This is a genomic window from Leuconostoc fallax (assembly GCF_004354645.1).
Taxonomy (GTDB): Bacteria; Bacillota; Bacilli; order Lactobacillales; family Lactobacillaceae; genus Leuconostoc_B; species Leuconostoc_B fallax.
In genome coordinates this window covers 5,001-62,671 of record NZ_PUFI01000014.1, presented here as the reverse complement: position 1 = coordinate 62,671, position 57,671 = coordinate 5,001, and the positions used below count along the sequence as shown (strand labels likewise).

The window sequence follows — 57,671 nt, the reverse complement described above, 5'->3', positions numbered from 1 at the left end:
CATCATATCAAATATAGCTTTGGGACTATCCGATGTTTGTGTGCCACCAAAACTACTAAAAATCACCAATTTTTCATCACGTTTTAACTTTTTGGACCAATAATTTAGTAACGTAATGAATGGTTTTTTCACTTGTAATAGTTTCCAAATAGCATCTCGAAATGCATGTTGATTATATACTTGGCTACTAGGTTCAATATCACCATTTAATACCTGCTCAACAACCTCTTGTGCAGCATTACCTGTTTGCCCATACGTCGTAAATTCTTCATAAAACTTTTGAAGCCTTTGTCTATCAAATTGCTTTAATCTCGTAGTATCACTTAAAACTTCCATCAATTCTTGATTAGTCTTAACAATAGGACCAGGTACTGTATCAACATAATCTAAATATGTTCCCCTATTTTTAGGGTTTGTATACCACTCTAAATCATAAGCATAAAAGACCATTGGTCGATGAAGCATAGCATAGTCAAACATTACCGAACTATAATCCGTTATTAATATATCACTTACTAAATATAAATCCTCTATTTCAGGATAACTACTCATATCAATAACTTGACCAGCATATTGACTCAGGTCTAGTTGACTCGCAATAAAATAATGCAAACGTACTAACAAGATTTGCTTGTCACCTAAATTTTTTACATATTCATCTAAATCAATTTGAAAATCAAAACCATTAGTTTGTCTGTAAGTTGGTGCATATAGTACGATTTCTTTATTCAACGGTAACGATAATTTGTGCTTTAATTTACCAATTGATGAGGGATTGTTATTTTTTATTAATTGATCATTTCTAGGAAAACCAGTATGCAAAACTTTATGTTGATAACGAAAGGCCTCAGGGGCAACTTTATCCATAAACTTTGAAGGTGAAACGAGATAATCCCATCGTTCATTACGTTGTGCAAAACGTTCCTGTGTCCATCTTGATGCAAATCTGAAATTAGGTTCATCAAACCCCATGGTTTTCATAAATGTTCCATGTAATGTTTCAATTTCGATTTGTCCTACACGTTTTACATAATTTTGAGGGAAGTTCGTATTTTGTACAAGGTACTTAGCACGGGCCATGTACCACCAATACTCAATACTACCTTTTCTGACTTTCTTACCATTTCCAGTAATAGGTACATTAGGATCATTAAATATCCAAATATTTTTAATCTCTGGATGATTTTCCTGTATATATTCGTAAATCGCCTTTTCATTTGAACTGAACTTGCTAGACCAATAACTATCAAATACCCAAATATTTTTTTTGAGCGGTAACAAACGCATCAGTGGATATAATACCCATTCTGTAAATTTACGACGACGCGGTGTTTTGTCCCAAAATAAATGCCAAATTATATTAGACTTAATCCTCAATGTTCCCATTCTACTTCGCCAAATTACGTGCCTTTGGTGCTTGTAACGATGCTCTTTAGTAAAATCAATCATCACATTATCTAAATGTAATACGTACATCTTACTTTGTGCATCTTTTAAATATAAGTCATAATTCATATTTTGTAGTACATAATCACCATTTGATGTATCAAGTTGAACGATAATATTATGATGATTTTGTTGAATCGGTAAAGTAACTTCTTCATCTGAGTTAACAGCAACTACATTTTTAACATTAACAACGTCGTGTAATTGAAGGTATAATTTATTTTTCTTAAAGTAACCATTATCAACAAGTAGTTTATTTGTATTTAACAATAAATTAAAATGATTATTTACCGTGCTGGATAGTGTCAATATTTCATTTTGCTCAGTAACTGATACATCTGTTCTAGATAACAATAATGTTTTATTATTATCCGATTCAATACTGAAATTGCTAATGTGATCAAAAGTCATATCAGCATCGTTAACCGTTGTTTCCCAAACATACTGATTATCATCCAACTTTTCCAATTCTGATATGTCATTGGATTTTCTACTAATAATCTTTAATAATGAAACTGTCTTATTCGTAGAAAAGACAATACGAATGTTCTGATGGTTATATTGAATTGCATCAACACTTATCAATATCTTATCTTTTTCGTTCTGGATATCAACTTTATCAGCAACATTTAGCACTAATTCCCACGAATGATTAAATGATGATGAGATTCTAGACGCTTCTTCTATTTTAGAAAATTTCTGAGTCTTAGCTGATAATGGATTGCCAACAAATTCTTCACATGTTGCCTCACCAATACGATTAGTTAATTTTATCTTCCATCTACCCGAGCTAATCACATGAGCAATTTTCTGATAATCTAAATTAATAGTAAACGGATCAAAACGCTTAATGTATCGCAATCCCTTACGTTCATAACGCTTACCACGGATAATCTCCACATCTACAGATTGATGATTATCGATATTCACGATTCGCGCATGTATTTCTTCAGAATTTGGAGTGATGTCTTGGAAACCCTCTAAGAACCATTCTCCTTTAATAACAGCATTACTACTTTCCTCATCAAAATACACATCAGTTAGTAAATAGTGCGGTAAAAGCGCATTGTATAAAGAAATTTGGCTTAAAATATCTTTAGATAATGCACTATCTTTTATTTGTAAATGCCCCTTAACTAATTCAAGAGGTGTTTGGTCCAATCTTCTATTGATGTATCGCCTATATGTTGTGAAATCAGCGTTAAAAAAAGCAAAATAATAAATTTGCTTATTTAAGGGCATTGTTTTAATAGATGCTTCACCTACTTGTCTTACAAGACGTACAATACGTTGATGGAACTTGAGTAAAAAACTCTCCGATCTATTCTCAAACATTTGTAAATAAATGTTTAAATCATGATCAAACAACTTAAAATCAAAAGATTTCAATACATTATCTGTTTCAGATTTAGATAAAATGATGTTTCTAGCTAACAATAACATTTCTATTCTTTGATCAAAGAAGTCGAGATTGGCACGATCTTGAGTTGCAGAAACATCTCCACGATCACGAATACGCCAAAAATAAACCGTGTTACTAATAATATCTACAGTACGCGCAGTCATATGAGCCATCATCGTAAAAGGAATATCTTCCGCAAACGCTCTATCTTCCGGAAAGAAAATATTATGATCAATCAAAAAATCACGCCGATACATCTTATTCCATACAGTAGTTTCATAAACTAATTCAGGATGCTGTCGAATATTTGTTTGACGAACCGTATCTTTAATGGCTACTTTAAACATGCCAGCTGGATAGGTGTGTGTTGAATTAATATGCTTAACAAAACCGCTTACCATATCTGAATCAGATATTAATAAGCTCTCTACCATTTTTTCATAGGCATTTTTTGGCACAACATCGTCACCATCCACAAAGGTAATATATTTACCATTTGCTACCATAATGCCTTTATTTCTAGTTCTAGCAATTCCTGAATTTTGTTGCGTCATTACTTTTATTTGTGAATACTTTGAAGCGTAATAATTAACTAAATTTAAAGTATCATCACTAGAACCATCATCTATCACAAGTATCTCTAGATTAGGATATGTTTGATTCACTAAAGAATCTAAAGTCTCTTCTATGTAATATTCAACATTATAAGCTGCAACTATTGCCGTTACTTTTGGTAACTTATCTTTTTGTACTTCTAACATAATAGGATACACTCACTATTTCTATATATAGATATCTAATTGTTCATTGTTAAATTTCTAAGTGAAATGAATTCGCAAAAATAGCTATCAGCCCTATTTTGATACTAAAAGTAACTGATAACATACAATATTCATTATAACTTTGTTATGAGTAATCCGTCTATATTATAAAAACAAATTCTATACCATACGAAGATATCAGCAATCAAAAGCAGACCGTGTACCTAATAATCCATAATTTCAAAATCGCTTCAGTATACGCTATTTCAATCCGTTTTTATCTATCCAATAGGTCTGCTGATTTGGAAGCATTATTTTTGCCCACCTTGTTTTACCATTAACGTCCGTCTCTGCTACCACACGGATTCGATAACCATGATATTTTTTAGCACTATCATCACGAACTGCCGTATTTGCCGAAGTATTATACGGACCAGAGCGGTAGAGTCCATCATTACGCATAGTTTGATTAATTTTTGCATAATAATTAACATAACGCGTATTAGCTAGTTGATTGAGTGGGCGCAAACCATTTTTATCTATCCAAACTTCACGATTATTTAACAGCACCTTTGCCCATCTACTCTGACTTACCATAGCTTCTTTCACTACACGAACGGTGGTACCACGATACTTAGATGCCGAATCATCACGTTTTACACTTTGTGCAGAGGTCATATATGGTCCGCTCCAATATAAGCCATCATTTCGATTAACTTGAGTAATCAGCGCAGTATAGTTAGTATCAATCACTGATTGCATCGTTTTATATTGAACATCAACTAATTGGTCTAATTTATAAATATTAATAACGCGAATTATTTTATCGGCATATCGTGTATCCGTCGCATATCTTCCCTCTAACGCCTTAGCTGCTTCTTTATATGTCGACGCATTTTCTTTCCAAGCACCTGCATAGTATAAGCTATCCCAACTTGAGCCATTACGAATTAATCGTGCGTTATCTTCTAATGAATGATAAAAGCTAGGATATTTTTTGAATTTCGCCTGTATTTTAGTATACTTACCTTTTCCGTTATCCTCCAAGGTTGGAAAGCTCAAATATTGACCATTATAAGCGCCCTTCATACCAAAAAAATTATTACCGCTCTGTGTTAATTTACTCTGACCATAATTCGATTCCAAGATGGCTTGTGCTAATTGAACAGAGCCATAAATTTGATATTGCTGTGATATTGTTCGAACATCAGGTGCAATTTGATTAATAAACACCATCTTATCATCTTGCTGCGTTGTAACATTCAAATTATCTGCGTGCGCAACTGACGCTCCCGCTAGCGCAAAAAAACAAGTTGTACTAAAAGATAGTCCAGCTTTAACGATTTGATTCATGCAAATTTCTCTCTTCCCATTAATAATGCAATGTTATTATCATAACATATGCAAAATCATACAAAAAAGCACGAGCTAACTCGTGCTTTTACTTGATATTAACGATCTTGTGACCGCTCCTGCATCAGGTTTTGATACCGTGCATACCACACATCGACGTACCCTTGAGAAAACGGTCCAATATCATGATTAATCCAATCAACTAAAATTTTAACATGTGCTTTTAATATCTTATCGATATCTGCCGAATAATGCCATTTTTTGCTGTGGACAGCATATTCATCAGCATCTAACAAATGTTTTTCCCCATTTGGGAAAACTTTAATATCGAGATCGTAATCAATATATTTCAACGCTTCCTTATCAAGAACGTAAGGTGAGGCTAAATTACAATAATAAGAGACACCATTGTCGCGTATCATTGCAATAATATTAAACCAATACTTCTTATGGAAGTAAACAATAGCAGGTTCGCGTGTTACCCAACGCCTACCATCATCTTCTGTAACCAATGTGTGGTCATTTAAACCAATGATTGCATGCTCACTGGTTTTTAGCACCATTGTATCTCGCCAAGTTCGATGTAATGAGCCGTCGTGCTTATAGCTTTTGATCGTAATATAATCACCCTCACGCGGTCCGCGAAAATGTTCATCATTACTCATAATTCTACCTGCTCTTTTGACATCGAAGTCCTATTTTATTGTACCAGAACTCACAACCAAATGTTAGCTTTCATCAAGCATTAACTTATCAATTGATTGGTCAATCAATTCGCTGGTATAACCTTTAGCATATAGATTATTCTTGGTTCGATATTTACGTTGGCTTGGTACCTCATGTCGATAACGATGCCATAACTTGGTTGCTTCACGCATAACATTATCTAACTCGACTTCATTACTATTGCTATCGACAAAACGCTCAATCACAATCTGTGCAATATCATAAGAAAATCCCTTGTTAAGTAGTGCTTGAATCACCTTTTGTTGCTTAGCACGTGACGATTGGCGTTGATAATTTTTAGCAAACTTCGCACCCAACTTTTCAGCAATAGCTAGCTGTTCTTCATATGTATAATCGCGTAGTGCTATATCAATTTCATCCTCAGTTACCCCGGCTTGTTTAAGCTCCTGAGCAACAACTAATGGTCCTTTAGGTGCGATATGTTTTTTTGTTGCAACGTAATGCTTTGCATAGTTCAAATCGTCTAAATAGCTCTGCTCTTTAAGCTTAGCAATAACCTGATCTTGAATCGTTACATCAACATCATTATCATGTAACTTTTTTTGTACCTGATGAACCGTTCTTAATGTATGCCCCAGATAATTAACTGCAACATGTAAAGCTTTGGCAATTTCGTCATCATATTTAATACGTTGAATGGTTTCATCATCTAATTCACGTCCTTTGGCTAATCCATATTTCACCAAAACGCTTTCCGCAATACCAAAGGCAAAATGCCCATTTAAATCAACATTATATCGGCCCTGTTTTTTTTGTGTACTAATTTTAGTAATCGTCTTCATCATTTTTTATTATACGAAAAAAGCGCCAAAGCGCTCTTATCCCTTATCTTTTGTTTCAACATATTCAATCGCTGGATTAAACTTAAATCCATTTAATGAGCCACGAATAATAATCCTTAACTTTTTACCACGAAACTGAACACGTGGTAAAAATAATGTTTTGACGAAGTCTAATCCACCATGCCCAAGGGTTTTAATGTACTTTACCATTGAATGGCGACGACGCGACGTTAATAGTCGGTTACGATACTCTAACATATATCTTGGTAACCGTTCTTCTTGAACCTCGCCCACAATATCACCGGGATTAGGATTTAATTTGCTAGCATGAATAACAATAGAATCTCTCACAAAATATCCTGGCATCGTACGATGTGAACGTTCTGTAAATTCAATATCATCCCCCCAAATGAAATACTCCTTTTGAGGTAAGCCAACTTTTTCAATCAACTCTCTTTTGAAAATTGTTGACACAAAAGTTGCATGCTTAATTTCAACCAAATTATCATGTCCATAAAAAACAGCAGTTTTACCACCATCAGCGGGTGCTGGTACATTCATCTTTGCCCATTCACCATCTAGCCAGTTGACCTTACTAGCACCCCATCCAGCCTCTGGCTTTTCGTTAAACATGTCTAATAGTCGGCTCAATGAACTACGCGTGGGCATTGAGTCATCATCCATTACCCAAACCAAATCATCTTGTGTTTTATGGTAGAACGTTTTCATTCCCCAATTAAAACCACCCGCACCACCTAAGTTTTGTTCTAAATGTTCAACAATAATTCGCTTATCCGTTAGCGTGTTCAGATAATCAAAAGTACCGTCTGTACTAGCACCATTGACAATGATTAAATGCTTTAATGCATCCGTGTCTTGATTGAGTACTTTTTGGATGGACTCTTTCAGTAAGTCAAGACGGTTATAAGTCACAATCACTGCTGTTACTGTCAAATTTGACATATTATGCATCACCTATTACTTTTTCTATTAATGTTTGATCAATCTTTGTCAATTCTTGTTGCCATAACTCCCAAGTATTATGATGCCAAACGCGTTGATAGCCAATATTTAATAACCACTCACTGCGTTTTGTATTAGCACGCATCAATACCTGATCAGCCAACATCATAATGGCCTTCTGATGGGTAGACGCATTCGTCTGACCTATTACCAGTATATCAAAATGAGCATTACCAACAATACGTTGGCCCTTAATTTTTGCTTGTTCAGGGGATAAGGTGTTATCTTGCGGTGATTTATTAACAAAGATACGACTATTCGGCATGACTTGATCAACATGTGTAAAGAACTGATAGCCATACCAATTATCCAACAAATGTCGCTCATAGATGACAAAACTTTGATCCACATTTTGAGGTATTCTTGCCACTATGCCATCATCAAACTGAGATTCTGAAAAATCTTCACCATTAATAAGCATGCGTATTGTCTTAACGGGTTGTATTGCTGGTTGCTTTTGAATGACTGTCGCCACCCGTTCAGTAGCCAAGCCATCATCGTTCGCCACATATCGTTGATAAAAATTTTGATATTGAACACTGAATTTTATTTGAATATCAGATAGATGGTGTATCCAATCTACAATATTTTCTACCTGCCGTGTATATGGTCCTGGAAGTTGATTATCAGCTAAATACGTTCCTCTTGATGTCTGATAATCTGCATTCTGATCCAAGAATAGAATCGGGCGTTGCGTAATCAAATAATCAAAAAATAATGATGAATAATCCGTAATTAAAATGTCTGTGATAGCCAATACATCGTTGGTATCTAAATAATTCGGTACTAAATATGAGGCAAATGCTTCATCTCTTTCAACTAATTGATACACATAAGGATGCGCCTTAAAACGAATATCATATTGCGGTAATTGCTGCTGTAATTGTTTTAGCACAACTAAATATTTTTGTATTTCTTCATAACTAGATGTTAAAGTTGTCGCATCTCCGCTCCAAGTTGGTGCATAAAGGATAACCTTTTGTTGGCTATGTACTAATGCTCTAACCTTTTTTTCAAGCATTGGCTTGAGGCCATTAACTAAGACATCATTTCTCGGATAACCAACATTTAATAGTTGCCCGCGATATAAATTATCTAGACGATAATCCCGACGAAAAATAGTTGTCGTATAAGCATTAGGCATAACTAAGTAATCTGTCATCATCAGATTTCTCAATACATTCCAAGACCCCATTACGCCACCAGGCATCGCATATCCCATTTTTTTCAATGGCGTGCCATGCCAAGTGTTAATAAAAATCTGGTCTGATCGTTTAACAAAGATATCAGAAAAAATCATTGCATTTGTCACAACATACTTTGCTGTTAATAAGGCATGCATATGTTCATCAGAAAACTGTATCACCACATGAATCTGTGACCTATCAGATAAAGTTAAATACGCTAAGGTTGCTTGTATTTCTGTTAAATATTGGGATTCTGCCACAATAATGTGTTGCATTTTTGGTTTATTATTTAACCAATGCAATAAGATAGCACGGGGCGAATCACTCAATTGTTGCCCATCACGCATATCATACAAAGCCACGTTTTCATCCAATGGCCACTCATCATAATGATTATCGTAGTATTGCTTCGCTTTATTTTCAGGTGATTGCAAGGCTAACTTATTCTGTCGTTGCCACTGCCAATCCCGCCATTTATAGATTGTTTGTTTAATTAATTTTTGCATAATAAAAAGGCGACCACTCGCCTTTTCATTATACTTGATTTATATCATTAGTTCACTTTTGATTCATGTTCAGTTGCCATATTTTTAGAATTCAAATCTTTTTTAATCTGAGTTGTTGAAATTTCCGGTGTCCGTGCTAAGTAAACCACTTCAGCATCAGTTTCGTTGGCAATAAAGTCAAACTGTCCAGCCCAATCATCCCCCATTACAAAAGTATCTACTTTATATAGATCAACATCGGCTACTTTTTGATCCCATGATTCTTCAGGAATAACAAGATCAACATAACGAATAGCTTCTAAGAGTTGTTTCCGCTTTTCATAAGAGAAATATGTTTTCTTCTGTTTAGAGTTCCAATTAAATTCATCAGTTGATAAAGCAACAATCAGATAGTCACCCATCTCTTTAGCACGGCGCAATAAATTAATATGACCATAATGCAACATATCAAATGTTCCGTATGTAATAATGCGTTTCATCATTTCTCCTTATTGATTGCTTTCAATCTTATCATGAGCAAAATTAAAGTCTTGAGGGATATTGAATTCTTGACGTACCGTATTCAATGCATCATTAATGACTTGATCCATATCAAAATAACGATACTTACCTAGACGACCGCCAAACAAAATATTAGACTGCGTTTGACGTGCTATCTTAGCATATTGCTTGTAAATCTGTGTATTACGCTCATCATTAACAGGATAATAAGCTTCTTTAGTCCGATCCCAGTCCTGCGGATATTCCCGTGTAATAATTGTTTTACCATCATCAGCCAAGCCGTCAAAGTGTTTCCACTCCATAACCCGCGTGTAAGGGGTCTGTGCATCTGTATAATTGATAACAGCATTTCCCTGGTAGTTATCGTTATCTAAAACTTCACTTTCAAAGCGTAATGAACGATACTCAAGTTCACCATATTGATAATCAAAAAATTGATCAATCATACCCGTATAAATAATTCTTGGAAATTCACTGAGCAATGTTTCTTTGTGATCAAAGAAATCTGTATCAGTTAAGATATCAATTAACCCATTACTATCAGAAACCATTTGTTCAAAAATTTGGGTATATCCACCAACAGGAATACCTTGGTAACGATGATTGAAATAATTATTATCATAGATAAAGCGAACTGGCAAGCGCTTTATGATAAAAGCTGGTAACTCTGTTGCCTTTCTACCCCATTGTTTCTCGGTGTAACCCTTAATGAGTTTTTCATAAATGTCTGTTCCAATTAAAGAAATCGCCTGTTCTTCCAAATTACGTGGCTGGCGGTCTCCTAAATCTTTTAAGGCTGCTTGCTTTTGTTCTTCAATTTTATCTTTAGCTTCTTGTGGTGTTTTCGTTCCCCACATTTCGTAAAAGGTGTTCATATTGAACGGCAAATTATATAAACTACCCTTATAATTTGCAATCACTTGATTTTGGAAACCATTAAATGTCGCAAATTGACGAACATAGTCCCATACTTCTTTATTATCAGTATGGAAAATATGCGCACCAAAGTCATGAACTGTAATACCATGCTCTGTATGTGTGTAAGTATTACCCGCAATATGCGGGCGTTTCTCAATAATGAGAGAGCGCTTACCACGTTTGGCTGCTTCATATGCAAAAATCATCCCAAACGGACCCGCACCAACAATTAAATAATCATAGTTTTTAGTATTAAATTCCATTTAATTAACCTCAGCACCTATTGTACACGACCAAAACCAAATTTGCGTGCTAAAAATTTAGTTCCTTTTTTTAACCAATTTTGATGTTCCATAAACACAACTGGGACTTCTTGATATTTAATTTGATGTTTAGTTAACCAAACATCTAACAACCGTTCGCTCAAGAAACCATAAACACGGCGCTCATATACTGACCAATTTTGTACTTCTGGTGATAAGCGGTGTTCTACTTTATCGAGAATATCAAACAACCAATCCACATAATCATTAAAGAGCTGACGACGCATAATCAACATATTAAACATGTGCGCAGACGTGCTTGCCATATTGGCTTCAAACGCCTCATTATAATCTGGATAATCTGTTTGGATGACTTCACGCAGTATATCTAAAGATTGCCCGTGATGCGCATGTCGATAATGCGATTCACTGCTTTCAATCCAGTAATGTCTTTTTTTAGGTACAATGACATCAACGTGTTGTAACAAATCACGTAATTGCGCTTCACTTAATATAGTATTCAAATTTTTTTGACGATTGAAAGTGAAGTATCGTCGATAGTGTACCAATCCCACAATATCTGCTTGACTATTATGTCTCGCCCAATATAAAGCCGTTAATTCATTATATTGTTTATTTTTTATTGATATATTGTCACCCGTATCGTCCCATGTATATTCAGGAAAATGTTCAGATGACAAAGCCGCCCCAACCTGGAGCGGCGTATAAATTGATGCAACTGGCATGGGGGCTATTTTGTGCGCCGCAACCATAATTTCAATTTTTTCTGTCATGAATTTATACCAAATCCGCAAAATATGAACGGAATTTCAAATGTAAGTGCGATCCAATGAATAAAATGATAATCACAAATAACCAAAAGGCAATCGTTGGATACGTATTTTCCCAGAACCATTGATGTCCAAAGAAAGAATTACGCATACCATCTACTAAATAATAAAATGGGTTCATCTCTAAGAGTCGCACGAAGCGTTCATGACCATGTCCAAAACGATCTGAAACTGAGAATAACGCACCAGATACCCAGAAAACAAAACGCATCACAGTTTGCATAATTTGTTGATAATCACGAATTAGTACCGTAATCGTCGCATTAAAAATACCAAATGCATAAAGGAAAGCAAACGCAGCAAACATATAATAGAATACCTGTAACCAATAAAAAGTGACGGGTAAGCCATAGAAGACTGACATCACAACACCAATGACTAACATGTAAAGGAAAGCATTAAAGTTCATCAATGTTCTCATCATCGGCATGATACTCATCGGGAACTTCATCCGAGCAATTTGCCAGATGTTAGCTGAAATACTCCAAGTCGTATCCATAAATGATGTATTAATGAATAACCATGTAGCCAAACCAACGATTAACCAGGGCATGTACGGAATGCCTGTCACATTACTGGAAGAATTAAATCCAAGTCCGAAAACAATCCAATAAGTCGCAACTTGCATAAACGGGTTCAAAAATAACCATAGATTACCTAGCGCATGATTTTGGTAACGCGCTTTTTTCTCGTAATTGGCCAAGCGCACCATTACAGGTGCATATTTAAATTGTTCTTGTAAAACAAGCCAAACTTCTTTCATAACCAGTTATTACCCCCACATCACATATTGATAAATAGTAAATAAAAAACCAACCGTTGCAGCTGCCAAAACAACCCATGATGTTACTGGTAGATAATCACCAACTGCTAGATGTGTGCTTAAACGCTGTTTATCTTCTGCTGACAATCGTTCATCATTACTAATTCGCTTAGCCAATTCTTGTTCATTGAAAGAAACTTGCTTTGCCTTTTGTTGCTTTTGATAGTCTGACTTTTCTTTATTGCCAAGCCCTTTAAACCAGCTATTCCACTTTTCGTAATCCTTAACAATTTCTTCAGTTGGTCCCATTGCTCGCATTTCACCATATTGTATCCAAATGGTTTTATCCGTGAAATCACGCACTTGACGCATGGAATGTGACACAAAAAAAATCGTTTTCCCTTGTGCCTTGAATTCATTCATCTTAGCCAACGCCTTTTGCGAGAATGTTTGATCACCAACTGATAATGCTTCATCAATAATTAAAATGTCTGGATCTTGATGGACAGCAATCGAAAAACCTAACTTGGACTTCATACCAGACGAATAATCTTTAACCGGTTGATCGATAAAGTCACCCAAATCAGAAAACTCAACAATTTCATCCATCTGTTCATCGATTTCTTTGTTTGTGCGCCCCATCATCAAGGACTTCAAACGAATATTCTCGCGCCCTGTCAGGTTACCACGTAATCCGGCACCAATGGTCAACATGCTTGTTTCACCATTAATTGTGAGTTCGCCGGAAGCAGGTAATAATAGCCCACTCAAAATATTGAGTAACGTTGATTTTCCAGAACCGTTAACACCAACGATACCAACAACATCCCCTTCATACACATCAAAGTTAATGCCTTTTAATGCCCAAAATTTTTGTGGTCCCTTACTTAAAGGGTTTAAAATGGCACGAATTTTTTCAGATTTTGTTTTACCCAAATCAAAGGTTTTCGTTATATACTTTGCTGAAACCTTCAGCTTCTTCTCGTCAGGCATCAATATGCTCCTTTAGATTTAAATATAGCAATGAGATTCCTAAACACAATACCGATATCGTACCAAAATCCTGCATTCGCAACATATTCCAATTCAATATCCGTTCGTTCTGGATATTCAATCAATGAACGCCCACTCGCCTGCCATAAGCCTAAAGCGCCTGGTCGTACAGATAGGAAAATATCAACGCGATCACCATACTCTTTTAGTTCTTCTTGAACAACTGGCCGTGGTCCAACTAAACTCATATCACCACGTAACATATTCCAAAATTGTGGAATTTCATCTAGTGTAGATTTTCGTAGGAATACCCCCAACTTAGTAATTCTAGGGTCTTCATTCGTTGGTAATTTATAACCACTGGCAACAAATTTCTGGTAAAGTTCAGGATTAGATTTCAAAACTTGTTCAGCATTTGGAATCATTGAACGAAACTTATAAATTTTGAAATGTTGACCATATCGCCCCACACGTTCCTGAGCAAAAATAACAGACGCATGCGGACTATCAACTTTTAGCAGGATAAAAATCACGACAAAAATTGGCGATAACACCATTATCCCCAATAAAGCAAATACAATATCGATTATACGTTTGGCAATAAGATATGCCTTATACTTTGGCTTAATATTCAACATCTTTCTAACATGCTCGAAAGCATCAACTTTCTTTTTAATTATCTGGTCCTCAATTAATGAGGAGACAACATAATTTTGGACAAAGATGGCAGCTTCCTTATAATCCAATAACTTCCATTATACCGTGTTTTATTTAACTGAACATAAAATATTCAAAAATAAGGCAAGCTGGTCAATTCATACTATGATTTATTTATCAGTAAGCAACCACGTTTTAATATCTTCAACGATAGCCGTTTGTATATAGTATACCTTAATAAGTTGGAACGCATCACTATCACGAATCACGATTGTCATATGTGCGCCTTGGCGTCGTTTCAACAACCCATACCACGCTCTAGTTTGCATACCTTGAATACGATCTCGCTTAATATAATACGTTCGTTTAGTAAACAAGCGATTCGTCTGTAGCATCAGCATATCATCTTTTATAGCAATACTTTGATCATGAGACCACAGCAATGTTTGAGACAAAATCAAAATACACAAACCCATAATCATTACGACAATAAATGATAACACCTCTGTTTGTTGTAAAATGTGCCATTGCCATTGATGACTCAACACAGCTAAAACCACAACTACTGATAAAACAATTGCTAATAAAATACCGTAGATGAAGCGTAAACGCAACCACAAGGCAGCTTTTATTCGACTATCGGTCTGCACTGGTATATCAAATTTAAAATTTGGTAAGAGCTGTTGTAACATTTTCTGACTACGATTAGTTTTAATTACTGGAACAATGACCGTTTGCGATTCATCTTCACTATCTTCTTTTTTATTAGCAGCAAGATTTGCTGTCACTGTTTGTAAACGAAATAGCCGACGCAACAATGTTTGCGCCACGCAAATGGCTTGTATCCTTGATGTCCGTAACTGCATGGTATGCTTTGACAATAAACCACGCGCTATTGTCAATTGATGACCATCACGCACCAACACAAATTGATAATAACGATTGATGATTTTAAACATCACAATCATTGTCGCAATAATTAGTGCGAACAACCCCAACACACCCAAGAGCACAAATGATGATTGTAATAGAAATTGATTGACTATTGTCTTAAATCGATTCGGCAACAAGTCATCAAACTGCGTCCAAGCCGCAAACATTGCACCAGCAATTCCAAACCCACTTAAAGAAGTCAGTGAATAAATGAATAAATCTCGAAATTTAATTTGGTAACGTGCAGAATGCTGTTGCGCCTTTTTCGTAGTTGACGGTTCTGATGCTTCTGCATTTCTACTTTGTGTCAAATCTGTTGCCTTCGTTTGCATTAAACGTCGCTGTTGCTCAATTTTTGTGACTTGCTTCACTGTGATTGCTTTTAAAACTGCATCTGGTTTACCCTGCCCAGAAGTATCAATTTGTAAATTAACTAATTCAAAAGGCTGTAAGTAAATGGGCTGTTCACGCGTGAGTGTTTGAATACGTTCAAATGGGATATGAATTTGTTGCTTATTCACAATGCCATGATAAATTGTTATTTCTGACTCATTAAATTCATAAGTAAAGTAAAACCATTTAATTAAATTAAAAAGCGTGCTTAATACAATAAAGCCAATCATAATTAGTACTTTTTCGCCAACTGATAATGAATGCCTTAATATCACAAAAATAATTATCGGGAAGAAAAATGCTTTAATCAAGCTTATTAATTCAATTAAAATTGTAATCGGATGTTGACGACGACGCTTATTCATCTTCAGCTACCTCGCGTGCTTGCAATGCAGCATTAATTAAACGTTGACGTAAATTTTGCGCCGTGTGATTATCAATATAATTAATACTAAAATTATGTGCAGCCGTCACAATAGTTAAATTGTTTAAATGAAATAACCGCGATATAGGGCCTTGCGTAATTCGTACATTTTGGATTCGATTCAATGGGATTAACTCAGCCTTTCGAAATAAGAACCCTTGATAAATATCAACACTTTCAGCAGCCATTAAATAGCGATTAAAAGCATATCGGTAAGGTATCAGTATCATGGGGATGACTGAAATAACAACCGCCACACCTCCCACGATTTGAAACCATCTTTGCCAAAAGTTGGGCATACTTTTTATTGCAAAGTACCATGCTGCCACTAAACAAATAATAATCACCAGCATGATGATTAATTGCTTTAATAACCAAACGCGTTTCACACGTTTAGGTAACACCTGCGCGTTAGTTGGAATATCCATATTTCTTCTCTCTTCACTCTTTTATTCATTTGATTTTATCAGATCTGTTTTGTGATAACTAGCACAATTAATCAAAAACAAATTAAAAAGCTAAGCCTAAGGCTTAACTTTTTAATTAAATCGGCCAAGACGATTAGCCAAATGAGAAATACTAATAATTAATTTTCTCGAAACAAGTTGCTGGCTAATTATATTCAGCTGTTCATCTTCTTTATAATAAATACCCGCTAAAGTTCCTGCTAATGTTGGAATCATGGTATTCGCATGCCCATGCATCAAAGCTTTGTTTAATGCATCTTGATAATTTTCGCTATTTAATAAGCTCCAAACTACTGCTTCTAACGTGTTAGATGCCTGCCCGTCTAACTTAAAATCAGCAGCAGAGCTATTAGAAAAGTCAGGCAAATTCATTGCATCAAAATCTTTCAGTTCACCCGCAAATACCTGATGTCTTGAATAGTATTCAAAACCAAAAGCCAAACCATTTTCGACCGAGTCAAATAAATTCTTCCCGTCTAATATTTGGCTAATAATCAAGCTTAACATACCAACTGATACCAGAGCACCTTCATGATTATGCGTCAAACCAGCCACACGGTGCAATAGTAACATCGCACGTTCATCGTTAATAAAAGCAGAACCAAAACGATGATGTAAATACAACGCAACGGGTATCATTCGCGCCAAAACACTATCTGAATTGGATGCTTCGTCGACACCACCACTAGCTAGTAAATCGCGATTTTTGCTGAAACGAAGCATCGAACTTTGAATAACATCATCAATTGATTGGATAGTTTGTGCTGGTGCATATTGCCGTCTTTTATACCAATTCTGCAACCGTAACATCACATCATTGAATTGATAACCACGTGACAAACTGGATACCGTAGCCAGCGACATACTTGTATTAGCGCCCCACTTTAAAGGATCTGTAAAATTGTCAGGTTGATGAACTAATATCTCTTGTTTGCTACTAGGTAAATACGCTAAACTTTCACCAACTGCCATCGCAAGCAAGGTTCGTTCAATCATTGTTTGTTTTTTTGCCATAATAATATTCTACCATGTCATCGAATCTTGCTAACTATTAATCAGTGAATATTGAAACCTTATTTCGGTTTACTCATTACATTTTTCCAAAAGGCGTTCACGATTTCTGCAGCAATTTTGGTATCTGTACCATCCAAATAATTATTCATCCCTGGGATAGCTAGTGCTAAGGCCATCGGTTGCCCTGGTACATATAAAATAACTGATTCCGTAACTGTAGAGTTACCATTCGTTGTTGTTTCGGCAGTTCCTGTCTTTGCATTCACTTTTGGTGATAATTTGTGCAAGTCTGTGCCACCCGTGTTCCATGGACTAGAACCATTGGCAACCAAGTGCATTCCTTCTTTAATAACGCGCCATTGCTCAGATGTCAATTTTACTTGACCCTGCAATGTTGGTGAAGAAGACCATACGGTTTTTTGTTGATCATTATTGGCGGTTGATTCAGTAATTGAACCAACCAAATGCGGTTGAACGAGGTAACCACCATTTGCGATGGCAGAAACATAACGTGCCATTTGCAAAACGGTATATGAATCAAAGTTACCAAATGATTCATACAATAACTTACCGTCTGAATTACCATCAGTGGGTCCTTTATATCCAGCCGTTTCACCCACAATATCAATCCCTGTTTTTGATCCCAGGCCGAATTGCCCAAATCCATTTCGAATCACTTGGAATGTTCCTGATTTCAATCCCAAGGCTGCACCCGAAACATATTTTTGACCACCAATCATCATAGCCAGCTGTACCATGTATGTGTTAGAAGAAACTTCCAAAGCTGTTTGAGCTGATATGGATTTCGGTGTTCCTGCCTTATTCCAATATGATGTGATAGAAGGCGTTCCAGACAGTTTAATTGCCTGATCTGTTAAAGTATTATTTTCTGGTGTAATCACACCATGCTGCAAACCAGTTGCAAGCATGGCAGGCTTAACTGCTGACCCCATGACAATGGGATGATTAATATTTCCCAATGGATTAGTTGTTTGCTTATTCGTTGTGTGATCTCGATCCACACCTGCCATGGCATAAATACCACCCGTATAAGGATTAATGACAGTTGCATAAGCACCCTCAGTATCGCCATCAGGCATGTTCTTTTCAAGAATTTCTTGAACAGATTTTTGGAATTTAGCATCAATTGTCAGCTTTAAATTATCGCCGGCCTGACCTTTATATTTAATGTTGGAAACAACTGAACTACCATCAGTTGATGATTTAACCACAGTTTGCGAAGCAGAGCCTTTTAAGGTTGCCTCATAAGCTTGTTCCAAACTTGAATTACCCACAGGTTCATTTTGAGAATAACCTTGTGCAAGTAGTGTATTCACACGATTCTCTGGTAGCCCCGTTGCTTCGTTTGTAACATTTCCGATTAATGACTTAAATTCTTCACCTTGTGGATACTGTCGTGTCCAGCTAATACCAATTTTAATACCCGGGAATTGCGATAACCGTTCACCAATTTTAGCTAATTCAACAGATGTTAAATCACTTTCTTTAATAAAGGTTGTAGATAACTGATACGCTCCTGACATCCGTTGGAAAATCATTGCTTCGTTATCATCCTGACCGTTCAACAACGACTTATTGGCTTTTAAGTAAGCGACTTCTTTATTTAAAACGTCACTCGTTGTTAACGTCTCACCTTTTTTATGATCTTTCGTAACAATCTTTTGTATCTTTTCGGCATTTTCTGTATTGGCTAAATAGAAATCAATTCTAGCACGATCTGTTAACCGTTGCGTGTCAACGGTTAAGTATTTACCTAAGCCAACTGCCGTTTTACGCATCGAGGCACTATTCATATTTGTACCACGCGTAAACGTAATCGCTGTTTGTGCTTTATTGCCTGTAATGATTTGACCTTTGGCATCATAAATCAATCCTCTTGGTTGATTCCCCTTCTCAACAGTCTCATCACTACGATTGACTTCCGCTTGAAAATCAGCACCCTGTTTGATTGTCAAAAAAGCCAATTGTAAAATCAAAGCAATCATTAATGTTAAAGTGATTGCTAATAATAGTTTGAGTCTTGCCGGTAAATTAACTCTGGCGTCTTGTTTGCCGTTCTTATCTTTTAAATATGGATTTCGTTGCATCATAATAATAATAGCTTCCCCTAATGCACTTTACACTCAAATTAGTGTACCACAAAGTCATAGCAAATCGCTAAAAAACCCCCATAAGCAATGGCGATTTGTTATGCTTAACTTGTAACTTGAAATAGGAGTTTATTATGCTGAAAATATTAAAAAAAATCATCTTATCGCCGTTAGCACTCTGTTTCTGGATTCCACTTATTGTCATGATAAGTTATTTTGCTTATCGCCATATGGCACCTTTCGGTACTAACTCCATTCTTACTGTTGATTTGGGTCAACAATATATTGATCAATTTGCAATGTTTAGACATACGCTATTAGCACATCCTAGTAGTTTCTTCTATTCATTTAGTAATGCGCTAGGTGGCGATATGCTTAGCGAATGGGCATATTATTTGATGAGCCCCTTTAATCTACTTTTTTTACTTGTCACACCACAACAATTACCATCTATGATCCTAATTGTCACTGTCTTAAAATTTGGTGCTGCTGGCCTTAGTTTTGGCTGGGTTATTCAGAAATTAAAATTCCAAAATGGCTACAGCACGCTACTATTTGCCATTAATTATGCATTATCCGGTTGGTTTATTGCAAACGATCTCAATCTACTCTGGTTGGACGCCGCTATTCTCCTACCGCTGGTAATTTATCATCTTGAACGTTTATTTACACAAAAGAAGTGGTGGCGCTATAGTTTAATATTAGCTGCTACTATTATTAGTAATTATTATATTGGTTATATGATTGCACTCTTTGTTTGCCTATATTTCATCTGGCGCTTAACTTGGACAAATCAGATACAATCCCGTTGGCTAACAATTCGTCATTTTATCATGGGTAGCTTAGTAGCTGGTGGCCTAAGTGCCTGGCTAATTCTACCAACCTTTTATCAACTTCGTCTGGGCAAAGCGCAGTATCAATCAACATGGCACAATGGTTTTGATAACAACCCGCTGCATTTGCTCTTCAAATTAATTCCTGGTAGTTTTAATTTTGATCAAATGCAACAAGGCGTCGCTAATATCTTCGTTAGTAGCCTCATTCTGATTACTGCATTACTTTTCTTTATCAGCCATCGTTTCTCAAAGTCCGTTAAACTAGGCGCCTTATGTCTCTTATCGATTCTGATTTTAGCTACAACATGGGCACCATTGACATTGGTTTTTCATGGTATGCAATATCCCGTCTGGTATCCTTATCGTTTCAGCTTTATGATTAGCTTTTTCTTGATTTGGTTAGGCGCAATGGCTTGGAAAAAAACAGAGTCCTTATCCTATAAAACGGTGTTTGTTTTATTGCTTAGCTATGCTGGTATCATTCTTTATGCTTGGCAACAAGATAAAACCATTAACTATATTAATCACACTAGTATTTTAGTGTTTGCCGCATTAGCTCTTGTCATGCTCTACCAACTCTCACGCAAGCAACACGACCATTTGTGGCTCATCATTATCACTTGCTTAACTATCACTGAATTAAGTGTTAATACTAAGCTTACATTGGATAACTTTTCCTATTTAACCAACACAGAATATAAGCGCACAGTTAACGCACTCCAAGAAGCCACAAATGTCTTAAAACAAGATAAAAACTGGTATCGCGTCGCACAAACATATGAACGAACACGTGGCGATGGGATGATGCTTGACTTCTATGGTGCGGCACATTTCAGCTCAGCCTTATCCAAGAGTACGCCACTATTCTTTAATCATTTCGGACAAGCTGAGGGTGATAATTATGTGCTGTATAGTAACGGTACATTACTCAGTGATAGTCTGCTGGGGATGAAATACATCGTTTCACCTAATGGTAAAGATAAAAATCAGCCTGGTGACCCCACTACACATATTATGGCTAATCGACCAGATACATCTGCCTACAAGCTTAAAAAAGTAACAGCTAAAAATGTCATTTGGCAAAACCCTTATAGTCTGCCCGTTGCCTTCGCCGCACCTAAGGCTGTGACATCAGTTAAAATGCTCTCAAACAGCCCCGTTCAAAATCAAAATAATCTATGGCAATCCATAACGGGAGATTCAATTATACAAGCCGTAAACTTTACTTCAGCGGTTGGCCATAATGTGAACGCCCCTAATGTTATCACTAATGCTGTAATTAGACGTCAAAACAAACAGCAACCAGCAAGTTTAGATTTAACATTTACACCACAGTCTTCTGGTAGTTACTACCTCACGCTCGGTGGTTCAATGAAAATTAGTGATTTTAATATTTTGCTGAACAATCAAGTTATTAAACAGTTCGACTCTTATCGACACACAGTCATTATTAATCTGGCAAGAAATGTAAAAAACAAACCACAAACACTAACCTTTCAGCTCAAAAACCAGCAGCAGTTGAATCTTGAAAATGTGACATTATATGCTCTAAATCAAAAAAAATTCCAAGATAACGTTGCTAACATCAAATCTAACGCGCTGACTATAACGCATCGTAATGAACGCCAAATTTCGGGTACCATTACGACGACGACGCGCAAACCAACTATTTTCACGACAATTCCTGCAGCGCCTGGATGGCACGCTGAAGTCGATGGCAAAGCTATCGCCATTAAGAAGAGTGCAAATTACTTCATTACCATACCTACAAAAGCAGGTCATCACCACATCAAGCTAACTTATACACCACCGTTATTACGTGAAGGTATCATACTTTCTATTATCGCTATTCTGCTATTACTAATAGATATATTCTATCGAAAAAGTCAGCGTCACCTACATTGAAAATATGAAATAATACTTGCAACTCCTTGTTGAGCATGCTATGCTTTGTACGCTATATTTTACGCGTCAATGCGTACTTGAAAGGATAAATAACATGTCTGAAGAAAAAACATTTCCAATGACGCTTGAAGGCAAGACATCATTGGAGCAAGAATTAGACAACCTCATCGCAGTTCAACGCCCAGAAATTACTAAACGCATTCAAATCGCTCGTTCTTACGGCGATTTATCAGAAAATTCAGAATATCAATCTGCTAAAGATGAACAGGCCTTTGTCGAAGGTCGTATTCAAACCATTCGAAAGATGATTGAAAATGCAGAGATTATTGATGTTGCAGATACAGCTAGTGACGAAGTTTCTCTAGGTAAAACTGTTACATTTAAAGAATTACCCGATGAAGAAGCTGAAACATACACGATTGTTGGTTCAGTAGAAGCAGATCCACTATCAGGTAAGATTTCTAACGAATCACCTATGGCTAATGCATTGATCAATCACAAGGTTGGTGATACCGTTGATGTACCATTACCAAATGGAATTAATATCAAAGTAGAAATACTATCTGTTAAGTAATTGAATATAAATAAAAAAGCCGATTAATTAATCGGCTTTTTTATTTATCATAACGTTGTAAATTCCATGTTTCAATCAAATCTGTTAGTAGTTTTGTATAATTGATATCTGTTGCATAATGATTATCATACAAGGCTTGAGCGGCTTGCTTATAATTTTTAGCTTTAATAACATCTTTATACTGGTCAGCATTCCAATCTGTCCCCTTAAGCAACAACTGCGTATGCTGTAACATGCTATCTTTCCAACTATCGTATACTGCGAAACGCGCCTTTTGCGTGGTTTCCTTACCATCTACATATTCTTTCGTTGATAGCACAACACTGTTGTCTTTGTCTTCGGACTTCACGCCATAAAAATTATTGTATTTTGATGATAAATCACTGTCATCCCAATTCGATTCATGAGCGGCTTGCGCAATACTAATAGAAGCTAAAATACCATATTTTTTCTGTAGCTGTTCAGCGTATGGTGCAATCTTTTTAATGAAAGCACGTCGATGTTCGAATTCTGCTTTACCAGATACTGCTAGAATTGCAATAATCCCTGGCGCCTTCAACCCATCCTTCTTCATAACACTATAATAAGGTTGCATCAGTTTATCTGTTCCAGATAGCATTGTGTTCACAACCTCATCTGCTGTTTTATCCTTATTGAGGTTATAAGCTGCTGGGAAAACATAATTCAATAACTTTTCATCGCCAGTGGTCCCGTCAATACCCTTCAATAATTCTGGGTATTGTTTAGACATCTGCTTAATGACTGATTTTTTATCAAAAGCTGCTTTCAATTTTTCAGATGAGATATCTGTTTGCTTATTTATTTTATTAATGATTGTATCGTTAGAATCTCCCACTCTCACTAGAATATACCCTTTGGATAATTTTGGTTCAGCGGTTGGTCCTTCTGATAATTGTGAAACAATCAAAGGAATGGTTTGTGAGGGTGATAGAACATAATCTCCAGCTTGCAAATTTTGCGCACCATGCTTTGACACATACTTATAGAAATAATCGGCATCCTTAATAATTTTAGCCTTTTCTAATTGTTGTCCCATTTGTTGCGGTGTCGAACCTGAAGAGATAGTAACAGATCGGAATCGAGTATCTGAAGGATCTAAAGCCGCATTTTTGTCAGGCAGTAACATTTTACCACCAAAAACGGCTCCACCAATAATCACGATTATGAGTAAGAGTACCAATAAAAGATTGCGCTTTTTTCGGACCCACTTATTCTTATTAGGTCGTTTATTTTTATAATTCTTACCGTCATTCAATTCAGCATTTTTAATTTCATGCTGATGACGTTCTTTTCTAGACTGCATAGTATTTACCTCGTATAACGCAACATCCTAAATCTTATTACTACAACTCATTAAAATATTCCAGTGATTGCGAAAGTGGCTACCGTAATTAAACGATAGCCAACTTCAAAGCACTATTTTAGTTTACTTATTCTTTAATGATTCAACATCACGGGCAATCATCAATTCTTCGTTAGTTGGAATCAATAATCCTGTAATCTTAGAATCAGCTGTTGTAATAACTGTTTCTTTTCCACGAACATCATTCGCTTCGTGATCAATCTTTACACCAACATATGACAATGCCTCTAATACAGCGGCTCTGGTTACTTTATCATTTTCACCAATACCTGCTGTGAATATCAAAGCATCCACTTTACCACCTAATTCAGCCAAATATTGACCAGCATAGCGGATAACACGATCTTTAAAGATTTTAAGTGCCAACTCAGCATGTGGATTTGTATCTTGAACTGCTTCCAAATCTCTCATATCGCTAGAAATGGTTGAGATACCTAGCAAACCTGATTTTTTGTTCAAAACATCCAACATTTGTTCGTTAGATAGTCCCTCATGTTCTTGGATGTAATAAACAAGTGATGGATCAACATCCCCTGAACGTGTAGCCATTGTAATACCAGCTAATGGTGTGAATCCCATAGAAGTATCAAAAGACTTACCGTTCTTAATTGCTGTAATTGATGCGCCAGCGCCCAAATGGAATGAAATCGCATTCAATTCGTCTAATGGCTTCCCCAAAATGGCTGCAGCACGTTCAGTTACATAACGGTGTGATGTACCATGCGCACCATATTTACGCGCACCATAACGTGTGTAATATTCATAAGGTAGGCTGTATAAGAAATTTTCAGCTGGCATTGTTTGGTGGAAAGATGTATCAAATACGGCAACTGAAATAGCATGAGGTAGCAACTTACGGAAAGCGCGAATTCCCATAGCATTAGCAGGGTTATGTAATGGTGCGTAATCAGCCAAACGATCAATCTTTGCCAAAACATCATCATCAACAACAACAGAGTGGTTAAACCATTCACCACCAGCAACAACACGATGACCTACACCTGTGATTTCATTAAAATCACTGATAATGCCTAAATCAGTTAACTTTTGAAGCATTAGGTTAATGGCCTGAGAATGATCTTTAATTGCTGTTACATTCTCATACTTTTTACCTTTACCATCTTTTGAAAGCGTCACTTCATTACTATCATCTGCACCGGTTGCCTGAACATTTGCATCATACTTAATTGTAATGATTGCATCATCCATTCCAATACGTTCAATAACCCCTTGTGCAATTACCTCTTCAGCTGGCATCTCCAATAATTGGAACTTTAATGAAGAACTACCTGCATTGACAGCCATTGTTTTTGCCATGATTTCACTTTTCCTCAACTTCTTATTTCTATTGGTTTAACTCTTTGTCTAGTTTAACCCACGCATCGATTTCTTGCAAAAAATCTTGCAAAGTCTTAATATCTTTCAACGCTGGATATTGTCCCATAAGTACTTCACCCTTAGTGCTAATACCCTTAGGTCGCAATACCAATATTGCTTTTTGCATATCTTTTGTCTTGAAAAATTCAAGTGGTAAACGCAAAAATGCTTTGAGTTGTGCTTTAGATGCTAACATTTTCAACAATGGTTTAGTATGTCCTGTATTGAAAATATTGGCTGGCACAATGAGATATATCCAGCCTTGGGCTGATACTAAATCTAAGCTACGTTCAATCATCAATTCATGAACAAACGGCCGGTCATCAATTTGACTCATGATCAAATCATTGTGTCCGCTTAAAGGATAATAGCCAATCGGTAAATCTCCAATAACAACATCCGCTGATATTTTTTCTTTAGTATCAACAATATCCGTTTGATAAAGATCTATCGTTTCATCTCTTAAAAGCATATTTGTTGCCGAAGCTAATGCCAACTGTGTCTCATCACCATCAAGGCCAATAAAAGTCGCGCTTTTTTTATTTTTCTGTAATAAATTTTTGACTGTCCATAATAAATTTCCACTACCTACAGTCATATCCGCTATTTTAGCGTTATCTACAAAGCCTGTTTTATCGATTAAATCAGCTAATAAATAACCAATGCCATCTGGTGTTATCTGATAGTTGGCTGGTAATTGATCTTCTCTATTAGCATTCAAAACAGCTAATTGTACTGCTTTACGCAAATCTATTGTCGATATATGCTGCCAATCAACTTCTGTCATTGCCATTTCGATTTTTTTGACCACATCCGCTGAAGGCTGACCGTTTTCTTGCCTAACCTTTTGCTGGGAGAAATCTTCCATAATTTCAATTAACGCATCAGTATGCGTCATATCCATATCGGCTACTAATAGCTGTGCTGAATTATTTAATAAATTAAAATATAAAGTTATTTTATCTTGCATCATAATCACTATTTTAACATATTTTGCTTTAAATCATTTCGTTATTAGTTCTCTAACAACCTTTTTATTTTGGGCATTCTCGATTATTATGTCATGACCTTCAACACTAATCTGACAACCATTCATCATAAATTGTTGCCGATGTGTTTTATTATAATAGCAGCTTGATTTTAGTTGAATAATTTCAAGCCTTTTTATTGCTATCAAATTATTTTGAGCTTTTAATTGCGCTTGGAATAATAAATTTTGCAATCCAAAAATTGTAGCTAGCATTCCCAAAATAATCACAGTGTTAATTAAAGTATATGCTTGATTGCGCTTCATCGATTATATCGCTTAAAATAAAGCTCTCCTTCTAAATTTTGCCCTTGAAAACGAGCAGTCAGATGATAGCGAGACTTCACTTTATTTACTGTTAGTTCATCAATATCATGCATTAAAATAATCTGTCCACCATCATAACAACTCAATAATAATTTGCGATTAGCCACCTTCAAGCAAAATTTTTTATGGTGCTTAATCAATTCAATTGAATGATGCGTATGCGATACTACCTGATATCCTGGATTTTGAGCTGTTATTTGAGTCAAAGTTGTCTGCCATGTGATCTCTGGATCATTGGCCATATGATGTTGACATAGTCCAATGGCAAATTGCAGTGTAACCAGGACCAATATACTAATCAGTAGTGTTACCATTGCCTCAATCAAAGTAAACCCCTTATATCTATTAAGGCATACATTCATGCCACTGATCCAATACAACACATTTTTCTTGCTCAACTTGTTGCAATTCTGCTTTTAACTTTGCCTTTGCGATCAGAAATGCATGAACCTGCTGCTGTTCAATCACCAATGCAGCGGCAACTAAACTAAGTGCCAGCATAGCTTCGGCCAAAATAAAGGCACGCTGTCTCTTTTTGACTAACACGATAGTCTCCACCTCCTAAATTAAAAATAAGTGATATAGTCTGTTGACTATTTGACAAATGGACACTTGTCGGTGCAACATAGCCATTTGGTTTTATTTCAACAATCTGTTGTTGAGATTTAGCATAGCCTTGAGGATATTTTATCCTTTGTTGTTGCTGTTTGTTTTGAATGATTAAACCATTTTCTTCAAAATTAAAATAAATTGATCTTTGTTCGCGTTGGGCATTAATGCGAGCTGATTGCCATAGTCCATCAAATGTACTTAACCACTGATTGGGCTGTTGCTTCGCATGTAAAAACGGCGTGCCGATTAAAATGAATAAACTAATAATGCCTAGAACAACAACAGCTTCTAATAATGTAAAGCTACTAGTGCGCTGCATTATTATTAATTGTAATGTTCAATTCTTTAACTTTGGTTACTTGTTTTTCGGTTAAATAGTGGCCACTTTGTAAGTCAGTTAAACTGACATCATGATCTTCAGGATGATCATTTTGGTATAAATCAATTTGAGTCTGTACCGTATTGACCATTGCTGTTTTATGCGTTTCAACCGCATGTTTTCTTTGCGCATTTAAATTAGGCAAAATTAATAGCATTAATAAACTAATGATGAAAAGTACAATAGCTGCCTCAATTAACGTAAAACCGGCATGTTTCTTCTTTAAACGCCGACCAAATTGATAACTTCTTGTTTCTTTTAAAGTAAATGACCCGCTTCTTTTTAACTGTTGCATTAATATAATTCTCCTATTGTTTTATACATGGGTAAGAGCATGCTAATATACATGCCCACAATGGCAATCCCCACGATAGCAAAAAATAATGGTTGTAATAAGCCGATTAATCGATCTGTTTGTTGTATAAATTTCTTGAATTGCGTTTTAGCAAAATAATCTAAGTAATGTGCTAATGTCTTTGGTTCATGACCTCGAATAAAATAGCCAGCTAATGCTGAATTAAGATAACTGGTTTCTAAAATATAACGCTCTACAGCTAGACCCTTATCTAATTTTTTCTTAGCTTGTTGCGCGAGCAATACACCATCATCCAATGTCTTTTCTGAAGCCATAGCGTCAATAATCTCAGGTAGTGATAAACCTGACTTCATCAATAACGCAAGCTGTTGTGCAACTTGGCAAGTGACAATAGTTTGTGTCATTCGCCCAATGACTGGTAAACGTGTTAAATATAATAATCGCTGAATACGGTCTAGTTTATGCCAATAAAAAGCGACTATCGCTATAACGGACACCATCAAAATGATATAAATACTTACTCTGATATGATTATCAACGTGAGAAGTTGGTGTCGTCTGCCATTGTGCAAGTAATGGATATAAAAACAAACGTAATCCCGCGGCCATGGCACCAAGTATAAGTAATAAAATAGCAGGATATCTTAAAATTTGCCTTATTTTATTTTGTTGCACTTGAAATTGCTCAAGATTATCTCCCATAACAATTAAGGTATCAATCAAATCACCATGTTGGTGTGCGAGTCGAAGTTGCAATAAAATATTTGACTTCACAACTTTCGCTAACACATCAGGCAGTGTCTGACCATTAACTAACTTTAAATTCATTTCTTGCAATCTGGTCTGCCAATTCTGATGGGCCAAGGCTAATATATCTAAGCTCTGATTAATGCTATACCCTGACTTGAGTAGTTCCCCTAACTCTTGAAAAAATAATACTTGTTCTTTAGTATTAAAGCGCTCGGTAGATCTGCCAAGTTTTTTCACTAATTTTCCCTTGTTTATAGGTTGCATCTAATACTGATCCCCATTCTTCTGAAAATTTCGATATTTGCCGTTCATTTAAGACACACTCAAGGCGTTCTTGAACCAATAAATCAATTAACGCTGCCTGATCGCCTGACACTAAGGGAATTAACCTTTGATAAGCAACACCACACAATGCTGCTTTTAATTGTTCTTTTTGAACACCTAAATCTAATAAACGTGTCATTACATCCCGTGCTGACAAAGCATGTATTGTACTGACAACAAGATGACCACTTAATGCTGCTTTAATAGCCGCTTCAGCCGTCTCTTTATCACGTATTTCACCGATTAAAAGCACTTCTGGACGATGCCGTAATGCCACTTTAATTAGATCATCATAGTACATCCCAGCTGTTTCATTGACTTGGAGTTGAACAAAGTTTGACTGTTGAATTTCGACTGGATCCTCTATTGTCAATACTGTTTTTTCTAGAGATAGACACGTCAAAAGCCGATACATTGTCGTTGTTTTACCAGATCCTGTTGGTCCGGAAAACAGGAACAGTCCTGACTCTGGCAAATGGAGTTCAAGTTGCTCATATTGCTCTGGCGCCAACCAATGTTGATTGCTAATTTGTGGATAAATAAACCTCAGAACCACAGTTTCTCGACTCAAAAAATCGCCTACTGATGAAACGCGTACCCATACGGTTTCTTCTGAATGCACGATTGGAAATTGGCCTAGCTGCGGTCTGCGTCGTTCAGAAATATTCATTTTGGCCCGATATTTAATAGATGAAATAATGACATGCGCCACTTCATAAGGAATATAATGCTTCGTTTCACCATGCCCTTTAATATGAAATTTCACCTGATAATCTGCTTCATCTGGTATAAAATAAACATCACTCGCTGTGGCTTGAATTGCTTGCTCTAATAACTCTGTTACATCCATACTATTTTTAACGTCCCCCGTTTAAAATATATTACGAACTTAACCTCACAAATGCTTTTTAACGCAAAAAAATGCGTACCTGATTATTCATCAAGTACACATTTAGTTTGGCATGTGAGATGCGTTCTCACGGACGGATAAAAGTTGTCACACTATTATCAAAGTCGCGTCACCTAGTCAAAAACTATTAGTCATGGTGAGATGTCCGGTTCCACAACCAAAACACCACATACCTCTATACGAGAGTTGCAATTAAATGCAGTATGCCGCTTCCGCGCTTCAATTAGCGCTTCGACTCATCGCATAAGTAATATGCTACCATAAATCATTGTCCAAAGCAAATCTTTCTAATTCGTCACTATCCTGGTATGCTATTAAAATAATGATTTATATACAAAATATTACAATTCAAGTCGTGGCTAAAACACCACAACCAAAACAGTATGTCGAGCCACTGATGTATCCAGATAATAAGGCGACTAAGCGAGACATCGCCGAATTTATTATGGATTCTTATGATTTAGGTCTATTAAACACTTTAAATCATCACAGTGCCACTCATGTTTTAAGCTTTACCGCAATCAATCAAAAACAACTTTTTCAGATTACTAGCGACATAACAAAATTGGATTAAATATCCATTTTGTTATTTTTTTTGATTAATTTTGAATTGATGTTTACGTGCATTATCTGATTTTTTATGTGTTGGTTTACGCCGACGAGGTGTCGTTGGCTTTTTTGCTACCGTATTACGTCTCGGATTAATATTTTCTAAGACAAAATATGGTGCACCGAAATTAACGAATTCATACAAATAATCTTGTAGCGTTGAAATTTTATATTCTTGAGCAACATACTGATCATCGGCATAAAAGCCCTTTAGACGTAATTGATCAGCAGAAATATCGCCCACAATATAATCGTATTGCGCCAAAATAGGTGCATAACGTACCGCTAATTTTTGCGGATCGAAGGCTGATTTAAAGTTATCAACTAAGAGCAAAGTTAAACGATCAATTTCAACTTCATTATCGGCAAAATGTACTGTATAAGCAGCTTTCCGCTCTTCTTGTTGTTGCAATGTCCGCTGTTTTAATGTTTCATGATCCATATGTTGTTTTCTCCGGATATCTATGACGATAATATTTTGCCATCAATTCACGTAATAGTATTTCTAAATGAATATTAGCTGGTGCCTGCTGTATAACAGGGAAAAAAGGCAACCACTTATAATGATCCACCGTTGCAAGTTGATAATGCGCAGCTAGATCAATACGCTCGCCAGCATAGTAAACTTTGCCGTCACGGTGCACATCAATACCGTTAAAGCGCATATAACCAAAAATTTTCCCTCGGAAACCACTCCCTTTTACCGGCAAATTAGACAAATAAGCTGTTTGTTCTTGAATACCATGAACTAAATTTAAAAGTTGTTGACCACTTAGCGTAATTTTCATTGGATTAATCGCATGCGGCATACTCTCTAGCAAGCCATATGCATCTAATTCTCCAGCTGGGAAGGTATCCATAAAGAGACCTGTAGATACCATAGCAGCCGGTACATCCAGATAATGCTCTAAAGCTTGCATCGCATCATAAGCTTGCTCGTCAGGTGTAATATCACGGTGTAATTGTGCAACATGATAACGCTTTAAACGCCGTTCACCTTCTAATAACCAATGGCGAATCACTTGATGATCAGTATCATTCTCTGAAAGCGAATAAGTTGGTGTTGTCCGTGCAGACTGTGCCTTTACCACACCATTTTCAAGTGTTAAATGCACTTCTCCGATATTTTCACCATAACGTCCTGCTGCTGCCAATAAAGTACCATTCACATACTCACCTGTTTCTAACAAATGATGTGTATGGGCGCCCAAAATGACATCAATAGGATATTTTTGTGCGATTTTTTTATCAGTCGGTAAGCCTAAATGAGATAGTAAAATAGTAACATCCGCTTGTGCTTGAATGCTTGGCAATAATTGATCCAGAACCGGTTCAACAGCTAACGGCTGCCAACCTAAAGATGGATAAGTTAAATCATATGGTGCTGTTAAACCAATGATCGCAATTTTCGTTTGTTGTTGTGTCGTAAAAATATGATATGGTCGCGTCCAATCAGGATGTTGCATTGTTGATAATTCTTTTAAATTAGCTAACAATACTGGAAATTTAGCATCATCATACAAATGACTTAAATCATCATGCGATAAAACTAAACCTTCATTATTACCAATTGTGACGGCATCATAGTGTGCTTGGTTCAATAGATCTACATTGAATTTACCAAGCGTTGCATCTGTTAGAGGATGTAATCGATCAATAAAGTCACCAATATCTAATGTTAATACTTCATCTCCACTTTTTTGATAAGCAGCACGTTTCTGCGATAAAAAGCGCGTAATACGTGGCCAATTTTCGAAGTGTGAGTGTACGTCATTAGTGTGTAATAAATGAATCATCTCCATCAATACATCCCCCTACCTACTTTAATATTGATCATGCACGATATGCAGGCCATCACTTTATCATTGGCTAACTTTATTTATGATGCACCATCACTCATATTCATTCTACACGATTTCAATAAAAAAGGCGCTGTCATTAACAGGCCATTTTAAACATTAAGGTTGTGTTGTACCAAAGCGATAGATAAAATCAGAAAACGCATCTAAATTAGCTGGAAAGGCATTGATACCCCATATAATTTGTTCTGGTTGCCCTGGCACACGGAACCTAACGCCCCACTCATCATTACGACTAGGATCATCAAATGTAGGACCTGGATATTCAGACATCCATGAATTCAAATAATTAGTCGCTTCCTGTGAGAAATGATCCCAGACATTGGTCATATCAACCCAGGTTTCATGATAATGCCAGTTAAATGGTTCTCCTTGTGCGTTGAAATGTGGGTTATAAAAATCATATTCATCATCTAAAACATCACTTTGTGTCATGTCTTTGGGACGCGCTTGCCAAAAAGCATGCCCTTCATAACGTTTTGTATAAACATAATCAAAACCGTTAACCATATTACCGCGATAAAATACTAAAAAATCTAATCGTGATGCCATGCTATCCCTCAATTACTATTAATTCTTTGGTAAGTTCTCGCGTCAAGTTCTCAAAACCATCTGGCGTTACAATAACATCATCTTCAATACGTACGCCACCTTGACCAACTAAATAAATACCAGGTTCAATAGTGAGTAAATGTCCCGGTACAATCTCATCACTTGAACGTACTGAAAGCATTGGTCCCTCATGGATATTTAACCCCACGCCATGTCCTGTAGAATGATTGTATTCTTGGCCGTACCCATGTGCTGTAATATAATCACGCGCTACCTTATCAATTTCTAATCCAGATATGCCAGGCTTCGTAACCTCAATTGCATTAATATTGGCTTGTTTTACAATTTCATATATTTTTTTGAGCTCATCAGAAACATGGCCGACAGCAATTGTTCTTGTGATATCGGAAGTATAATCATCAACATAATAACCAAAATCAATCGTTACTAATTCACCGGCCTCAATAACCTTGTCGCTTGCTTCACCATGCGGTAAAGCACCACGATAACCGGATGCAACAATGGTATCAAATGAGGCTTTCTGTGCGCCATGTTGTTTAGCAAGTCGATCTAATTCATTTGCCACTTGTCTTTCAGTGACACCTGGTTTAATGAATGGTATTAATTCCTTAAACGCTTGAACTGAAACTTGGGCAGCATGACGTAATGCTGTTAATTCTTTTTCGTCTTTTATTTCACGTAATGTTTCAATGGCGCTTGGCAGCGCATCAAAACTCACATCTGCTGGCAATAAGCTCTCAACATAATCATACAATTCGTAAGGCAAATCTGCTTCGAAGCCCAAATTCTTAATGCCAAATTCATTCACTGCTTTCACTGCTTCTTCATAGTAAGCACGTGTAATAACTAGATCAACACCTTCAGGTAAACGGTCTTTGTAGTCAGCTTCATAACGCGCATCTGTAATCAAGCGCACCTTTTTTTGTCCAACAACCACGATACCATCGCCTGTACCACCAGAAAATCCCGTTAAATATTTGGTATTAAATCCTTGGTACACGAGCATGCCGTCAAGGTTTAACTTTTTTAATAATGCTTGTAATTTCTGTATTCTAGCTAAAAAATATTTCATATTTTTGATCCTTAATCATCAGTTTAGTGTTACCGCTATTATACACCAAAATAATCATGCCAATTTCTATGTAAATAAAAAAGCATACCATTGTATGCTTAAAAATTATTGATTAGCTAGACTAGCTGCTCCGATGACACCGGCATCGTTACCTAATTCAGCCAATTTAACACGCGTTGAAGCACGTACTGTTGGGAACGCATATGTTGTCCAATGTTGTTCCACACGTGAACGTAGGTATTCACCAGCAGCAGCAACACCACCACCAATTACAATAGCAGATGGGTTCAAAATGTTTGAAATCGTTGCTGTAGCATAACCAAGGTAATAAGCCACCTTATTAACCACTTGGTTAGCCAAGAAATCACCTTGCTTAGCTAAATCAAATACGATTTTTGATGTTACCTCATCACCATCATCGATCATCTTTTTCAAAGTTGATACACCGACATATTCCTCTGCCTGATCTTGCGCCAAACGTACTACACCAGTAGCTGAGGCATATTGTTCGAGGCAACCACGATTACCACATGTACATAAGTAACCATTAGGCTCTACGACCATATGTCCGACTTCACCACCAGCACCGGCTGTACCATGAATTAATTTACCATTCGCAACTAATCCGCCACCAACACCAGTTCCCAAAGTAATAAAGGAAACTTCAGCATCATTGTTACCGGCACCACGCCATGCTTCACCCAAAGCGGCAGCATTGGCGTCATTATCAATTGTTAAATTAAAACCAGTTCCGGCTTCAATTGCAGTTTTAACCTGTTGCTCTTTGGTCCAATTTAAATTATAAGCACCAGTCACCGTACCTAATTCACGATTAACCGTACCCGGAGTCCCCATACCAATACCAATAATACGATCACGATCCAATTGGTACATATCCAAACGATGATTAATTGATTCAACAATATCCGGTACGATATTAGCACCATCGTTCAAAACATTTGTTTTGATACTCCACTTTTGTTGAATTTCTCCTGCTTTAGTTAAAATTGCAAATTTAATCGTGGTTCCCCCAAGATCAACGCCAATCAACTTATCCTTTGCCATGATACCTGTATATATGTCACAAACGTACAACGATAACTCTTATTATACGTTGCAGCATGACTCTCCTTTATTAATTTTTACTTTCTTAGTATATCAAAAAGCGCTTACATATTGCAAACGTTTTCAAGGATTTCTGTAACTGCTTTCAAATTTGATTTTGAATCAATTCTAATCGGTGTTCATGCGCTAAAACTAATTTAATTTGAGCATATTGTTTATCATTCAAAAGATCTGCTTGATACAAATTATCAATCTCTAATGCTGCCATTTGAATATCCCACAATCGCTTACCCACGTGAATATAAACATCAAATTCTTTTAATAACTGTAAAACATCATAAAAATTTCTCATTATAAATTACCTCTCAATAACACAAGCCCTACAGTCAATACCATAACTAGAATAGCTGTTAGACGCCATAATATTGGAAATTTTCCAGAACGACCGGCAAAACCAAAGGCAATAGCAAATAACAAGCCACCGACTAGACCACCAACATGTCCTAACATATCAATATCAGGTGACATCAAGCCAGATGCTAAGTTAAGCACAACAAAGACACCTAGTAACATCCCTTGTGAACGAATTTGTGTATCATATTTGAATTGAATAGAATAAATTAATAAACCACCGAATAAAGCGAACAAGGATGATGATGCGCCAACGGAAATACTTAATGGTGAGAAGAGATAAGACAGTATATTACCCATCACACCACCAAACAGATAAAGTAACAAATACTTACGACTGCCAAAATAGCGTTCCGCCAAAGGGCCAATAAACCATAACGTGATCATATTCATAATAATATGCATCATGCCAGCATGTAAGAATATTGGTGTTAATAACCGCCAATATTCATGCTGATATTGAATATATGGTCCCCATTTAGCACCCATTTCCACTAAAAAACGACCGTTTTGTGTATTAGCACCACTTAAGACAACTTCTACCAAATAAATTAAGATTGTAAAAAATAGTAGTATGGTCGTCACTGGTGCAATTTGATATTGTTTCTTTATTTCATTCATAACGTTCATTATAAACTAATCACACGACCAACACTCAATGCAATAATTTGTGGTGCATTAAATGTATAATCTGGATACTGTTGCTTTAACGCTGTTTGATATAAATTTAATTGACCACGGTAACGTAATTTCAATTTTTCTAAATCTTCTTCTACTTGATTGGGTCGTACAAAATCTGTTTTATAATCAAACAACGTTATTGTCCTTTCTTTTATATCAGCAATATAACCATCAATAATACCATGGATCAGCACTGGTGCCGTATCGTTTAACTGTTCATAAATTTGGTTGGCTGGAATAATCATGGCAAAAGTCTGTTCACGTCGTAAATATTGCGCATGTTGCTGAATATAATGCGCAAATTCAGAATCTACAAATCGCATGACATCATCAATATTAATGAGAGAAGCAATATTGGGCATGATGCGCTGCTGATCTACTAACTGATCCAACAATTGTTCAACATCTGTTCTGGTAATCAATTGTTTGAAATCAATCATTTGTAGTACTAAATGTGTTGCCGTACCCACTGCTGAGCGCGAAGGTTTATGGCTGCCGTCTACCATGAATTCTGGTAAATCTAGACTTTCTTTTAATAACACATTTGCCGCGTGTACTTGTCCGGATTCATCGATATTTAACGACTGTAACTGTCCTTGATCAGGATCCTCAAATAAACGTTTTATTTCACTAACTGATTGATATGCAGCCGTTTGACTACTATTCATATTGGCATAGCTAAAATCTAACAAGGCTTCTGCTCTCTGGAAATCATCGGCTGAGTACGTACTTTTTGTGTGGCTTGCTATTGTATCAATGCCCTGAGGTAATTGAATTGTCGCTTGATCTACACATTGAATATTAATTGTCACATCTTGGGGCGTTTCTTGACCAAAAATACGTGGTTTTTGGCCATCCCCTAGCCAGCTATCTAATTGTTCTGGTTGAAATCTTGCTAAGCTAATGAGTAACCAATCAAGATATGCGCTCGCCTTTAAACGCAAACGCTCTGGTAAAAATTGGCCACTGCTCTGACTTGCTTCCTGCCACAATGCCATCAAACGTGCATTGGACGGTACCTGCTGATAAGCATTCTCTGCCTTGTCGTTAATTCTCACAGAACCTACGATGTAAATTTTTTGTTCAGCACGTGTCAAGGCAACATATAATAGTCGCATCTCTTCTGACCAACTTTGCTGGCGCAAAGCATGTCGTACGGCTAACTTTTGCAAGGTCGGAAATGTTACTTGTGCATGTGGCTCTAAGAATTCTAAACCGATACCCGCATCCTTTTGAATTAAGAGATCACCATTTAAATCAGAAGTGTTGAATTTCTTTTCAAATTCCGGCAACATAACAATCGGAAATTCGAGTCCTTTGGAAGCATGAATGGTCATGATGCGTACAGCTTGAACATCACTTTCTTGAGTTGCTTCCCCTAGATCCTCGCCAGCTTGTTGGAGTTGTTCGATATAACGAATAAATCGAAATAAACCAGTATGTGTATTGGTTTGGTAAGTACGTGCATAGTCATATAAAGCGCGCAAATTAGCTTGACGTTGTGCACCACCGGGCATACCAGTGGCATAATCTAGCCAACTCGTATCTTCATATATAGACCAAATTAAACTCACTAAATCATTTTGTAAAGCTAATTCTCGCCATTTTGCAATCAACTGAATAAAGGTACGTAATTGCTTAGCTAGTTCATCGTCTCCGTGAGTTGTTGCTTGTACTGCACGCCAAAAATCATGTTGCTTATCAGCCAACCGAATCTGTGCTAAATCGTTTTCATTTAAGCCAAACATTGGTGAACGCAATACAGCAGCTAGTGGAATATCTTGATGCGGATTATCAATAACACGTAATATATCCAGTATTAGATAAACTTCCATTGTCTGAAAGTAATTGCCAACACCATCGATTTGAACAGGAATTCCCGCTTCTCTTAGAATATTTACTAAATCAACATAGCCTGATTTTGATCGTGTTAATATCGCAATATCACCATATTCAACTGGTCGCATGCCAGCTGGTGTTGCTTTACGATCATATATTTGTGTTTGTCGCAAATCTAAAATACGTTGCGCCAGATGCATGTATTGTGCTTGGCGTGTATCAAATGTTGCGTCATCTTCAGCTTCGTTATCTTCACTCGTTTCTTGATGGTTAGCATTTAACTGATTATTTTGAATAATATCTAAGTGACATTCTGCTTGTAATTGATCTGGATAAGTCGCTTTATCAATTAATTTTGCTTCTCCTAAATATGCAATATCGCCTAATGTTTCATCCATTAACTGTGTAAAAATAAAATTCGTTATCTGTGTAACCTGATGATGTGATCTAAAATTTTCTGCCAAATCAATACGACTATCATGATTATCATCGCGGGAAAATAAACGATACTTGTTAGTAAAAAGTGTTGGTTCTGCTTGTCTAAAGCCATAAATACTTTGCTTAACATCGCCTACCATATACATATTGTGCTGGTTAGATACACGTACTAATAATGTTTCTTGTAATTGATTAATATCTTGATATTCATCTACTAAAATTTCTTGAAACTGACTTGATACGGTCTTTTGTGTATTGTCATCATCTAAAATATCTAAAGCAAGCGCACCCAAATCTGGAAAATCAAGTAATCGCTGATCACGTTTTTTGGCTGTGAATTGCTGGCGGAATGTTTCAGTTACCGTTACTATAATATCAACCAAACGTTCAGTAACAAGTTGAACCTCCTGCCAACCCGCTTCATCTAAAATAAAATATGTTTTTTTAATATTGACTAATTCGGATTCAGCTCCTGTGAGCATTTTTTTAATTTGACTAGCTTGATCAACTAATGCACTCAATTCAACATCTTCTTTAATTGCCTTACTTTTCTTGGTTTCTAATGATAATTTAGGCATATTATCTATTAAAGACTTGATATCATCCCAATTATTATCTGCACTAATTGCTTGAATGAGCTGGTTTAAATACGTTATTGCCTGAGATAGACTATCTTCAGTTTTGGGTAAAGCTTCAACACCCGTGACCTGTTTAAATACAGTATCGGTCTGTGCTAACAAATTTTCTAAAATAGCCAATAATTCTGGCTTAATATGGTGTTGAAACAAATCACTAGACACAATACCATTCTCAAACGGTAAGTATTCTCTAACTAAATTTTTGAGCCACATTGTACCGTCTGGCCGCGCCTCAGCAAAATCAGCTAATCTGAGTATCATTTTTTTAAGATTATCATCTTGATTAGGATTACCAAAATTATTGACTAATCTCAAAAAATCATCATGATGGGCATGCGTTTCTTCATAAAATTGTGCCAAAACATCGTCCAGAACATCTTGTCTCAATAATTCTCGCTCTGCTGTATCAGATAATAATCGAAACTGTGGATCAAGACCAATCACATGATAATATGTCTCAATCAATCTTAGTGCATAGGCATCAATGGTTGAAATATTAGCCACAGGTAATAATAATAATTGTTCTTGTAAAAAGCGTGCTTGTTGTGGGTCTTTAACATCCTGTAGGCGATTTTCAATGGCACGCTCTAGGCGTTCTCGCATCTCTTTAGCAGCAGCATTGGTAAAAGTTACAATTAAAAAATTTTCAACACTAGTACCATTCAAAATTTTCTGTATCAATCGCTCAATTAAAACCGTTGTCTTACCAGATCCCGCTGAAGCAGCAACCAAAATATTATGATTATCTTCTGAAATAGCACGTTGTTGATGTGATGTAAACTGCGTCATAACTCCGCCTCATTTTCTAATAGTTTTAGGATCTGTTGTTTGCTACCAGTGATTAAATTGTCATGATATTTATCGCCTAATGCCCGATCAAACCTCAAAATATCACGATAGGGTGTATATTGCATACTTTTAATTTCTGGTAACAATGGGAAGTCACCATTAAGAATATGTTCACCTGCGGCAATGATATTGGCTTTATTTCGTTGTAGTAATAAATCCAATTGCGCTGAATTTACCATATCAGACATTTTACTCAAACTACCATCACGATTACGACCTAACGCATAATATGTTGCTTTTTCTCCCTCATCAAGATGAGCCAAAGCTTCCAAATAGTCATCGTCATCAATAAACAAGCCACGATATTTAAATAATTCTGCACTGAGTTCACCGTGAATGAGCTGTTCAAAATCACCATCAAATTGACTTAGCTTTGTTTTAGTTGGTGATATTTTAGCAAAGAATGCCCCGCCAACTTTTTGTAACCCAAGTTGGCTTTTAGCTTGCTGTGCTGCTTGCCAGTATGTGAGTAATTGCATTTGTAGCCCATTATAGGCTTGTGCCCAATCAAATTTTTTGTGGTTTGATTTATAATCGATAATCGTGCCAAATGTTTCATGATTATCTTGATAATCTAGACGATCTAATTTACCACGCACATGAACACTTCCTTTAGACAAACTAAAGTCTAAAGCAGGAAGACTGTCTTTAGCAAAACCAAAAAGTTGTTCCACTGCTTTGGGTTTTGCATGACCTGTACGGGCGACTTTTTGCAAGTTAAATAACAGCGTTTGACTCACTTGAATCAGATAAGCTGTAATAGCACGCATTTTAGCAGTTTCTTTTAATAATGCAAATTCTGGTTTCTCTAATTGTTGCGCCATACTATCCAAAACCAATTGTTTTAAATCAGCCGTAGTCAGTTCACGCAAGCTGAGATTTTCTCGAATTAAATTGTGAATCACTGACTCAAAAATGGCATGATAAAGTGTTCCTGTCTGTGCAATATTTAATTCATGTTTAGGCCGCTCTTGTAAGCTTAAACCGTATTGCAAAAAATAAGCCAACGGATTGTGATAGTAACTTTCCAGTTGAGAAATCGATACATTTAAATCGCGACCAAATATTTCGGAAACAAATTCTGGCTTTAAGCGACTGACTGTGTTTTGATAATTCGGTGCAGATAAGACACGCGCTGTTCTTTCTGGTAATCGTTTGCTCAAAGCATTTCTCAGTGCTTGCATAGCTGAACTATCATCTGGTAACAATTTAACCATTTCAGATAATGTCGCACGTGGTGTCCCAATGTATGCCTTCAATAAATGTGCACTATCAGATGGTCGATTGGTTATTTTCTCTGGTTCAACATCAAAAGCATGACTTAATCGTTTAAAATATGGTGAAATTTCCGCAATATTTCCGGTAGCATCAAGTAGCGGGTAAGATAATGTAACATTATTTTGGCTTGCTGCTAACGCACCATAAAACAATAAATTTTCTTCTGCCATTTGTTGCTGAGCTGTGTTTTGTAAATATTTGGGTTGCTCCTGTTGTGCCAAAGCTGGTTGTACCAGCACCCGATCACTGTCATTAATTAACGCAGTCGTTCGCATCTGTGCTGGTAAGTTTTGGCGCGTACCACCAATAAAATATAACTGTTGATAACGTGTACTCTGAACAATACCAGCTTCAGATATTGTAATTTGGTCTAAGCTGTTAGGTATTCCCGAAAACTTAGCACCGACAAAGCCAGCCTTTAGAGCTTCTGTAAATTGGTCAACTTGAAAACGTTCTTCACCAGACAACATCACTAATTCATTGAGTGTCTGCGTTAGCATATCCCATACTTCAATGCCCTGTTGAGAACGCGTTAATTCACCAGATGCCACAAGATGATTTTGCTCTCCAATAATAGCATCCGTCACTTTATGATTCACTAACCAATTGATTAACTGCGTTGCAAATTCGCGGTTTGTCTGGCTCTTTTTAATAATAGCGTCAAAACTATCAAAAATTTGTAGTACATATTGTCTCAATGCCTCTAAGCGCTGATTAATCTTACTATCCGTCTGAAACATTTCAGTTGCTTCTTCGTCTGCTGTTGTTGTAAATAAAGCAAAAGCGCTTTTTTTATCACGCCAAGTACTTTCATAAGGTTGATAAGCAAGTAAATAATTATCTAAATAAGCCACAATATCTAAAAACTCATCACGATCAATTAATATATTATCTTGAACCGGACGTAATAAACTCGTTTTTAGGATTGCTAACACATTTTGATATTGAAAACGTTGTTGTGATGGTAAAAGGAGGTTAAAAATCAGTTCAACCAATGGATGCGTCATCATATCTTGATCTAAGTCTAGGAAATAAGGTAAGTCAAACTGAGACATTACCGCCGGAATATCCGCTTGATAAGCGTTAAGGTCACGGGCTAATATGACAATATCGCGTAAATGCAAATGAGAAGAAGTAGCCAAAGATTGACGAATACGTCGTGCAACTTCCTGCAGTTCAACCATGGGATTTTCTGCAGTGAACATTTGTAAGGCAACATTATTATTTTTTGCAGTGAATGTCCGATATTCACCAATTGACTCCCACGCCTGCAATAACGTATTGCTCGTATTTGAGAGATGACGTGCTGTAGTGGCTGTTACAAGTTGCGTCGCTTGCCCTATTCGTTTAGCATAATATGTCAGTTCTTGTGCTAACTGCATTGGTTTAAAGAAAACATCGCCCTCTTTTTGTTGTCCCAGATATTGGGCATCCCCTAACAATGAAATTGTCACTGACCATTTTTGAATTAATGTTGTCACCACTTGATATTCTGCTGCTGTTAACCCATTAAAGCCTTCAAAATAGAAAGCAACATCTGTCAATGTGATATTTTGCATTTGTGAAGCAAAAAAAGATAATGTTTCCTGTGGTGTGATGAACTGTGCCCCAAGTTTTTCATCCAATGCATCGGCAACAACGGCCAAGTCTAGTAATTTCTGTTGTAATGTTTGCTTAACGAACGTTGAATCAGCCGTTTGTTGATCCAAAATATTAAGAATATCTTCTGGGGTAACGCGACTAGCTCTTAATTCGATTAATTGTTTAACAAGTGCATCCACAAAGCCACTTTTAGACTGCATTCTAGCAAATATTGGCAATTGTTGCGCTTTTTCTTGCAGTATTGACGAAACTATCATAAATAAGCCAGAAGATTGCACTGTTGTTGCTTGCTTCTCCGGCAAATTTTTACCTAAAGCCCATGCTAATCGTGTTAACGAATAGACTTGTAGTTGACTTTGTGCATAAACTTCTTGATTATCATAATGGTTTAATTGTGCAAATCGTTCTAAAACATTAACTTCACTATCAAATTTAATATGATTTGGCACAATGTAATATATCGTTAGCTTAGGATTTTCCTTCAGGCGTTGTTGAATATCTTGTAATAGCTCGCCGCGTAAATCTTGACGGCCATTCCCCATTAGAATTGTAAGCATCATTCGCCTCCTAAATATCGTTATGTTTATTATAAAAGAAAAGATACATTGGCACATGATACGTTCTTAAAAATCATTGGTCAATTTTAAGACAATATTAAAAATCTCTATACATCATGTATAGAGATCTAAATAAATTATAAATTAACGAATTTCAGCACCTAATCCGGATACTAGCGCTTGCTTCACTTTTTCAAAATCAGTATTAACATCTGTTTCAACCAAAGTTTCGTCATCGTCTTGATAAGTTAAGGTATAAGCTAATGAGCGCTTACCTTTTGACAAATTTTCTCCCGTATAAAGATCAAACAAGGTAACATCCACTAATTTACTGTAAGCTGTATCCCAAATAACCGACTCAATTGTCGCATTTGAAATGTTATCATCTACCAATAAAGCAATATCTCGTGATACTTGTGGGAAACGCGATATTTTCTGATATAAAATATCTTCATCAATATTTGAAAATACATGCTCTAAGTTCAATTCAAAGCCAAATACACGAGGTAACTTTTGTGCTTTTAATGTACTTGGATGAATCTGTCCCACAAATCCCAAATGAATATCGCCAGCATAAATATCTGCAGTCTGTCCAGGATGCATATCTGGATATTGGTCTGTTGCAACATAACGAATACTCTTTTCCGAGATACCAATTTCATCAAGATATTGGGCGACAATCCCCTTAATATCGTAGAAATCAACTGTTCTTTCAGCTTTTTCCTTTTGCCAATGACTCTCCGCTAATTCCCCAACTAGAACACCAGCCACATGTTCAACTTCCTGAGGCAATTCGTTTTCATTTTTAGCAAAGAAAACACGCCCCTGCTCATATAACGCAATATCATGAACGGAATGAGCGACATTGTAAGCCACATCATCCAAAAGGCCGGATAGAATATTTTGACGCGCCGTTGTACGATCGCTGCTCATTGGGTAAGATAGTGACACAGTTGGACGCTTTTGCGCCAAAGTAAACTTTTGAGCTTTCTCAGCGGTCGTTAACACATAAGAAATCGCTTGATTCAATCCAAGACTTTCAAAAATTTGACGTGTCGCACGCATTTTACGCTGACGGTGAGACAATTTCCCTAGTGTTGTTGGTCCTACTGGTAAAGTAACTGGTAGATTGTCATAGCCAAATAAACGTGCAACTTCTTCAATAAGATCAGCTTCTATACTGATATCTGGGCGACGAGCTGGCACAGTAACGATCAACGCCGTTCCATTATTTTCATAAGTAAATGCTAGGCGATCAAATATCGTTGCAATATCAGCTAATGTTAACTGTGTTCCCAGCAATTGATTCACCCGTTGTGATGTCAATTGAATTTTAATAATTGGTGGCTGCTTATCCACTGCCACAACACGTCCTTTAGCAACTTGACCTTGGGCTAACTGATCAACTAATGCTGCTGCATGGTCCAATGTATTGAAAGTATTATCTGAATTCACACCGCGTTCAAATCTTGATGATGCCTCTGAATGAAGATTATGACGGCGTGCTGTCGCACGAACCAATGTTGAATTAAATACAGCTGATTCTATTACAATATTTTTAGTATTGGCATCAACTTCAGATGACATACCACCCATCACACCAGCAAGCATCAAAGCGCGCTGATCATCAGCAATGACAATATCTTCTCCTGAACGCAAGTGACGTTCGTTACCATCAAGGGTTGTTAATATTTCATCTTCACCTGCACGGCGGACATGGAGCGTTTGCCCAGTCAGCTTATCCAAATCAAAAGCGTGAATTGGCTGTCCATACATCAACATCATGTAGTTCGTAATATCGACAATGTTATTAATTGGTCGCATACCAGCATTCCACAAGCGTTTTTGTAGCCACAGTGGACTATCTTGTACTGTCACATTATTCATCACACGCACGGCATACTTCGATACTAATGATGGCTCATCTATCACAACATTAATTTGGTCCGCGGCTAACGTCTCATACTCTATTAAATCGAAGTCTGGTTCAGTCACTGTAACATGGCGCATAGCACCAAATTCATAGGCTGTCCCAATCATCGATAACATATCTGCACGATTAGGCGTTAAATCTGTATCCACAACAATATCATGCATACCCAAAACTGCCAATGCGTCATCACCTGTCGAGACATCTTTTATATCTTCTGGGTTAAATACAAAAATACCGGCTTCAAAATCCTTTGGTGCAATTTTGGCGTCAAAACCGATTTCTTGTAAAGCAACTAGCATACCGTTGGACTCAATGCCACGTAGCTTTACCTGAGATAATTCGATTAATTCACCACTTTCATGATTGATAATATGTGCCCCAACTTGGGCCAAAATAACAAACTGTCCAACTGCTACATTAGGTGCACCAGTCACAACTTGAACCTGTTGTGATTGTCCAATATCAAGTTGCGTAATCACCATGTGGTCTGAATCAGGATGGGTTGCAATTGACATCACTTCAGCCACAATCAAGCCATCTTGCTTGTCCGCTAAGGTTTTATAGTCGTCAACTTCAACACTCGTACGTTCGATTTCTTCTACTAAATCGCTAATATCACTTTCTGTTACGGCTAATGGCTGATCTAAATACTCATTAAGCCACTCTAAATTGATTTTCATGTTAATTACCCTTTCGATTGAATTGTGAAATGAAGCGTACATCGTTTAAGTAGAATTGTCGAATATCATCTACACCGTATTTCAACATAGCAAAACGATCCGGTCCCAATCCAAAGGCAAAGGCTGAATACTTAGTACTATCCACACCATCCATCTTCAAAACGTTTGGATGTGTCATACCAGCACCTAGTACTTCAATCCATTCAATATCCTCTGGTCGCGTGTCAGGTGTTACTTCATTCCATGACACATCAACTTCAACACTCGGCTCAGTAAAAGGGAAATATGATGGGCGTAAACGAATTTGATGCTTTTCACCAAACAGTTCTTGAGCAATTGACAAGAGTGTTCCCTTTAAATCAGCCATTGTGATATTTTCACCGACAACCAATCCTTCAATTTGATGGAATTGATGTGAATGCGTCGCATCATCTGTATCACGACGATAAACCTTACCCGGGCTAATCATTTTGAGCGGTCCTTGGCTAAAATCATGCTTTTCTAAAACACGAGATTCAACGGGGGATGTTTGCGTGCGCATTAATATTTCCGGTGTAATATAAAATGTATCTTGCATATCACGTGCTGGATGATCTTTTGGCAAATTCAAACGCTCAAAATTATAATGATCCGTCTCAATTTCGGGTGCATCTACGGTATCATCAACGACTTTAAAACCAAGGCCAATAAAATGATCTTCGATTTCATCAATAATCTGTTGCAAAACATGCGGTTGCCCGACGCGACGTGTACTACCAGGTAATGTGACATCTAATTTTTCAGTTGCTAATTGCTGATTTAGTGTAATAGCCTCTTGCTGTGCTTTTTTTTCGGCTAATAACTGCGTAATAACCTGTCGCACATGATTACCAACTTCACCAACCTTTGGCTTCTGTTCAGGGCTAACATCCTTCATCCCTTTGAGCAATGTTGTGAGTTGACCTTTTTTACCAAGAAAAGAAATTCTTAGCTTTTCTATGTCATTACCACTAGCATTAATATTTTCAATGGCAATTTTTTCTAATTGCTGTAATTCCTCTATTAGGTTCATTGCTTATCTCATCTTTCTAACATTCTAAAATGAATACCGACAAAAAACGTCCCATGTTTCCAATGATGAAAACATGGGACGTTATCTATCGTGGTACCACCCAACTTTTAACCGATAAATGATCGATTTCTTTCACATTCTTAACGCGAATAAACGTCTGGTGTTAACCAAATGACTCCTGGCTGAAATTCAGTAATCATTAGTGTGACTTTTCACCATATCATCACTCTCTGAAACTAATATCATACTTACTAGGCCAATCTTTGTCTCTTAATAACTAGTATATCATTTTTTAATTTCTTCGTCACCATGGCAATCATCCGTAACATGATTCCAATCATCTGACCATTCATGTATTGCTTTCATGATTGGCCGCATTGCTTCCCCACGTTCTGTCAGTTTATACTCAATAAGATTTGAATCATCATATGTAACACGATTGACCAGGTTGTCTGCTTCTAGTGCTTTTAGTCTCTCTACTAATACACGGTCTGAACAACCTGGAATTGCTCTAGAAATCTCCAAAAATCTTCTTGGCCCGCTGACAAGCAATGCCTCAATAATCATACCGTTCCATTTACGCCCCAATATTTCAAAGGTACATAAAAAATTACGACACAATAAATTTTCTGTGTGTTTCGCTAACTTCGCCATTGTATCCTTTTCCCTCATGAATTTGTTTATATCATAACATACACTAAATATGATACGACAAGTAAACGTTTCCATTCGCACAAATTTCTGTATTATATAAAATATAGCTAAGTATTGCAAATTTTAACAGCGCTTGATACACTTAAATCGTTGAATCAAACAAGCTGGGGTGCCGTTATGGCTGAGAAAATACCCATTGAACCTGATCTATTTTATGTTAGCGTAGGAAGCTTAGTTTGTTTACTCGTAAGATAAGTAGACAATACCCGGTACACTAACATGTGTGTCGGGTATTTTATATATCAAGAGACAAAGGCTCTTTGATTCTCCAATATTATAAATGGAGGTTTGTTTTATGCAAACTGTATCAGAAAGTAAGCACACTTGGAGCTTACGAGACGTTATTTTTCTAGCGATTATCGCAATATTCTTTGGTGTGATTTATCAACTTTGGAGCTTTGCCTACTACGCAATAGCCGCAACACCATTAAAACCATATGCTAATGATTTAACTATTGGTGTTTGGTTAATGGCCGGTCCATTAGCTGGTGTCTTGTTAAAAAGAATCGGTGCCACTGTTATTGCTGAAATTTTAGCTGCGGCTGTTGAAATGATGCTATTTTCAAGTTGGGGTGCTGCTAATTTGATTGCTGGTTTTGTACAAGGTATTGGTAACGAACTTGGATTTGCGATGACTGGTTATAAGAATTGGTCAAAACTTGGATTGCTGCTATCTAGTATTATGGCAACAATTGTGACATTTGGCTGGGATTGGTTTCAAAGTGGTTACAGTGCTTATCATTTTGGCATGATTGTGACATTATTCATTATTCGTTTCATTTCGATTGGTTTCTTTGCTGGAATTCTTGTGTATTGGATCAGTCAGCTTGTTGCCAAAACGAATCTATTAAAGCACTAAATCATTATGACAACATTAGCTGTTAATCATCTAAGCTTTGCTTATGAATCCAATCAACCGAATATTTTAAATGATATCACGCTATCTCCAAAACCCAGTACCTTCAATCTCCTCATTGGTCCCTCTGGTAGCGGTAAATCAACATTACTAAAAAGTATGGCTGGTCTGTATCCTAAATATGGTGGCTATGTTACCGGCGGCACAATATTATTAAATAACCATGATATTAGTACCTTAGCACCCTTTGAACGCGCTAAACGTGTGGCATTACTTTTCCAAAACCCTAGCCGTCAGTTTGCGATGCGTACAGTTAAGGAGCAGTTAATTTTTGCTCTTGAAAATATCCAGATGCCAGTAAATGAAATTACACCACGTGTGAATCAAGTCATTGCTACTTTACGCTTAGAGCCATTACTCGAGCGTGATTTAATCACACTTTCCGGTGGTGAACAACAACGCGTAGCATTAGCTACTGTTCTTGCTTTGGATAGTGACATTATTTTGTTAGATGAGCCCTTTGCTAACGTTGATGCTACATCTCGATTAGCCATCCTAAAAGACCTGCATGAATTGCAAAAAAATGAGGGTAAAACAATTTTTATATCTGATCATGATTGGACAGGTTATCATGACATTGTCGATCACTTGTTTGAATTGGATATTGCAACCAAAAATATTGCTGAAATTGATAAACATCATTTACTGCAAGTTGAGACAGCATCATCAATTCATCATCATTTCAACGATACTTATCGTTTGAGCTGGCAACAATTAGCGCTATCTGTCGGTCAACATCAATTGTTGCAGGCAAATGATTTTGCTTTGCCACTGAACCGTTTAGGTTTACTATCAGGCGATAATGGGGTTGGTAAATCAACTTTATTTAACGCTTTAGCACACCAAATAAAATATGACGGTCACATTTATTTTGACCACCAACCCACTAAAAAAATTAAAATTAAGAAATGGGCAAAGCAATTGGGCTTGGTATTTCAAAAGAGTACCGATCAATTTGTCGCCCTTACTGTATCTGATGAAATCAAAATCTCTCAGCGACACAGTTTAGCACCCCATTATTGGAACGATGAACGTATTCAAACTGCAATTGAGGCATTGAATTTAGCGCATGTCACGCAACAAGTAAGTTATCAGCTGTCTGGTGGTCAACAAAAGAAATTACAGGTTCTCGTTATGTTAATTATGGCGCAACCTGTTTTATTATTTGATGAACCTTTGGCAGGCCTAGATATGACTTCCTTAACTGTTGTATTACAACTCATCAAAAAAACCATGGCTGATTTAGAATTGAGTGTATTAATGATTTCACATCAACGGCTTGGTGTAACACCGTTCATAGACTATGAAATCCATTTGAGTGACACGAAATTAACATTATTAGGGGGACAGCAAGATGTCCAAACAACTTAATGCAAGTATTCTAGTTATTATCATGATTGGTGTTGGTCTCCAATTAACATTTGCTAAAAGTGTTATTCTCAATATCATTATTACTTGGATTGGTCTAGGTTATTTAATCTACTGTCGGGTATCATTTAAAATGTTAGCAACCATGTTGTTAGTAGCTTTCCCTCTATCACTTGGTACTTGGTGGTCATTTGTCGCCTTTGGTGTTGCTGATGTTTGGCACAATGCTTGGATATATAGTACCCGTCTATATGCTTATTTATGTTTAGGAGCTGCTGTTACCTTAACCGTCAATGTTAAACAACTATTATTAAGCCTTTCACAACATTTACATCTATCAGCAACATTTGCTTATGGCTTACTGGCTGCTTTTAATCTATCACCACGCGTCAGGCGTCAAGTCAAAACAATCCGATATGCTGCCCAATTACGTGGTGTTACTTATCATCTCTGGCAACCACAATTATATTTCAAATCCGTATTAGCAGCACTGCAATGGTCAGGTGATCTCGCAGAGGCAATGACCTCTCATGGGTTTTCTGAAGGATTTTCACGTTCGACAACCTATCATGATGATTTACCTAAGTGGCAATGGGGCCTCGCTATACTTTGTATTTTAACTTTTGGTATTGTAGCTTTTATAATTAAGCCTTGGTAAGCGGCCACTATTTAATATATGCTAAAAATTGAATGACATGCATCAATGCAAAATAAAAAACGTTTAAGTTTAACTTAAACGTTTTTAGTTTACTTGTGATCGGACTTCTTTCCCAGTTAAAAGACGAACAATTTCTTCAGCTGCGTAAAGACCAACATTTTCATGTGCTTCTTTTGAATTGGCTGCAATATGTGGTGTGACAAAAACATTAGGCAATTGCAATAATTCGCTATCAGCTGGTAATGGTTCTTGTACCGTAACATCTAGACCCGCACCGGCTATTTTATGAGCCTTTAGCGCCTCAATTAATGCAGGTTCATCAATAACAGATCCACGGGCAATATTAACTAACACAGTGTTTGATTTCATTTGATCAAAAGCATCTTGATTAACCATACCAACAGTATTAGCAGTTGCTGGCAATGCCAACACAATAAAATCAGCCTGTTGATAAATTTCATCTAATGATGCCATACGCCCATTAGGCACATCACGATCACGTCTAGCATACGCTAAAATATTCACATTAAATCCTGACAACAATTGGGCAATTGTTTGCCCAATATTTCCAAAGCCAATAATGCCAACAGTTTTACTTGTAATTTCTTGTCCACGATATTGTGCTAGAAAATCATTATCTGCTTGTCCGATCATCTTTTGATGATATTGATAGAATAATCTACCTGCCATTAGCATATGCATTACTGCCGTTTCAGCTACTGACACAGCATTAGCGCCCGGTGCATTAGTTACCGTCACACCATATTTTGTTGCATCATCCAAATTAACATTGTCATAGCCAACACCAAAACGCGCAATAATTTTTAAATTAGGTAATTTTTGAATGATTTTTTCATCTATTTTGTGCATCATCACAATAATGCCATAAAGATCTTTACCATATTGTGTAAAGTCTTCATCAGTGTCTTGACTATTGATAACAACTTCAAAATGAGCGCCTTCAAGATAATCAATTACTTTTTGAGAAATACCATTAAATACTAGAATTTTTTTCATTAGAATAATTCTCCTGTAAATGCATGAGTAGGTGTTGTATGAAAATCATAAGTCACAAGATGCTTAGCATCAGTAAAATATGCTGTGAGCGATTCTGAAAGCATGAGATTAACTGGGAATTGTAACTCGTTCAATACAATAATCGGCTTTTGTTGTACCCAGGCCATCCCCTGTTCAAATGCAGTACCGGAGTCTGCATCGTTATCACGATAATCAATGATAGATAGTAGTATATCTGCATTCGTCACATTTTGTGTATCTCGCTTAAAGACTTCGGCTGCCCACTTTGATGTGAACTGCTCATGTTCTGTTTCTTGATGAAGTCGTGGTGAGTAATAATCTGTCACTGTAGGATTAGCATCCAAGGCTGCTTCCACACGTTTAACGCGATCAATTTGCTCATCACTAAAGAAAGGTGCCGCTAAATAAATTTGTGCCATACTTTCTACCCCTAATATCTATTAAAAAATGTTAAGCCTAACATGACTATCAAACAATTTTAGTATTATGTCAGACTATCAAAAGCACCAGGCATCAATTGAGAAATATCTGTTTGAACAGTTTTGCCTGCCGTATTAGTTAACCAGATTGGCATATCAGGCTTAAAAAATTCCACCATAACTTGACGACAAGCACCACAAGGAGCGATGGGTTCGTTCGTTTCACCAATGATGACCAATGCATCAAACTCCCGTTCCCCTGAAGCTATTGCTGTAAAAATTGCTGTACGTTCTGCACAATTGGTTAAACCAAAAGATATATTTTCAATATTTACACCTGTATAGATTGTGCCACTTGAAGATTTTAGCGCTGCTCCCACTGGAAAATGTGAATAAGGAACATATGCATGCTTTAATGTTTGCCTAGCTTTTTCCAATAAATCGTGTGGTGGTTCCAACATAAAAAATCCTCCTCAGGCTTCTAAATCATCCTGTCATTATTGTAGCAATAATCGCTCTAATTCATTTAATCTTTGTTCAAAAATATTAAACGCTTGATTGAGATAATCTTTCTGACTCATATCTACACCGGCGACTTTCATAACGTCTAAAGGATACTTCGAACTTCCTGATTTTAAGAATTGTTTATACGCTTCAGCTTGATCACTTTCCAAAATACCCTCAGCTAATGTTGTAGCTGCTGCTTCTCCAGTAGCATATTGATAAACATAATAATCATAATAAAAATGCGGTATTCTTGACCACTCATAGGCAATTTCTTCATCTGGAAATAAATCTGCACCATAATATTTTTGGTTCAGCGCCATATAAAAGTCGCTAAGTGTTTCGGCTGTCAATGCTTGACCTGCCGCAGCAGTTTGATGCAACCAATCTTCAAATTCAGCAAATTGTGTTTGTCTAAATACTGTTCCCTTGAATCCGTCTAAGTATTGATTGAGTACATAAGCTCTAAAATTAGGATCATCATTAGTAGATAGTAGATAGTCTGTCAGCAATGATTCGTTGGTTGTCGATGCAATCTCTGCTAAAAATATTGGATAATCACCATAGTGGTAACCTTGATTTGTTCTTGTAAAATACGAATGCACACTGTGCCCCATTTCGTGAGCTAAGGTGTATACATTATTCAAATTATTTTGCCAATTAAGTAGGATGTATGGCACAGTATCATAAGCGCCCCCAGAATAAGCCCCAGAGCGCTTTCCCTTGTTTTCCACAACATCTATCCAGCGCTCATCAAAGGCCTGCTTAACAACCTTAATATAGTCTTCACCCAATGGTGCTAGGGCCCTTAAGACAATTGCCTTTGCTTCTTCAAAATTCACATCAAAATCAACTGATTTAACTAAAGGTGTGTATAAATCATAAGAATGTACATCTTCAACTTGTAGCACTTTCTTACGCAAGGTAACGAAACGATGCAACAATGGTAAGTGATCATGGACACTGTCGATTAACGTCGTAAATACTGATTCCGGTATATGATTCCTTGATACAGCCGCTTGGCGCGCATTATCATATTGACGTACCTTGGCCAAATAATTGTGCCCTTTAATATGTGATGATAATGTCGAAGCTAATGTATTTTGGAAACGTATATAGCTATCATACAGTGTTTCAAACGCTTCACGGCGCACGTCTCTATCCTTTGATTCTAATAATCGACTATATAGACCATTGGTTAACTGAATTTCACGCCCCTTATCATCATGAACAAGGCCAAAAGTCAAATCTGCATTATCAAAAACACTGAATGTTTGTTCTGAAGCACCAAATATATCGCTAGCCCCAGCTAACAAAGCTTCTTGATCTGCCGATAGTATATGTGGTTTTTGTTTCAAAAGCGTATCAAAATAATGCTGATATTGCGCTAATGATTTAGAATCCATATATTCTTGCAGTGTTGATTGAGGTAACGCCAATACTTCAGGTTCAAAAAATGCCTCTGCTGCGCTTACTTCAGCCCAGAGTGATTGCACTCTATCATTATAAGCAGCATACTTTTGGTTACTTGTGTCTTGATCAAATTTTTGATGTGCATAGACATATACTTTTTCCAGACTACGATTAACCGCTAAAATAGCCTCATATGTCGTTTGTAATGTTCGACTACTTTCTCCAACATGTCCGACAAATTGTGTTAAATTTTGGCTTGCTTCTTTAATATGTTTAAGTTCAATTTCCCATTCTTCATCTGAATAAAAAATCTTCTGTAAGTCCCATGTTAACGCTTCAGGTACTTCTTTTCTTGTTGGTATTTCTTCAACCATGCCTGCTACCTCTTTATGATAATTATTCATCATTTTATCATTATTTCGGCGTTTCCGCTAATTTTTCCTCTAAGGAATCATACCACTTAGGCAAATGTAAAATGATAATATACTTTTCTGTAATATTAATTATATTTATTATTTCTAATTCATACAATGTCTGATTTATACAATAATCGATGTAAGTATCATCAAGTGTGTCGTAAAAATATTTTTTTAATTTTTGATTGAATTGACGACGCTGAATAAAATTATGTACGCCAATCTTTGCCAGTAAAAGAATGATGGATATACGCCATTGCCAATTAGAAATACGTAATCCAAATAACGCACCTTGATGTATCCACCACGGCGCCTGAATAAGCTGATATTGTTGCTCATATAACGAAGCTATTAATTTCACATCAATTCTTTTCCCAAAAATTAATGACTGTAACTTCATAAGCTGTTTACCCAAACTAGGTAATTTTTGTTGCTTAAATTTTTTGTCCACTATTTGTCCAAATATTTCATTTCGAAATATTTGATCGTACTGCATAGATGAAAAATCATATTTTCTAAAATTTTCAAATTGAACAAACTTTTGAATTTTTGGTATATAGAATAAAATTTTTTTATGATTCAAAAACTTCATCATCGTTCGTTGTCCCGTTTTAGTCGAAAAGTATTTTTCACCTAAAATCCAATAGTATTCAATATGTTCAGAAATATACCCTTCGTTACGTTCCATGTATCTTTGCCATGATATTGGACTGCATTGATATTCAAACGCATAAGTCTTATTCACGGTTTTTAATAGAATATCAGGACGTTGCGTAATATTTGGGATAACACTCTCTAATAAAACCTCGCCATACTTTTTTAGTGATGCTGCAATGGCCAGTTTACCTACTAAGTGTTCAAAGCTTTCATTTTCAGTAAATGAATGACATTGCGTATCTATCAAATGAGCAAAATGATTTCTTTTAACATCACCATTTTTTAAAACAACCTTTTCTCGACAACCTGGGCAATAATAGTGTGCCTTTTTATTAGCTTGGTCTGCTCGTATATAATGATGATGGGCATCAATCGCAATAAACATTTTTCGTATGTCCCTCTAACGTATCATACGAAAAAGCAGCCAATTAATTTTGGCTGCTTTTAAAATATTTCATTTAATCTTTGAATAGCTGTACGCTCAAAAATTATTTTACCGTGTTCACGTAAAACATCAAAGCTAATTGGACTGACTCGCCCGAACTCCAATGCCATTGAAATGATATCTCTCTTTTTCTCTAAGCTCATTTCTACTGATGGAAATGCCAAGTTTAAATAATATTTATGATTATATGAAACTAAGCTCGATATTGTATTTTCTAATTGATATTCATGTGCAAGACTAATTGCAGATTCAAAGTTATTCAAAACTAAAGTGACATCTTTAATCGCAATATCACTCTTAGCTTGTTCCTGCTGTGCATTTTCTGTATGACCAGCGTCTTTCCCAATTAATGCATCTTTAATCTTATCTGGCACCTCATCCACTGTATCTTCTGTAGATTTAGAATGATTTTCAATAACTTTACCAAATAATTCTTCAACGTCAGTATCTTCATCAACTTTAGAAATAAACAATTCTAGGCCATTCTTGTTGGGTAATATTTGAAAAGTGACTTGCTGTTCGTCTTCAAAATCATGGTTAGTATCAACTTCATCTAAAATACTGTAAAAGAATTTTTCGATATTTTCATGGTTACCTAAAAGGTCCATTACTGTCATCCCACGTTCTTTTAAGTCATCGTTTTCTATCATTACTCGAATTGTGTTTTCATTGATACGTTCCATTTCCATTATCAACACCACCTTTCATAATATTATTTTAAACTGTATAAATAAAAAAGCTGATATGTCAGCTTTCCTCCACTATCAGTGCTTTTCCTATATCCTTGAAATCAGCTTTTACTGTTGCTCTCAGTAATTCTCTTTGTCTAACTTCTCTTGGCAAAAAACGACGAATTTCATCTTCATTATAGCCAACTTGTATACGACGATCGTCCATAATAACAGGACGCTTTAACAGTGAAGGATTTTTAACAATTAATTCTATAAGTGAATTAGTAGAAATACTATCCAAGTCAATATTTAATTTTGAGAACACCTTTGAACGCCGTGATAGAATTTCATCTGTTCCATCTTCAGTAAGACGTAACATAGCTCTAATATCGCTCGCCTTCAGTGGTTCTTTTCCCACATTACGACCAATATATGCCATATTATGACTCTCTAGCCATTGTCTAGCCTTACGACATGAGGTGCAACTAGGAGAAAAATATAAAGTAATCATTGATTGTTGCCCTCCTTAAATCCATATATCTATTATACTAAACTATCATAACAAAGTATATGGAAGGGTATACAAAAAGAGAAATTCCGATTAGAATCTCTCTTTTACTTTATTGCTATGTACGGCATCGCATCGTCCTATCCTCGCAGGAAGCGATCCTCCAACTACTTTTGGCGCTATAGAGCTTAACTTCTGTGTTCGGAATGGGTACAGGTGTATCCTCTATGCTATCAATACGACACCTTGAGTGATCAACACTCAAAACTAAATAGTAACTTATTCTTTTCTCTTTCTTGAACCACTCATTGGACTTTGCTTTGGTTAAGTCCTCGACCTATTAGTACTAGTCCGCTTCACACTTCACAGCGCTGCCACTTCTAGCCTATCTACCTCATCTTCTCTAAGGGGTCTTACTTCTTTCGAATGGGAAATCTCATCTCGAGGCGAGTTTCACACTTAGATGCTTTCAGCGTTTATCTCATCCATACGTAGCTACCCAGCTATGCCCTTGGCAGAACAACTGGTACACCAGCGGTATGTCCATCCCGGTCCTCTCGTACTAAGGACAGCTCCTCTCAAATTTCCTGCGCC

General features: G+C 36.6%; 51 protein-coding genes, 2 rRNA genes, 1 riboswitch and 1 other annotated feature (2 of these 55 cut by a window edge). Of the genes, 6 read left to right on the top strand and 47 right to left on the bottom strand.

Annotated elements, in window-relative coordinates; genetic code table 11:
- From C5L23_RS04585 to C5L23_RS04510, 16 genes are all read right to left on the bottom strand, one after another.
- Window positions 1-3,609, bottom strand: the 5' portion of a protein-coding gene (locus C5L23_RS04585) for a bifunctional glycosyltransferase/CDP-glycerol:glycerophosphate glycerophosphotransferase (RefSeq protein ID WP_133264350.1). The gene continues 1,290 nt to the left of window position 1, outside the view; 3,609 of the gene's 4,899 nt are visible here — the first part of the coding sequence; it begins with the start codon at window positions 3,607-3,609; its stop codon lies beyond the left edge, outside the window.
- Window positions 3,610-3,870: 261 nt separating this feature from the next.
- The gene (locus C5L23_RS04580; RefSeq protein ID WP_133264349.1) at window positions 3,871-4,962 is read right to left on the bottom strand and encodes a glucosaminidase domain-containing protein; all 1,092 of its coding nucleotides are present in this window, start codon (window positions 4,960-4,962) and stop codon (window positions 3,871-3,873) included.
- Window positions 4,963-5,060: 98 nt separating this feature from the next.
- The gene (ntdP, locus tag C5L23_RS04575; protein WP_010007968.1) at window positions 5,061-5,627 is read right to left on the bottom strand and encodes a nucleoside tri-diphosphate phosphatase; all 567 of its coding nucleotides are present in this window, start codon (window positions 5,625-5,627) and stop codon (window positions 5,061-5,063) included.
- Between the two features lie 63 nt (window positions 5,628-5,690).
- Window positions 5,691-6,491 carry a recombination regulator RecX gene (recX, locus tag C5L23_RS04570; protein WP_133264487.1) on the bottom strand — a complete coding sequence of 267 codons (801 nt, stop codon included), beginning with the start codon at window positions 6,489-6,491 and terminating at the stop codon, window positions 5,691-5,693.
- A 36-nt stretch (window positions 6,492-6,527) separates the two neighbouring features.
- Window positions 6,528-7,454 carry a glycosyltransferase family 2 protein gene (locus C5L23_RS04565; RefSeq protein WP_010007969.1) on the bottom strand — a complete coding sequence of 309 codons (927 nt, stop codon included), beginning with the start codon at window positions 7,452-7,454 and terminating at the stop codon, window positions 6,528-6,530.
- 1 nt (window position 7,455) lies between these two features.
- Complete coding sequence (locus tag C5L23_RS04560) at window positions 7,456-9,207, bottom strand: CDP-glycerol glycerophosphotransferase family protein (protein WP_133264348.1); 1,752 nt, start codon at window positions 9,205-9,207, stop codon at window positions 7,456-7,458.
- 47 nt (window positions 9,208-9,254) lie between these two features.
- Complete coding sequence (tagD, locus tag C5L23_RS04555; protein WP_010007970.1) at window positions 9,255-9,686, bottom strand: glycerol-3-phosphate cytidylyltransferase; 432 nt, start codon at window positions 9,684-9,686, stop codon at window positions 9,255-9,257.
- Window positions 9,687-9,695: 9 nt separating this feature from the next.
- Window positions 9,696-10,889, bottom strand: coding sequence for a UDP-galactopyranose mutase (glf, locus tag C5L23_RS04550; protein ID WP_010007971.1), 1,194 nt, complete (start codon window positions 10,887-10,889; stop codon window positions 9,696-9,698).
- 17 nt (window positions 10,890-10,906) lie between these two features.
- Window positions 10,907-11,683 carry a DUF4422 domain-containing protein gene (locus tag C5L23_RS04545; protein WP_133264347.1) on the bottom strand — a complete coding sequence of 259 codons (777 nt, stop codon included), beginning with the start codon at window positions 11,681-11,683 and terminating at the stop codon, window positions 10,907-10,909.
- A gap of 4 nt (window positions 11,684-11,687) precedes the next feature.
- Window positions 11,688-12,503 carry an ABC transporter permease gene (locus C5L23_RS04540; RefSeq protein WP_010007972.1) on the bottom strand — a complete coding sequence of 272 codons (816 nt, stop codon included), beginning with the start codon at window positions 12,501-12,503 and terminating at the stop codon, window positions 11,688-11,690.
- A gap of 9 nt (window positions 12,504-12,512) precedes the next feature.
- Entirely contained in the window at window positions 12,513-13,496 is a 984-nt protein-coding gene (locus C5L23_RS04535; RefSeq protein ID WP_010007974.1) for an ABC transporter ATP-binding protein, read from the bottom strand.
- Window positions 13,496-14,131 carry a sugar transferase gene (locus C5L23_RS04530; protein WP_029508672.1) on the bottom strand — a complete coding sequence of 212 codons (636 nt, stop codon included), beginning with the start codon at window positions 14,129-14,131 and terminating at the stop codon, window positions 13,496-13,498. The genes C5L23_RS04535 and C5L23_RS04530 overlap by 1 nt, the downstream gene beginning before the upstream one ends.
- A gap of 192 nt (window positions 14,132-14,323) precedes the next feature.
- Window positions 14,324-15,844, bottom strand: coding sequence for a PH domain-containing protein (locus tag C5L23_RS04525; protein WP_010007978.1), 1,521 nt, complete (start codon window positions 15,842-15,844; stop codon window positions 14,324-14,326).
- Window positions 15,837-16,331 carry a PH domain-containing protein gene (locus C5L23_RS04520; protein ID WP_010007980.1) on the bottom strand — a complete coding sequence of 165 codons (495 nt, stop codon included), beginning with the start codon at window positions 16,329-16,331 and terminating at the stop codon, window positions 15,837-15,839. Before C5L23_RS04520 ends, C5L23_RS04525 begins: the two co-directional genes overlap by 8 nt.
- A 111-nt stretch (window positions 16,332-16,442) precedes the next feature.
- Window positions 16,443-17,384, bottom strand: a complete 942-nt coding sequence (locus C5L23_RS04515; RefSeq protein WP_010007981.1) for an ADP-ribosylglycohydrolase family protein — start codon at window positions 17,382-17,384, stop codon at window positions 16,443-16,445.
- Window positions 17,385-17,443: 59 nt separating this feature from the next.
- Complete coding sequence (locus C5L23_RS04510) at window positions 17,444-19,492, bottom strand: penicillin-binding transpeptidase domain-containing protein (RefSeq protein WP_029508673.1); 2,049 nt, start codon at window positions 19,490-19,492, stop codon at window positions 17,444-17,446.
- A 137-nt stretch (window positions 19,493-19,629) separates the two neighbouring features.
- Between C5L23_RS04510 and C5L23_RS04505 the strand changes: the two genes are divergently transcribed.
- Entirely contained in the window at window positions 19,630-22,236 is a 2,607-nt protein-coding gene (locus C5L23_RS04505) for a YfhO family protein (protein ID WP_133264346.1), read from the top strand.
- A gap of 94 nt (window positions 22,237-22,330) precedes the next feature.
- A complete protein-coding gene (greA, locus tag C5L23_RS04500; RefSeq protein ID WP_010007983.1) occupies window positions 22,331-22,810 on the top strand; it encodes a transcription elongation factor GreA in 480 nt (159 codons plus the stop codon).
- Between the two features lie 40 nt (window positions 22,811-22,850).
- Here greA and C5L23_RS04495 read toward each other — a convergent pair whose 3' ends face one another.
- The 10 genes from C5L23_RS04495 to comGA form a co-directional block, all read right to left on the bottom strand.
- Entirely contained in the window at window positions 22,851-24,134 is a 1,284-nt protein-coding gene (locus C5L23_RS04495) for a glycoside hydrolase family 73 protein (RefSeq protein ID WP_010007372.1), read from the bottom strand.
- Between the two features lie 123 nt (window positions 24,135-24,257).
- The gene (locus tag C5L23_RS04490; RefSeq protein ID WP_010007370.1) at window positions 24,258-25,511 is read right to left on the bottom strand and encodes an acetate kinase; all 1,254 of its coding nucleotides are present in this window, start codon (window positions 25,509-25,511) and stop codon (window positions 24,258-24,260) included.
- 28 nt (window positions 25,512-25,539) lie between these two features.
- Complete coding sequence (locus tag C5L23_RS04485) at window positions 25,540-26,544, bottom strand: class I SAM-dependent methyltransferase (protein ID WP_133264345.1); 1,005 nt, start codon at window positions 26,542-26,544, stop codon at window positions 25,540-25,542.
- A 30-nt stretch (window positions 26,545-26,574) separates the two neighbouring features.
- Window positions 26,575-26,865, bottom strand: a complete 291-nt coding sequence (locus tag C5L23_RS04480) for a hypothetical protein (protein WP_010007368.1) — start codon at window positions 26,863-26,865, stop codon at window positions 26,575-26,577.
- Window positions 26,862-27,287: a prepilin-type N-terminal cleavage/methylation domain-containing protein gene (locus C5L23_RS04475; RefSeq protein ID WP_081458705.1), complete on the bottom strand. Its 426-nt coding sequence runs from the start codon at window positions 27,285-27,287 to the stop codon at window positions 26,862-26,864. Before C5L23_RS04475 ends, C5L23_RS04480 begins: the two co-directional genes overlap by 4 nt.
- Window positions 27,271-27,426, bottom strand: coding sequence for a hypothetical protein (locus C5L23_RS08470; protein ID WP_010007366.1), 156 nt, complete (start codon window positions 27,424-27,426; stop codon window positions 27,271-27,273). Before C5L23_RS08470 ends, C5L23_RS04475 begins: the two co-directional genes overlap by 17 nt.
- The gene (locus tag C5L23_RS04470) at window positions 27,413-27,856 is read right to left on the bottom strand and encodes a type II secretion system protein (RefSeq protein ID WP_010007365.1); all 444 of its coding nucleotides are present in this window, start codon (window positions 27,854-27,856) and stop codon (window positions 27,413-27,415) included. The genes C5L23_RS08470 and C5L23_RS04470 overlap by 14 nt, the downstream gene beginning before the upstream one ends.
- Entirely contained in the window at window positions 27,843-28,211 is a 369-nt protein-coding gene (gene comGC, locus C5L23_RS04465) for a competence type IV pilus major pilin ComGC (protein WP_010007363.1), read from the bottom strand. Before comGC ends, C5L23_RS04470 begins: the two co-directional genes overlap by 14 nt.
- Window positions 28,211-29,245, bottom strand: coding sequence for a type II secretion system F family protein (locus C5L23_RS04460; RefSeq protein WP_133264344.1), 1,035 nt, complete (start codon window positions 29,243-29,245; stop codon window positions 28,211-28,213). The genes comGC and C5L23_RS04460 overlap by 1 nt, the downstream gene beginning before the upstream one ends.
- Window positions 29,184-30,155 (bottom strand): competence type IV pilus ATPase ComGA, encoded by a 972-nt coding sequence (gene comGA / locus C5L23_RS04455; RefSeq protein WP_133264343.1) that lies wholly within the window; start codon window positions 30,153-30,155, stop codon window positions 29,184-29,186. Before comGA ends, C5L23_RS04460 begins: the two co-directional genes overlap by 62 nt.
- A 382-nt stretch (window positions 30,156-30,537) precedes the next feature.
- On the opposite strand from comGA, the gene C5L23_RS04450 reads away from it, so the two are divergent.
- On the top strand, window positions 30,538-30,789 hold the full coding sequence (locus C5L23_RS04450; RefSeq protein ID WP_010007357.1) for a hypothetical protein: 252 nt from the start codon (window positions 30,538-30,540) through the stop codon (window positions 30,787-30,789).
- A gap of 12 nt (window positions 30,790-30,801) precedes the next feature.
- Here the strand turns inward: C5L23_RS04450 and C5L23_RS04445 are convergent, their stop codons facing one another.
- From C5L23_RS04445 to C5L23_RS04390, 12 genes are all read right to left on the bottom strand, one after another.
- On the bottom strand, window positions 30,802-31,266 hold the full coding sequence (locus C5L23_RS04445) for a YutD family protein (RefSeq protein ID WP_133264342.1): 465 nt from the start codon (window positions 31,264-31,266) through the stop codon (window positions 30,802-30,804).
- Window positions 31,256-32,626 (bottom strand): bifunctional metallophosphatase/5'-nucleotidase, encoded by a 1,371-nt coding sequence (locus C5L23_RS04440; RefSeq protein ID WP_133264341.1) that lies wholly within the window; start codon window positions 32,624-32,626, stop codon window positions 31,256-31,258. Before C5L23_RS04440 ends, C5L23_RS04445 begins: the two co-directional genes overlap by 11 nt.
- Window positions 32,627-32,782: 156 nt before the next feature.
- Window positions 32,783-33,235: a hypothetical protein gene (locus C5L23_RS04435; RefSeq protein WP_010007355.1), complete on the bottom strand. Its 453-nt coding sequence runs from the start codon at window positions 33,233-33,235 to the stop codon at window positions 32,783-32,785.
- A gap of 1 nt (window position 33,236) precedes the next feature.
- Entirely contained in the window at window positions 33,237-34,328 is a 1,092-nt protein-coding gene (locus tag C5L23_RS04430; RefSeq protein ID WP_133264340.1) for a M24 family metallopeptidase, read from the bottom strand.
- Between the two features lie 105 nt (window positions 34,329-34,433).
- Window positions 34,434-35,393: an ROK family glucokinase gene (locus C5L23_RS04425; protein WP_010007353.1), complete on the bottom strand. Its 960-nt coding sequence runs from the start codon at window positions 35,391-35,393 to the stop codon at window positions 34,434-34,436.
- Window positions 35,394-35,538: 145 nt separating this feature from the next.
- Complete coding sequence (locus C5L23_RS04420) at window positions 35,539-35,745, bottom strand: YqgQ family protein (protein ID WP_010007352.1); 207 nt, start codon at window positions 35,743-35,745, stop codon at window positions 35,539-35,541.
- Entirely contained in the window at window positions 35,745-36,434 is a 690-nt protein-coding gene (locus C5L23_RS04415; RefSeq protein ID WP_010007351.1) for a rhomboid family intramembrane serine protease, read from the bottom strand. Before C5L23_RS04415 ends, C5L23_RS04420 begins: the two co-directional genes overlap by 1 nt.
- Entirely contained in the window at window positions 36,434-40,189 is a 3,756-nt protein-coding gene (gene addA / locus C5L23_RS04410; protein WP_133264339.1) for a helicase-exonuclease AddAB subunit AddA, read from the bottom strand. The genes C5L23_RS04415 and addA overlap by 1 nt, the downstream gene beginning before the upstream one ends.
- Window positions 40,186-43,689, bottom strand: a complete 3,504-nt coding sequence (locus C5L23_RS04405; RefSeq protein ID WP_133264338.1) for a PD-(D/E)XK nuclease family protein — start codon at window positions 43,687-43,689, stop codon at window positions 40,186-40,188. The genes addA and C5L23_RS04405 overlap by 4 nt, the downstream gene beginning before the upstream one ends.
- Window positions 43,690-43,830: 141 nt before the next feature.
- On the bottom strand, window positions 43,831-46,299 hold the full coding sequence (gene pheT, locus C5L23_RS04400; protein ID WP_010007350.1) for a phenylalanine--tRNA ligase subunit beta: 2,469 nt from the start codon (window positions 46,297-46,299) through the stop codon (window positions 43,831-43,833).
- A gap of 1 nt (window position 46,300) precedes the next feature.
- The gene (gene pheS / locus C5L23_RS04395) at window positions 46,301-47,350 is read right to left on the bottom strand and encodes a phenylalanine--tRNA ligase subunit alpha (RefSeq protein WP_133264337.1); all 1,050 of its coding nucleotides are present in this window, start codon (window positions 47,348-47,350) and stop codon (window positions 46,301-46,303) included.
- A gap of 71 nt (window positions 47,351-47,421) precedes the next feature.
- Window positions 47,422-47,623: a binding site (T-box leader), on the bottom strand.
- A 12-nt stretch (window positions 47,624-47,635) separates the two neighbouring features.
- Window positions 47,636-48,004 carry a winged helix-turn-helix transcriptional regulator gene (locus C5L23_RS04390; RefSeq protein WP_010007349.1) on the bottom strand — a complete coding sequence of 123 codons (369 nt, stop codon included), beginning with the start codon at window positions 48,002-48,004 and terminating at the stop codon, window positions 47,636-47,638.
- Between the two features lie 155 nt (window positions 48,005-48,159).
- Window positions 48,160-48,250, top strand: a riboswitch (TPP riboswitch).
- 109 nt (window positions 48,251-48,359) lie between these two features.
- Here C5L23_RS04390 and C5L23_RS04385 point away from each other — a divergent pair.
- Genes C5L23_RS04385 through C5L23_RS04375 form a run of 3 tightly spaced genes read left to right on the top strand, consistent with a single transcriptional unit; the run spans window position 48,360 to window position 51,006 of the window.
- Entirely contained in the window at window positions 48,360-48,923 is a 564-nt protein-coding gene (locus tag C5L23_RS04385; RefSeq protein ID WP_010007348.1) for an ECF transporter S component, read from the top strand.
- A 6-nt stretch (window positions 48,924-48,929) separates the two neighbouring features.
- Window positions 48,930-50,351, top strand: coding sequence for an ATP-binding cassette domain-containing protein (locus C5L23_RS04380; protein WP_133264336.1), 1,422 nt, complete (start codon window positions 48,930-48,932; stop codon window positions 50,349-50,351).
- The gene (locus tag C5L23_RS04375) at window positions 50,335-51,006 is read left to right on the top strand and encodes an energy-coupling factor transporter transmembrane component T family protein (RefSeq protein ID WP_010007346.1); all 672 of its coding nucleotides are present in this window, start codon (window positions 50,335-50,337) and stop codon (window positions 51,004-51,006) included. Before C5L23_RS04380 ends, C5L23_RS04375 begins: the two co-directional genes overlap by 17 nt.
- An 84-nt stretch (window positions 51,007-51,090) precedes the next feature.
- Here the strand turns inward: C5L23_RS04375 and C5L23_RS04370 are convergent, their stop codons facing one another.
- The 9 genes from C5L23_RS04370 to C5L23_RS04330 form a co-directional block, all read right to left on the bottom strand.
- Window positions 51,091-52,023, bottom strand: coding sequence for a phosphoglycerate dehydrogenase (locus tag C5L23_RS04370; RefSeq protein WP_133264335.1), 933 nt, complete (start codon window positions 52,021-52,023; stop codon window positions 51,091-51,093).
- Window positions 52,023-52,463: a nucleoside 2-deoxyribosyltransferase gene (locus tag C5L23_RS04365; RefSeq protein ID WP_010007344.1), complete on the bottom strand. Its 441-nt coding sequence runs from the start codon at window positions 52,461-52,463 to the stop codon at window positions 52,023-52,025. Before C5L23_RS04365 ends, C5L23_RS04370 begins: the two co-directional genes overlap by 1 nt.
- Window positions 52,464-52,528: 65 nt before the next feature.
- A complete protein-coding gene (locus C5L23_RS04360) occupies window positions 52,529-52,924 on the bottom strand; it encodes a cytidine deaminase (RefSeq protein WP_010007343.1) in 396 nt (131 codons plus the stop codon).
- 36 nt (window positions 52,925-52,960) lie between these two features.
- A complete protein-coding gene (gene pepF, locus C5L23_RS04355; protein ID WP_010007341.1) occupies window positions 52,961-54,754 on the bottom strand; it encodes an oligoendopeptidase F in 1,794 nt (597 codons plus the stop codon).
- A 40-nt stretch (window positions 54,755-54,794) separates the two neighbouring features.
- Window positions 54,795-55,838, bottom strand: coding sequence for a competence protein CoiA (locus C5L23_RS04350; protein ID WP_133264334.1), 1,044 nt, complete (start codon window positions 55,836-55,838; stop codon window positions 54,795-54,797).
- A 59-nt stretch (window positions 55,839-55,897) separates the two neighbouring features.
- The gene (locus C5L23_RS04345) at window positions 55,898-56,587 is read right to left on the bottom strand and encodes an adaptor protein MecA (RefSeq protein ID WP_010007339.1); all 690 of its coding nucleotides are present in this window, start codon (window positions 56,585-56,587) and stop codon (window positions 55,898-55,900) included.
- 58 nt (window positions 56,588-56,645) lie between these two features.
- The gene (gene spx, locus C5L23_RS04340; RefSeq protein ID WP_029508617.1) at window positions 56,646-57,080 is read right to left on the bottom strand and encodes a transcriptional regulator Spx; all 435 of its coding nucleotides are present in this window, start codon (window positions 57,078-57,080) and stop codon (window positions 56,646-56,648) included.
- 124 nt (window positions 57,081-57,204) lie between these two features.
- Window positions 57,205-57,321 (bottom strand): 5S ribosomal RNA (gene rrf, locus C5L23_RS04335).
- A 76-nt stretch (window positions 57,322-57,397) separates the two neighbouring features.
- Window positions 57,398-57,671 (bottom strand): 23S ribosomal RNA (locus C5L23_RS04330) (it continues 2,635 nt past the right edge of the window).

What these genes read in the sequence shown, in the direction of transcription:
- C5L23_RS04390 (WP_010007349.1), bottom strand. Translation starts at nt 48,004, where the DNA reads ATGGCGAAGTTAGCGAAACACACAGAAAATTTATTGTGTCGTAATTTT.
- C5L23_RS04435 (WP_010007355.1), bottom strand. Translation starts at nt 33,235, where the DNA reads ATGGCATCACGATTAGATTTTTTAGTATTTTATCGCGGTAATATGGTT.
- C5L23_RS04485 (WP_133264345.1), bottom strand. Translation starts at nt 26,544, where the DNA reads ATGATGCAAGATAAAATAACTTTATATTTTAATTTATTAAATAATTCA.
- glf (WP_010007971.1), bottom strand. Translation starts at nt 10,889, where the DNA reads ATGGAATTTAATACTAAAAACTATGATTATTTAATTGTTGGTGCGGGT.
- C5L23_RS04440 (WP_133264341.1), bottom strand. Translation starts at nt 32,626, where the DNA reads ATGGAGATGATTCATTTATTACACACTAATGACGTACACTCACACTTC.
- pheT (WP_010007350.1), bottom strand. Translation starts at nt 46,299, where the DNA reads ATGAAAATCAATTTAGAGTGGCTTAATGAGTATTTAGATCAGCCATTA.
- C5L23_RS04565 (WP_010007969.1), bottom strand. Translation starts at nt 7,454, where the DNA reads ATGTCAAATTTGACAGTAACAGCAGTGATTGTGACTTATAACCGTCTT.
- C5L23_RS04460 (WP_133264344.1), bottom strand. Translation starts at nt 29,245, where the DNA reads ATGCAACCTATAAACAAGGGAAAATTAGTGAAAAAACTTGGCAGATCT.
- C5L23_RS04445 (WP_133264342.1), bottom strand. Translation starts at nt 31,266, where the DNA reads ATGGATCATGAAACATTAAAACAGCGGACATTGCAACAACAAGAAGAG.
- C5L23_RS04560 (WP_133264348.1), bottom strand. Translation starts at nt 9,207, where the DNA reads ATGCAAAAATTAATTAAACAAACAATCTATAAATGGCGGGATTGGCAG.
- C5L23_RS04470 (WP_010007365.1), bottom strand. Translation starts at nt 27,856, where the DNA reads ATGCAGCGCACTAGTAGCTTTACATTATTAGAAGCTGTTGTTGTTCTA.
- C5L23_RS04480 (WP_010007368.1), bottom strand. Translation starts at nt 26,865, where the DNA reads ATGAAGCGCAATCAAGCATATACTTTAATTAACACTGTGATTATTTTG.
- C5L23_RS04490 (WP_010007370.1), bottom strand. Translation starts at nt 25,511, where the DNA reads ATGGCAAAAACAATGGCTGTCAATGCAGGTAGTTCTTCATTAAAGTTC.
- pheS (WP_133264337.1), bottom strand. Translation starts at nt 47,350, where the DNA reads ATGAACCTAATAGAGGAATTACAGCAATTAGAAAAAATTGCCATTGAA.
- C5L23_RS04430 (WP_133264340.1), bottom strand. Translation starts at nt 34,328, where the DNA reads ATGAAATATTTTTTAGCTAGAATACAGAAATTACAAGCATTATTAAAA.
- C5L23_RS04415 (WP_010007351.1), bottom strand. Translation starts at nt 36,434, where the DNA reads ATGAACGTTATGAATGAAATAAAGAAACAATATCAAATTGCACCAGTG.
- C5L23_RS04360 (WP_010007343.1), bottom strand. Translation starts at nt 52,924, where the DNA reads ATGTTGGAACCACCACACGATTTATTGGAAAAAGCTAGGCAAACATTA.
- C5L23_RS04365 (WP_010007344.1), bottom strand. Translation starts at nt 52,463, where the DNA reads ATGGCACAAATTTATTTAGCGGCACCTTTCTTTAGTGATGAGCAAATT.
- addA (WP_133264339.1), bottom strand. Translation starts at nt 40,189, where the DNA reads ATGACGCAGTTTACATCACATCAACAACGTGCTATTTCAGAAGATAAT.
- comGA (WP_133264343.1), bottom strand. Translation starts at nt 30,155, where the DNA reads ATGGATGTAACAGAGTTATTAGAGCAAGCAATTCAAGCCACAGCGAGT.
- comGC (WP_010007363.1), bottom strand. Translation starts at nt 28,211, where the DNA reads ATGCAACAGTTAAAAAGAAGCGGGTCATTTACTTTAAAAGAAACAAGA.
- greA (WP_010007983.1), top strand. Translation starts at nt 22,331, where the DNA reads ATGTCTGAAGAAAAAACATTTCCAATGACGCTTGAAGGCAAGACATCA.
- C5L23_RS04385 (WP_010007348.1), top strand. Translation starts at nt 48,360, where the DNA reads ATGCAAACTGTATCAGAAAGTAAGCACACTTGGAGCTTACGAGACGTT.
- C5L23_RS04510 (WP_029508673.1), bottom strand. Translation starts at nt 19,492, where the DNA reads ATGCAACGAAATCCATATTTAAAAGATAAGAACGGCAAACAAGACGCC.
- C5L23_RS04405 (WP_133264338.1), bottom strand. Translation starts at nt 43,689, where the DNA reads ATGATGCTTACAATTCTAATGGGGAATGGCCGTCAAGATTTACGCGGC.
- C5L23_RS04425 (WP_010007353.1), bottom strand. Translation starts at nt 35,393, where the DNA reads ATGGCAAAGGATAAGTTGATTGGCGTTGATCTTGGGGGAACCACGATT.
- C5L23_RS04535 (WP_010007974.1), bottom strand. Translation starts at nt 13,496, where the DNA reads ATGCCTGACGAGAAGAAGCTGAAGGTTTCAGCAAAGTATATAACGAAA.
- C5L23_RS04515 (WP_010007981.1), bottom strand. Translation starts at nt 17,384, where the DNA reads ATGGCAAAAAAACAAACAATGATTGAACGAACCTTGCTTGCGATGGCA.
- C5L23_RS04350 (WP_133264334.1), bottom strand. Translation starts at nt 55,838, where the DNA reads ATGTTTATTGCGATTGATGCCCATCATCATTATATACGAGCAGACCAA.
- C5L23_RS04520 (WP_010007980.1), bottom strand. Translation starts at nt 16,331, where the DNA reads ATGGATATTCCAACTAACGCGCAGGTGTTACCTAAACGTGTGAAACGC.
- C5L23_RS04545 (WP_133264347.1), bottom strand. Translation starts at nt 11,683, where the DNA reads ATGACAGAAAAAATTGAAATTATGGTTGCGGCGCACAAAATAGCCCCC.
- C5L23_RS04375 (WP_010007346.1), top strand. Translation starts at nt 50,335, where the DNA reads ATGTCCAAACAACTTAATGCAAGTATTCTAGTTATTATCATGATTGGT.
- C5L23_RS04345 (WP_010007339.1), bottom strand. Translation starts at nt 56,587, where the DNA reads ATGGAAATGGAACGTATCAATGAAAACACAATTCGAGTAATGATAGAA.
- C5L23_RS04370 (WP_133264335.1), bottom strand. Translation starts at nt 52,023, where the DNA reads ATGAAAAAAATTCTAGTATTTAATGGTATTTCTCAAAAAGTAATTGAT.
- C5L23_RS04450 (WP_010007357.1), top strand. Translation starts at nt 30,538, where the DNA reads ATGATTTATATACAAAATATTACAATTCAAGTCGTGGCTAAAACACCA.
- recX (WP_133264487.1), bottom strand. Translation starts at nt 6,491, where the DNA reads ATGAAGACGATTACTAAAATTAGTACACAAAAAAAACAGGGCCGATAT.
- C5L23_RS04495 (WP_010007372.1), bottom strand. Translation starts at nt 24,134, where the DNA reads ATGCAGTCTAGAAAAGAACGTCATCAGCATGAAATTAAAAATGCTGAA.
- C5L23_RS04540 (WP_010007972.1), bottom strand. Translation starts at nt 12,503, where the DNA reads ATGAAAGAAGTTTGGCTTGTTTTACAAGAACAATTTAAATATGCACCT.
- C5L23_RS04420 (WP_010007352.1), bottom strand. Translation starts at nt 35,745, where the DNA reads ATGAGAAATTTTTATGATGTTTTACAGTTATTAAAAGAATTTGATGTT.
- C5L23_RS04380 (WP_133264336.1), top strand. Translation starts at nt 48,930, where the DNA reads ATGACAACATTAGCTGTTAATCATCTAAGCTTTGCTTATGAATCCAAT.
- C5L23_RS04505 (WP_133264346.1), top strand. Translation starts at nt 19,630, where the DNA reads ATGCTGAAAATATTAAAAAAAATCATCTTATCGCCGTTAGCACTCTGT.
- C5L23_RS04525 (WP_010007978.1), bottom strand. Translation starts at nt 15,844, where the DNA reads ATGAATAAGCGTCGTCGTCAACATCCGATTACAATTTTAATTGAATTA.
- C5L23_RS08470 (WP_010007366.1), bottom strand. Translation starts at nt 27,426, where the DNA reads ATGCTGGCACTTAGTTTAGTTGCCGCTGCATTGGTGATTGAACAGCAG.
- C5L23_RS04580 (WP_133264349.1), bottom strand. Translation starts at nt 4,962, where the DNA reads ATGAATCAAATCGTTAAAGCTGGACTATCTTTTAGTACAACTTGTTTT.
- tagD (WP_010007970.1), bottom strand. Translation starts at nt 9,686, where the DNA reads ATGAAACGCATTATTACATACGGAACATTTGATATGTTGCATTATGGT.
- ntdP (WP_010007968.1), bottom strand. Translation starts at nt 5,627, where the DNA reads ATGAGTAATGATGAACATTTTCGCGGACCGCGTGAGGGTGATTATATT.
- C5L23_RS04475 (WP_081458705.1), bottom strand. Translation starts at nt 27,287, where the DNA reads ATGAATGTATGCCTTAATAGATATAAGGGGTTTACTTTGATTGAGGCA.
- pepF (WP_010007341.1), bottom strand. Translation starts at nt 54,754, where the DNA reads ATGGTTGAAGAAATACCAACAAGAAAAGAAGTACCTGAAGCGTTAACA.
- spx (WP_029508617.1), bottom strand. Translation starts at nt 57,080, where the DNA reads ATGATTACTTTATATTTTTCTCCTAGTTGCACCTCATGTCGTAAGGCT.